The sequence below is a fragment of the Dyadobacter psychrotolerans genome (assembly GCF_004349265.1).
GTDB lineage: Bacteria > Bacteroidota > Bacteroidia > Cytophagales > Spirosomataceae > Dyadobacter > Dyadobacter psychrotolerans.
Genome location: NZ_SMFL01000007.1, coordinates 288,358 through 346,028, shown reverse-complemented (window position 1 = coordinate 346,028; position 57,671 = coordinate 288,358). Strand labels below are relative to the sequence as shown.

Here is a 57,671-nt window from a genome sequence, read left to right as displayed (position 1 = left end):
GGGAGTATTTCGAATTAACTTCAAAAAATCAAAGTTATTGGGTTGAAACAGTAGAAAGTATTACTGACATCAAAATCAACAATTACGAAAAACAAAAACGCTGGAAATGGGAAAATATTCAGGCGAGGTTGTATCAGGTTAACATGCGCGTCATGACCGTGAATAATGCGCAAAACCTGGGCGGACAGTTTATCGACAGCGTAAAAAATCTGCTTATCACATTTTATTGTGCGCGTGCCGTCATACAGGGCGACATCACTTTTGGTGTGATGATCTCCACGCAGTTCATCATCGGAATGCTAAACGGTCCGGTGGTTCAGTTTATACAATTTATGGCCTCCTTCCAGTTTGCCCAGATCAGTTTTTTGCGTCTCAACGAAATTCATCAGTTACATGATGAAGACGAGGGCACCGGGCAAAACAGCATTGAGCTGCCGGAAAGCAAAGATCTTGTACTTAAAAACGTCGCTTTTCAATATACGTCGGTTTCTCCCCCTGTGCTCCGCGGTATTAATCTGGTTATTCCTCAGGGCAAAGTGACGGCAATTGTAGGAGATAGCGGAAGCGGTAAATCCACTTTACTCAAACTAATACTTCGACTATATAAACCTTCTTACGGAGAAATTATGATCGGCGGTATGAACATCAATAATGTCAGCCTGCGCCAATGGCGGGAGAAATGCGGGGCCGTGATGCAGGATGGTAAAATCTTTAATGACACCATTTTAAACAACATTGTGCTGGATGACGAAAAAACGGATTATCATTTATTACGCAAAGCGGTAGAAACTGCAAACATTGCTTCTGAAATTGAACACCTGCCGCTGGGTTATCAGACTAAAATGGGTGAGCAGGGACGTGGATTAAGTGGTGGCCAGAAACAACGTGTACTGATTGCCCGTGCGTTGTACAAAAATCCGGATTATCTGTTTTTTGATGAAGCCACAAACGCACTGGATACGATTAACGAACAGAAAATTGTACAGGCGCTTGACGAAGTATTCAAGGAAAAAACTGTGATCGTAGTGGCACACAGACTGAGTACAATCCGGAAAGCCGACCAGATCGTTGTCATGCAAAACGGGATGGTTTCCGAAGTTGGCAATCACGATTCGCTGCTTCAAAGAAAGGGACATTACTACAATCTGGGGTAAACTAAAGAAAGGGAGAAAAACCGTCACGACTTTCGCGTAGGATTTTTATTTACTATTAGCCGGGAATATTGAATCCTAAGGCGCTAGATTTAAATCCATGATTGAGCCCAAATCAAAGATTTTATAATCTTTACCATCGGAGAAGTCGTATTCTCCCACCATGTTAATATGTGCCCAGCTGTGGGTAGAAGTTGCAAGGATTTTTTTCAACAGGATTTGCCTGTCTTGTTCGGACTCAGCTGCTACCAGCTTTTCAGATAATAACAACAGATTATAAGTGTTTATCGCATTTGCTATCAGTCTTTTACAGCCTTCTGCTGTTAATTGTTCTTTCCGGGTGGCCCAGATTAATTCCTGGTTGTTACCAATCGTGATAGCTTTTGAAAAGTTATTGCTGCTTTCAATTCTAGAAAGTGAGCCAGACACTGATTTCCGGATTAATTCATCATCCATATATTGATAGATGTATGATGTTTTATAAAGCCTTCCCAAATCTTTGAGGGCCTTGTAAAGCGGGTGTTGTTTTGAATATGAATTTAGACGCCTGAACAACGTTGATGCCTTCGAATAACCCAGCTTGATTGTACAAACAAGCCTTAAAATTTCGTCCCAATGATTTTCCAGGTGTGCCAAATTAATTTTAAGACCTGGAACAATCTTATAATTAAGCTCACGATAAGTCCGCGCTTCGTCAGTTGAATAAAGCTGTTGATGATGAAACCTTGCAAACCTGGGCCGAAATTCAATACCCAAAAGACCCGTTACAGCGAACACGGGTTCGCTAAAACCATGTGTATCTGTCGAATGCGCATTTGGAATGATCACTTCATTGTGAGTTAGGCCATCCAGGACATAATGTGATTCAGGTTCAGCTGCGCTAAATACAGTTGAATAGAATAACTGCCCGGCTTCGTCCAGAAAGGAATACATGGTAACACCCTTGCCATTTCCAAAGTATTTAAAGGAAGGAGAAGCAACCAGCGAAGCAACGGACACATCGAACTTTTGGCCGTCACTTGAAGTATGAATAAAGTCTGCATCTTTTCTAAAATGCCCGGTAAGTGGTAAGGCATTGCTAAATGCAAGTACTTTGTCATTTGCTTGTATTACAGTCTCTGGTGAAAAATATTGGATTGCCGTTGTCTCCAGTGAACTGGTCCTGATACCTTTGGACATGAAAGAAAATTTACGAATACCGATATTGCACCCGAACCCAAGAATTGCTGCAAAGAACAATTTCTCGTCCGGACGCTTAGGTATATGATCAATTCCTCCATGGATAAACGAGGAAATAAAGCCTGTTGCATTTTGGACAGTTGAAAGAACTTCCACCAATGGAATGACGTATTCTTGCGGATAAAATGATCCCAAGTCTGTTTCTTCTTCCAAACGTTTATCTTTCATCAGGTGCCAGTCACCGGTGGAATCTAAGTATACCTGTTTGTTACTGCCTTTTTCTACATGTTCATTTGTTAATTTAATTTGGGCATTGAGCTTTTCATTTAATTTAAGCAGGGTTTTCCGTGAATCAGCAAAGGCTGTCAAGCCGGCTTGTTCAATCAGCTTTTCCTTTTCTTTATTCCAAACCGCAGGTGGTATTACATATTCATCAAAACTGCGGTAATCATAGGAAGAATCAATTGGAAGTGCCCCAGACTTGATATTATCCCTGATTTCCTGGAAAAGGAATACTTTATATAAACCTGTACGCAATTTACCTTCCGGGGTCAACACTCGCTGCTGCTGCTCTAAACCTAAAAAATCTGTTGGTACTGAAGCGCGCGTTAGAATAGCACCATTCTTTTCCTGGTAGTACCGGACCGCAGCAAGAATATCCTTCCCTGATGAAGTGGCGCTCGGGATCAAGGCTTTGACAATATCGCTTACTTTACCATTTAATTTAGACGTATTTTTTTCAAGCATTTGATAAAAATCTTCCCGGTCGTTTATCTTTTGGTTGGCTTCCTTTAAGGCTTTGAGGCGCTGCTGGTCTTCCTGCAACAGCTTTTGAGATAACCGTTTATTTTTAAAAACCTGTTCAATCAACGTCACTTTGGCCAAAGGTTCCATTGTAGTATCAGCAATGATTTTTTCAATAGCTCCTAAAATATCAATATGGGTACCGCTACGCTGGGCAACACTGCTGACTAGCTGCGCGGTCTGCATCCTGTTTTGATAAAGCTCTTGTTTTACTGAGTTTTCACAACCATTAATAAAATTTGTAACAGCACTATTTAAGGTCAGGATAAGTGCATCCCCTAACATATAGTACTGATGAATAATAAAGGATATTAAAAGCAGATAACGGTTGGTGCTGCGTGTAGTTATTTGTGTTACCTGGTTATTGATGACATATTCAGCGTAGAATTGAATGGTCGCATCAGACAGTTTTAAGCGCCTGGCTACCGGTAGTAACTGCAAATACATGATCTTTAAGCTTTGAAAGTTTGCCACACGCTCACGGATCTGTTTTGTCTCCATGGATTGCGAAACCCGTTTAAAAAACGTAATCTCATAACGTTTCACCTTTAAATGCTTTCTACTGTCTTCCTGATAAGAACTGTGTTCGACTAGAAGCTGCTCTAAAAGTAAAACATCAGCCGCAGTTAAATATTTACTTAAAATGGATTCTAGATTCTGCTCGAAACTGGCAAGAACTTTATCCAAGATTGTTTTCAGGCTTTGGTATGTAGGGATTTCAATATGATGTGCCTGAAGAAAGCCGACCATACCTTCAAATATCAGGTATGGCCTGGTCTGTACATGGGCCAGTCTCTGGATTTCTTCGGTCAACGCTTCAACCGAAGATTTTTCAAAGGCGGCAAAACCAAAATATCCAAGAATGTCCTCCCGGTGCCTGAGCGAAGTCCGTCCTTCGTAACCGGTCATCTGTACTGCGTTGACATCAACTGAAATTCTTTCAGCTACATAATCCACGTCACTTTGATGGAAGCGGTTTGATCCAAAAAACCGGCTGACAATCCGGAAGTATCCGACTTGCAAAAGAAAGCCAACTTTATTGGAAGGTGTTTGCAAAGTTTTGACATATTCAGCTGCCCATTGGGGAGTGTCTAAGAAAATCGCTTTCTGGTCAGCACTTAAAACAGGAGGATGGTCAAACCGTTGCCTGGCTTCGGAAGTGAGGTATTCTTTTCTTGGCATGACACGATTTGTTTGTATAAAAAAACGTTACTCAAAATGTACAAAGCTGTGCTGCCTTTTGGAGCTTTAAGATGAACTTAAAACCAAGCATATTCTATCAATTTAGTAAAATAAACTTGTACATCAATCTAAGTACATTAAATTTGGCCTCATAGATGTATTAAAGTATACAAAAGTGAAAATTGGATATGCGAGGGTGTCAACCCAAGATCAGAATTTAGAAATGCAGCTCGATGCTTTAGAGAAAGCGGGCTGCCAGCAGATTTTTCAGGAGAAAGCTTCCGGAGTGAAATCCGATAGACCTGAGCTTGCTGCTATGCAGCAGGTACTTCGGAAGGGTGATGTCATTTATATTTATAAACTTGACAGGTTAGGACGTTCTCTAAAACATCTTTTGGAAATGACTTCGGATTTTGAAAAAAGAGGAGTTGGCCTAGTCTCAATTAATGACCATATCGATACTACTACTGCTCAAGGGAGACTCATATTTAACATTTTTGCTTCATTGGCTGAATTTGAACGAGACCTGATCAGGGAAAGGACAAAATCTGGATTAGACGCGGCACGAGCCAGAGGGCGAAAGGGTGGACGAACCAGAGGGTTAACCAAAGAAGCAGAAAAAACAGCCATGCTCGCCCAAACGTTGTACAATGAACGTAAGTTGGGAGTAAATGAAATTGCAGCCGATTTGAAAATTTCTAAAATGACGTTGTATAAATACCTAAGACACCGTGGAGTAAAAATCAGTAGTAAAAGCTGAAACTTGGATCTGTAGGTCAGTTGTTGCGATCCACTTAAAATTCAGCAATGATGTTTTGTACCATAGTTCTTCCCAGATGTTTGGGTGACTTAGACAATTTTGATTGATTAAGTTCACTTTTAGGTAAAAGTGACTACTTCGTTTCCATTTGCCATCAATATTTTTGTAGTTAGACTGACAAACAGTCCATGTTCCAGTATTCCAACAATACCATCAAGTTGTTGTGCCAAACAAGCTGGATTACCTATTATTCCGAAATCAACATCAAAAACAAAATTGCCATTGTCAGTGATAAAATTCTCAGCTAGAGACTTTCTTATTATGGGGTTGCCACCCAATTTGATTAATTGTTTTTTCACAAATTCATAAGCACTTGGTACAACTTCAACCGGCACGCCAAATTGGCCTAGTTGATTAACTTTCTTAGTTGAATCGGTAACAATAATCGTATTGTTACTTAACGAAGCAACTATTTTTTCTCTGAATAGAGAGCCACCACCACCTTTTATTAAATGAAGTTGTTCTGTAAATTCATTTGCTCCATCAATGCTGATATCGATGCCGCTAGTCATACCCAATTCTTGCATTGAAATACCGTATGAGTCCGCTAGCCTTTCTGTTTTCAGAGAACTTGCTACCCCGGTAAATTGTAAGCCATCCTTTATCCGCCTTCCGAGCTCCACTATTACAAAGTCCATAGTCGAACCTGAGCCAAGACCAACAATATTTCCGTCTTTTACCAGTTCTGCCGCTTTCAATGCAACTTCCCTTTTTTCTTGTTGCTTGCTATCTATCATTTCTCGGAATTAAGTATTTATATATCATTAAGGCTTCTCGGATTAAGAAATCCATTATGCTAATTGACAAAATCAATTAAGCACTAAGTTAAAAATCTAATCACTTTTGACCGTAATTCGTCATTATTTACATTCGTTTCCTGCGACTTATATTTATGATCATATGAAAGATCCGCTAATATTTCAACATGTGTTTCAAACATGTCTAACTTTTTGACCAGAATACTAAACCTAAAATCAATTTCCGAATAAGTATCATCAGTAAGCAAAGCCATGCATATCAACGACTTGTAAATAGAAAATCAACACCCGCCGCAAAACGATGACAACCCACACAGCCCGCTCTGGCAATATCCAGGCCACGGTCACGGCTATTGGCCAGAATCGGCACGAGTCCATTAGGGTTTTGATTGTAATTCGTAGCAGGATCAAAGTCTATCCGAAAATATTCAAAATCCGCACCTGCTGAATTATAACCAGCCTCGCGGCGCACCATGATATCGATAAAATCGAGTGGACCTCTTTGGTTGTCTATATTTTGAAAACTTCGTATCACAAAAATATCACCCACCTGAACCGCGCGGTTTAATGGTTTATTTGTATAAATATCTTTAATATTTCTATCTGACCCATCCGTACGGACCCCAAAGCCGTTTCCGGTAATAGCGGTATCCCCGGCAGTGACAATTCTTGTAACCGAATCCAATAAGGATTGTGTCAACATGAAAGATTGGATGACAGGAGGATTTTCGGTTTCGCTTAAGATTGGCTCAATGGGCTCATTACCTGTACCAGAACAAGCCGCTATCATCAGGATGATGAGTCCTAACAGAAGTAAATTGATTTTCATAACAAAAGTTTATTTAAAAAAAATTGCATAATTCCACTCATAGTAGTCAGAACCGCGTGTATTTGATTATCTGCCCTAAAAATGATCGTGTCAATTAAAACATAGACATTTGAACAACTTTCACTTACAAGCTGAATGATAATACAAAATTACAGCGGAGATATATGCCGATGTTAAATGTATTCAAACAGAAGGTTAATACATTCAAACAGATTAAGATGTAAGAAGCAAGCAAACAGGAGAGTAGCCCGGTTATGGAGCTGTATCAATGGATGATTAATCGAAGAGCTACGTGCTTTTTAGATCCGGCTGTTTTAAATAAAAAATCTCCGGGGAATAGCTCACCGGAGATCAAATAAGAATACTATTTATTTATCAAACTCAAAATAGCTGAAAATTAACTCATTGCTTATGTATGAACTTTTATTTTCTATGTCGTAACATTTGTTGTTAGCGCGTGCTCCTCTCTGACTGTGGTTGGATTCGTGCCCGTTCTTTTTTTAAAAAAGTTGTTAAAATAGGTAGGGTATTCATAGCCAAGACTGTACGAGATTTCGGCAACGTTCCAATCCGTATTTAATAGCAGTGCCCTGGCTTCTGCAATAATACGGTCATTCAGATGTTCTGTTGTCGTTTTACCGGTTGCATCCCTGACAGCCCGGTTTAGGTGGTTTACGTGAATCGATAAAAGATCCGCATATTGATTGGGTGTCCGTAGTGTCAATGGTCTTTGCGGATCGACCGGAAATTGTCTGTCGAGCAGTTCCATAAACAGGGAAGCAATCCGCGTTGCTGCATTCTGATGCTCAAAATACGTTGTCAGGGGCTGCATTTTGAGCGCCTCATGCATTAACACGTTCAAATGATTACGCAGCAGATCAAATTTGTGCACATAATCGGAATTAAACTCCTTGTACATGGTTTGAAAGATCTGTTTAATGTAAATGATCTGATCCGGATCGATGTAGTAGACCGGGTCAGATCCAAGCCTGAACAAGGGCGAGTGTTCCAGAGCAGCATCCGCGTTGGTTTCCTGGTAGAACTCTTCGGTAAACAGGACAAAATATCCTTTTTGCTCTTCTGATATTGGCTCCCAAAAGTATGGTATTCTGGGATTTGTAAAGAGTAAGGCCGGCTTATCGATCAGAATTCCTTTATCGGCATATTCCAACCGGCTGGTACCGAATTGCAGTGTTATTTTATAGAAATCTCTTCGACTATATGGCACTGGCCGTGCCCGGAAATCATCACATTCATAGATATTGAATTTGCTACCTACATTAGGTAGTTTGTCTCCAAAGACTTCCTGTTGCGATTTTGCTTTTATCATAATCTTATCTTAATAAAATCAAACAATACCTATATAAAACTAACGAATTCGATTTCGAAAGCCATATAGATTCCAAAAACATCTATTTTCTTCAACTCCTTTTTTTGCCGGTCATTGATGAAACGTTACATTTGACAAAACAGGATCCCTTTCAAAGCGGAAACTATTGGCTTTGGAAGTCAGATCCTCGTAGCCAAATGAAATGCCAAATAGCATCTTATACTCGGCCGAAATTCCTAAATGTTTCCTTACTACATCTGCAAACATTCCCAGAACTGTCTGCGGTACGCCTGCCAAGCCATGAGCAGTTAAGGATAGAAGAAAGGTTTGCGCATACATACCAACATCACCAGCTACCCTGACGTGATCCCCCACGGACGGCATAAAAAGCAATGCCGCATGGGGAGCATTATAAAATTTGTAATTATAAAGATTAGCTTGTTTTCTCCCTTCCTTATCCTCACGGGCAACACCTAACGCTTCGTAATATGTCTTTCCTTGAGCAAATTGTCTTTCCTTATAACGCCCCGTAAAATGGCCTGTATCAAAGCTGAAATCCGAAGAATAGGTTTCAGAATTATATGCTTCAATCAATTTTTCCGATAAAGTGTTTTTTACTTCTCCTGAAACAATATGCACGTTCCAGGGTTGGGTATTACAATTTGAGGGAGATTGCTGTGCGTCCTGTAAAACGTTATAAATAAGCGTTTCAGGTACTGGTTTAGATAAAAAGGCGCGACATGAATGTCTGGTTCTGACCAGCTGCTGAAAGCTTTTATCGCTTGTATCCACAATATGATTCATTTAAATCCTAATTAATGGCTGTTGAATTACGTCACTGGTAACTGGATCGCGGTTAGAGAAAATGGAATAGATGATTCCATTTGGTTAATGGCTCATCTATTCCAATTAAACAAGTAAATTCAGCCTAGGTTATAATTTCTGATTAAACACTCGCCAAGCTAAATGGCAGTTTCCGTATGCGCTTTCCCGTCAAATCAAATATCGCATTGGTCAATGCGGGTGCAAACGGTGGTAAAGCCGGCTCTCCTACACCACCTGCAACTTCGTCGTTTTCCATGATATGAATCTGAATCGGCGGTATGTCTGTAATGCGGGGCATTTGGTAGGTGCTGAAATTGGTATCAACCGCTTTTCCATCAATAAACCTTACCTCATGCATCGTCGCTGCGCCAAGCCCCATCACGATAGAGCCTTCTATCTGGGCACGGATCGTATCCGGGTTCACATACCAACCACAATCCATCACTACCCAGACCTGATCAATTTTAATACTTCCGTCTGCTTGCCTGGATACTTTTACCACCTCGCCTACGGTCGTTGAAAAGCATTCGGTAATGGCTGTTCCATATCCTTCACCTTTCTTTTTATCCTTCCAGCCAGAGACATTTTCCATTTTATCGATTAGTAAGTGCAGACGCTCATCGTTCAAATGAGCTCTTCTGAAATCGAGCGGATCTCTACCGGCATCTGCTGCAAGCTCATCCATAAAACTTTCAAATGCGAATCCGTTGGTTGAAGCATAGACTGAACGCCACCACATTGTCGGGATCGGTGTTGCAAAAGGAACATCACGGATAGAAAGGTTTTTTATCGTTTCGTAATACGGCTTTAGAAAACCTTCCGAAGTGCTTCCATTAACAGCATCTTTTTTACCTGTAAGCCAGTGCATGTTGTTTTGCCCGGCCATCCGGTATTTGAAAGCATCGATTTTCCCATCTTTGATCACACCTTCACAGCGATAAGATATACCGGGGCGGAAAGGCCCCTGAGTGGCATCATCCTCCCGTGTCCAGACAACCTGAACCGGGGCCTTGATCTGCCTGGAAATAACGGCAGCTTCGTGCGGGTAATCCATAAATGATTTACGGCCAAAACCACCACCCAGAAAGGTAAGGTTTACGATGATTTTTTCCTTGGCAATATTCATATCCTTACTGATATATTCCTGCACCATGTCAGGATTCTGGGTCGGCCCCCAAATTTCGAGCTTATCTTCCTGGTAATATGCTGTACAATTCATTGGCTCCATACAGCCATGGTACTGATAGGGCGTTTCATAGACAACATCAATTTTATTGGCAGATGCTGAAATGATTTCGGAAGCCTCCCCCTGCGATTTGAAGGATAGACCCTCTTGGGTCTGCAAGGCAAGGTTTTGACGTTTGTATATTTCTTCCGAGTTCAAATGTTCAAAGCCGGAGTCGTCCCATTCTATCTTTAATGCTTTCTTTCCCTGCATAGCTGCCCATGTAGAATCAGCTACAACAGCAATTCCTTCCCGGTAGGTATCAAAAACCACCATCTTGACCTTAATCACATGTTTGATACCTGGAATCTTCCATGTTTGACTGTCATCAAAACTTTTTACTTTACCCCGCAGCCTCGGATTACGTTCGACAGCCGCATAAAGCATTCCAGGAAGTACTTTATCCATCCCAAATACGGCCGTCCCGTTGGTTTTAAATGGCGTATCGAGCCGTAAAAGCGGCTTGCCAACAAGCTTATATTCCGAACGTTTCTTTAAAACATAGTCTTTCGGAGGCGTCAGTTTGGATGCAGCTTCAACCAGCTGCCCGTAATGGAGTCGCTTCGGCGATTCGATTCTGCCAGAGGGTTTATGAAATACGTATCCTCCCTGGGCATAACACTCTGATTTCGAAACTCCCCAGCTTCCAGCCGCTGCCTGTAAAAGCATCTCACGCGCAGATGCACCCAGGTTAAGTAAAATTTTGTAGAACTCACGAATCGTCGAACTTCCCCCGGTATTCTGGCTTCCGTATCTTTTAAGATTCCCTTTTGCAAAGACTACATGAATATCAGCCAGGTTTACCTCTAGTTCTTCGGCAATAATCTGTGGAATTGCCTGGTAAACTCCTTGACCCATTTCGGACCTATGGCTGAAAATGGTCACCTTACCCGATGTCTCAATATGTATCCAGGCGTTGAGTTCAATACCATAATTCTCAGCTTCAGCCACACTAATAATTTCTGCATTGTTAGCACTCCCAGGCAAATAGAAGCCTAGCGAGAACACCGCTCCGGACACGGCAGAAGCTTTTAGGAAATCTCTTCTTGATACCTGTTTATTGTTCATGGTCAGCTGTGATTTGATTAAGATTGGGTATCAGTGGGCCTTCGGTGGCGCATACGCCCCCTTTTCAAGCCAGGTCAACCATGCCTTATTAAATTCCTTGTGGCTCATCGGCGGAAGGGTTCTTCCATCGCCGGGGTTCCAACCGGCCAGCACCAGCCCGTCATGGGCATGTTCGATCAGCTTCTTTTTATCTTTATGGCCGTTTAGTTTAGGATCTACAAGTTGCTTGGCAAGCTCATGAGCCGATTTACCCTCAAAAACCATTTTCATATCTGCTGGTGGTAAATGCCAGTTTGGATTACCAGGCGGCGTATGAAGACCAGGCGTATTGGCTGGCTGATGACAATTTGAACATTTCATTGCATAAACACCTTTTCCATCTATGCCCCTTTTGGGTGCCATCGTATGCAAATGGCTGTCATCTCCCTGTAGGGGCACATCTCCTGCGGGGTGACAATTCATACAGCGCGGGCTCATCAAGACTGAGTACACTTTCAAAAATGCCTTTGCCGATTCAACACTATCACGGTTGATCTTATCAAAACGTACAGCACTTGTAGGATCATACTCTTTTTTCCTGAATGCAGATGCTATTACAGCCGTGATGAAAATTATAAATGTCAATGCTGTGGCTGCCCTTATATTAAAGGAGATCAGTTTCTTTGGTTGCTTTTTCATGGATCTAATTTTTCCGGGATCACCCTTGTTTGACAGTCTTTTTCTGTAACTCTGCCGCCAGAACAATGGCTTTACGAATACGCAGATAAGTACCACAACGGCAAATATTTCCTGCCATGGCATCGTCGATATCCTGATTGGTCGGATCTGCTTTTTCCCTAAGCAACACTGCTGCAGACATAATCTGCCCTGAGTGACAATAGCCGTACTGCGGCACGTCAAGCTGCTGCCAGGCAAGCTGTGCCGGATGATCATTATTCTTAGACAATCCTTCGATTGTAACAACCTGCTTTCCTTCTGCCCGGCTTACTTTGGTCACGCACGAACGAATCGCATCGCCATCCAAATGCACAACGCAGGCTCCGCACTGCGCTACCCCACAACCATACTTGGTCCCTTTTAAGCCCACCAAATCACGGATCGCCCATAGTAGTGGCATGTTCGGATCTGCTTCGAGTGTGTGGTCACTACCGTTAATTTTTAAAGTCATTTTGGTCATAAAACATCGATTTTATTGAGCGTAATTTACCTTCAAGTGAATCACAATGGCGTAAACACAAGGTAGATAACCCGTAGCCGTAAAGTTTAAGCTATTCAAACCAATCGTTAAGACAATCAAATAATTGAAAGTCCAGTTGCAAAATCACTTTCTATTATATTCTTTGAAGACTCAATTCTGAAGCCCGGCCAGTGGTGTCAAAATTGGATTAACTGTACCGCATCTTAGCACCCCCTACTCGTGAGCAAGCGAACTTGAAAGCTCCCGGTAAGCTTTAATCTGCTGCTGGCGCTCGGCTACTTTTTGCTCAGCTTGTCCTATGGCATCAGCTCCTGCAAGAAAGCGGCGCGGCGGTTGTGGCTGATCAGAAATAAAGACCAATGCGCTGGCAAGCTTGGCCGGATCACCAGGCTGCTGACCGTTAGCACCGGTCCAGAACTTCATTTGCTCGGTGCGGCGCTCGTTATAGTCTTCAATTGGATTTTCGGCATAGTTTGTAGACTCTTCGGTGAGAAGCTCCGTTCGAAAGAAACCCGGATTAACAATAATGGTATCGATCCCAAAGGGTTCGATCTCAGCTTGCAACGATTCCATCCAGCCTTCAACGCCAAATTTGGAAGCAGCATAGGCAGTACCAAACTCAAAGCCGGCAAAACCAGCTGTGGACGAAATGGTGATGATTTGCCCTGAGCGCTGCTTACGCATAAGCGGAAGGACCGCCCGTGTCACATTCATAGGACCGAAAAGGCTCGTTTCGAGCTGCTTATGAATTTGCTCGGATGTAAGCTCCTCAAAATAGCCCGCGTAAAAATTAGCGGCATTGTTGACAAGCACATCAATCCCGCCAAAACCTGGCTATTCCGGCTTTAACCGCTGATTCGGCATCTGCCGGGCTGGTCACATCCAATTTTACAAGCAGAAGCCCATCAGACTGCCCAAGCGTCTGTTTTAGTTTATCCAGGTTTCGGCCTGTGGCGATTACTTTGTGCCCCGCTGCCAGTGCGGCTCTGGTAATATCAACGCCCATACCGCGCCCTGCGCCGGTGATGAGCCAAACTTTTTTAGTACTCATATCTTTGTTTTTTTTACTATGTTTTTAAGTAGTAATCAAATCATTTCAGGCTACTGATCCTTAATGAGCAGTGAAGCCGCCATCAACCGGAAGCGCTGCGCCGATTACAAAACTTGCCGCAGGACTGCAAAGCCACAGAACCGCCTGGGCAATCTCGCTGGTGAGACCGAGCCTGCCAATGGGTTGGTCCCGCAAAACTTCCTGCATTGCCTCAGGTGATCTTTCTTTTAAATCTGCCAGCATCGGTGTATCGATCACGCCCGGACAAACCGCATTCACACGTATACCTCGGGCGGCAAATTCAAGTCCAGCACTTTTGGTCAGGCCAAGAACACCATGTTTGGTGCCATGATAAGCGTTACGGCCTGCCTGTCCTACAAGCCCGCCAAGCGACGAACAGTTTACAATTGCGCCGCTGCCTTGTATCTGCATTTGTTTGAGCTCGTGCTTCATACAAGTCCAAACACCCTTGAAATTGACCCCATTTACCTTGTCAAATTCCTGCTCGGTTTCATCAGTCAGCGCCCCGGATGGCCCTGCAATTCCCGCATTGTTAAAGGCCATGTCCAATTTTCCAAACGCAGCAACAACGTGCTGGATCATACTTTCCACTTGCGCTTCATTAGATACGTCGCAAACAATCGCGATGGCCTGGTGGCCTGCTTCGGTCAGCTCGGCAGTAACTGCACTTAATTCTTTTTCGTTGACATCTGCAAGCACAACAACTGCACCAGCTTTGGCAAACGCCTGGGCTGCTGCCAGTCCGATGCCAGCACTCGCGCCGGTAACCAGGGCAACTTGTCCCTGAAAATTGTATACAGGATTTAAATTCGTATTCATGTTATATGGTATTTTGCTGGATTTGCAGCGGTAGAAATCGGTGCAGTGCTGCATGGATACTGCGCGCTTTGCTTAATCCATCTATAAGACATTATTAGTTATTCTACTACTTTCATTTGCAAGGCATTCATCCGACCGCCATGCACCTTAATCTTTGCAAGCTCAGTATCAAGCTCAGCCAAATCGGAACTGGACAGTTTAATATTGACTGCTCCCAGATTCTCTGTCAAATGCTCAATACTGCGTGTTCCGGGAATCGGTACGATAAATGGCTTTTGAGCCAGCAGCCAAGCCAGTGAAATCTGCGCAGGTGTGGCATTCTTCTTAGCAGCAAATTGTTTGATCAAATCTACAATCGGCTGGTTTGCTGCGATATTTTCAGCAGAAAAACGCTCAAACCCTGACCTTAGGTCTTTTTTAGGGTCAAACTTGGTATTTGCATTTATTTTCCCGGTTAAATAACCCATGCCAACAGGTCCCCAGGGTACAAATCCGATCCCAAGTTCTTCACATGCAGCGAGTACGCCATTTTGCTCCACGCTTCTTTCCATGATTGAGTACTCGGTTTGCACAGCTGATACAGGCATCACGCCATGTGCCAGGCGAATTGTCTTGGCACTTGCCTCAGAAAGACCAAAGTGCAAGACTTTCCCCTGCTGGATTAACTCTTTAACTGTGCCAGCTACATCTTCAATCGGCACATTTGGATCTACCCGGTGCTGATAGTACAAGTCAATACGATCTGTTTTAAGTCGTTTAAGCGACTCTTCAACTACCTTTTTTATATGTTCCGGGCGGCTGTTCAAAGTACCTCCTGCCGGAATGTCAAAGCCAAATTTACTGGCTATAACGACTTTATCGCGAAAAGGAGCCAAGGCTTCCCCAACCAATTCTTCGCTGGTATACGGACCGTAAACTTCGGCCGTATCAAAAAAAAGAACCCCATTTTCATAAGCTGTACGGAGCGTTTTAATGCCTTGGTTCTTGTCGGCAGCAGGACCATAATTGGCACTGATACTCATGCAGCCTGAGCCAAGTTCGGATACCTGCAGTTTGCCAAGTTTCCTGGTTTTTAGCTTATCTTTTGCAAAGCTGTTATTTTCCTGAACCGAGGCAGTTGCCCATGAAAGCGGAATGACTGTTAAACCGGCCCCTGCAAGGGCAGTCTTGGTAATGAATCCGCGGCGGCTGATGCCAGCGTTTTCCTGCTCATTAACTTGATCTTTATTTTCCATTTTGTTATCTGGTTATTGATAGTGCACGTTTGGCGGGCACCTTTGATTACTTGTCTATCAATTAGATTTGTTTAATTATCAAAAGCCAATCACCCGGTGCGGCTGGTAGAGCTCTTCCAAATGCTTGATTTCAGATGCAGATAGTTTGACAGATAAGGCAGATACGGCATCTTCAATATGCCCTGGTTTGGTCGCTCCCACAATCGGGGCTGTAATTTCAGGCTTACTCATCATCCAGGCCAAAGCCAACTGCGCAGTTGGGATCTCTTTCTCTTTTGCCAGCTGCTGCAAACGCTCAATTACCTCAAAATCAGAAGGCGAGTTATAGTAACCACCACTGAAATTATCGGTCTTGGCACGTTTGGTTTCCTCTTTGTCTTTCGGGTTACTGCGGCCAAGCAAACCTGCTGCCAGGGGTGACTAGGGAATAATGGCAATTTTCTGATCAACGCAAAACGGGATCATTTCTCGTTCTTCCTCGCGATAGATCAGATTATAATGGGGCTGCATAGAGACAAACCGTGTCCAGCCATTTAGCTGAGCAATGTATTGCGCCTGCGCAAACTGCCAGCTGTACATAGATGATGCGCCGATATATCTGGCTTTCCCTGCCTTGACTACATCATGCAGTGCTTCCATCGTTTCCTCTATTGGTGTATTTTCATCCCAGCGGTGTGTCTGATACAGATCGACATAATCTGTCCCCAAACGTGTTAGGCTCGCATCAATTGCACTCAGAATATGTTTACGCGACAAGCCTTGTTTATTAGGTCCACCAATTCCGTCGGCAGGATTAAACACTTTTGTTGCCAGCACATAATCATCCCGTTTTGCAAAATCCCGTAGCGCTTTCCCAAGGACTTTCTCGCTGCCGCCCTCGTTATATACATTGGCTGTATCAAAAAAATTGATACCTGATTCCAGGGCAGTCTTAATAAATGGCCGGCTTTCTTCGTCTGTCAAGGCCCACGGAAACTGTTTTGTGGGTCCGCCGTAGCTCATTGTGCCCAGGCACAAAGGCGAAACCATCATACCTGTATTTCCAAATTTCACGTAGTCCATAATTTGTTTTATTTGATGAATAGTGTCAGCCAGATCGTCAAAACTGACATGCTGTTTTAAAAAAATTTATTTGCTGTTAAGGCATCAAGGCACTTTCTGCAAGAAAGACCCAACCTTCGGTCGAAGCGAGCCGAAATTTCATTGCCTGCTGATACTCAACCGAATTGTAAAACCGCTGGGCATCAGCAAAACTCTCAAACTCAGCTATTGCAATGACGGATTCAGGCTTTCCTTCCACAGCTTTTACAGCTGCATCATAAATCATAGGCCGGAGCTTATACTTAGCATTTAATGCACCCGCAGCCTGCACATACTTTGCATAGGTCGCCTGATCATGGATGGTATAGTTTGCAATGAGATATCCACGCGGTTGATTTGTAACCGATGTTTTATCCTGCGCTTGATCCTGATGATCCGAGCTTATTTGCTGATCTACTTCCATTGTTAAACAGGTTAAAATTTAATCTTTCAGTGATGGACATCACTCTTGTTATCTCTCAATTCCTCTAAAACAGCAGATCTAATTTGAGATGGGAAACCAACCTTTGGCTGCATCGATGACATTCCATAATTTGGTCGGAATGGCTAGTTCCGGGAGCTTTGAGATACTTAATGAATCTGCAATCTTTTCTCCCCTGGCCGCCAGTTCTACCCAGTTTGGGTTGATAACCAGAGCCTGCCCGATCGCTACAAATGCCAATCCCATATCTACGGCCCGGGCAGCCTGTTCCGGGTTTTTAATTTGTCCGGCAGCAATCACAGGAATTCTTCCCGATACGTAATCCAGGATCAATTGCGCAATTGTTTTTCCCTCGCTAGTGCCAATAGGTCTTGATTCAAGCACATTAGCCAGAGACGCATGCAGGTAATCGACTTTTAGCTCAATAAGGCGGTCAATTAATGGAAAAATGTCTTTAAGCTTATAGCTTTCAGGATGTGACTCCTCAGGAGATATCCGGTAACCTAGTAAAAACGGACGCGTAGCATGCTCCGCAATAACGGCTTGAACTTCTTTAACCACTTCAAGAGCAAATCGCATACGATTTTGTGAAGATCCTCCCCACTCGTCCGTACGCTGGTTGAACAAAGGGGAAAAAAAGTTTTGGATTAAAAACCCGTGTGCTCCGTGAAGTTCTACACCATCAAAACCGGCTTCAATAGCCCTTCTGGTCGTCTGGCCAAAGGCTTTAATAATATCAAGGATCTCTTCATGCGAGAGTGCACGGGGAATGTTTACTTCGCTAACAAAAGAAGATTCACCAGCCTCTATTGCACTGGCACTCACCAGATCACCATCAGGTATCAGTTGAGCTAGTGCCTTATTGCCGGCATGAAAAATTTGAAGTATGGCTGGCGCTCCGCCACTTTTTGCTACCGTCGCCAGCTTTTTAAGGCTTGGTAAAAATGTGTCATCGTAAGACGCAAATTCATCAGTAAAACCAATGCCGCTTGGGGTAACATGGCTGCAACCGGTAATGACTATACCGACACCATTTACACGGGCTTTGTAATGCCTTTCTTCATCTGCTGAGATAGTGTAATTATCGTTGCTGGCCCACGTGGTCATGGGAGCCATTGCCACCTTATTTTTTAAGGTTATACCCTTATTAAAAGTAAAGGGCTTAAATATGGGGTTTGTCTGCTTGTTCATCACTCTCCTGGGTAAATTTGCAATTTAAACCTACTATCTTAATGATTTACAGATATATAGATCAACTAATTATAATGCAAATTTACGATGTGAACCCTGTACAAGGTTAAAGGTATTCAAACCATTGATTAATACATTCAAACAACTGTGGGTTTCGTAGACATAGATTATAAAGTATTTAAGAGATAAAAGTATTTGCCATGGTCTTTTTTGTTTACATATTTTAACTATTAGCACGTCATTCTTTTCCTAATTATGAGCACTGAGGGTTATTTAAGAACGAATATAGTAACGCTTGATGTAGCATTTCGGACAAAGATAAACTTCTATTAAGCCAGATCAATCCATTGATATACCTTGAGAATTTGCTGTGTCACACTTAGCTCGGATAAAAGTTCTTTGCGAAAGTCGTGACGGTTTTTCTCCCTTTCTTTAGTTTACCCCAATCTGGTGCAAACACAAACGGACTTACAAAGCAGCATTACTTCGGCAGCCGGGGCTGCGGTAGCCGGGCTGTGACAGCAGGTACAAATTAATTTTCATCAGCGGGCAATTACAAAAAAACAACTCTGTTCAAAATGGATAGAAATACTACATCATCAACAGAAAAATTACAGCGTACTGAGGAAGTACAGGAAATCATTGAGCGTATGCCCACCAAATTTGGGGCAAGAATTACAACGCTTATTCTTTTTATTATATTACTAATACTATTTTTCGGATGGAAAGTACGATATCCGGATGTTGTTTCAGGACAGGTTACAATTAATGCAAGCGAGGCCCCTTTGAAACTGATTGCTGCCGGAACAGGGAAATTGCAGTTACAAAATATTAAGTCGCAGGATACTGTTGCTGAAAATCAGATTATCGCTGTACTGGAAAATCCGGCCGACCCGGATGATGTGAATAAAATTTCAACACTGGTTAACAGAATACATTTTCCAACTGACAGCGCGTCGAAAATTTATAACACTCTTCCACAGGAAATATCGCTGGGAGAGCTCAGCACAAATTACTTTGCCTTTCTGAATGCCCTCAAACAATTGGCAGACTATCAGGATAATCACGTTTACGACCAGCAGAGTTTTGCGTTTCAAAAATTGCTTTTGCAACAACAGAAAGTACTGACTGTATCCCATACCCGCGCCAAAATTGGTTTGGAAGGGCAAAAACTTTATCAGCGCTTTTATGATCGTGATTCTACTTTACTCTTAAACCGTGCCATCAGTAAAGCTGAATTTGATGTTACGAAAATCAAAGTTGTTACGTCGAAAGATCAGTATCAATCCACATTGCGGGATATTGCCAACGCGGAGGAACAGCTAAGCCAGACAGAAAGTAAAATACAAGAAATTGAAATTCTTAAAACTGAGAAGGAACGTCAGCTCCATCTGGATCTATTAACTGCTTACACCGATTTTATAGAGAGAATTAAGGCGTGGAAACAGAAGTATCTTTTCGTTTGTCCGTTTAACGGAAGAGTTCAGTTTTTAAAATTCTGGAACAACAACCAGTTTGTGCAAGCTGGAGACCCGGTATTCACCATTATCCCCAAACAAGAGAAACTTTATGGCCAGGTTATTCTGCCGGCAGTTGGAGCGGGGAAAGTAAAAATCGGCCAGGAGGTAATTGTAAAATTGGAAGACTATCCGTACCTCGAGTACGGGTCAGTGAAAGGAAAAGTAAGCTCTATTTCGCTAACTACAAATGCAATCAAAACAGCTCAGGGAGACGCTGAGACTTATCTGGTTACCATTGACTTTCCTGAGAAATTAAAAACGAATTATGGTACCAAATTAGATGTAAAATACGAGGTAAAGGGCTCAGCAGATATCATAACGAACGATCGAAGACTCATACAGCGGTTCTTCGGCAACCTTAAATATGCTTTAAAGAAATAAGCTTTCACCCCTTCACATGATCCGCATTATAATGCAAGCCGATATTTTCCCGTCGGGCCATGGCCATTTTGATAATCAGATAAGAAACCGAGATCATATTTCTCAGCTCACAAATAGCTACCGAAACCTTGGATTCACGGTAAAGTTCTTCATGCTCCTGGTGAAGCAGTTCAAGGCGGTCGTAAGCACGTTTCATGCGTCGGTCGGTTCGGACGATGCCTACGTAATTGGACATGATACTGTTTAACTCACGTGTCATTTCTGTCACAAGCACATTCTCCTCCGGATGTGTCGTACCGGAATCGTCCCACTCCGGAATATTGTCGGGAACAATTGCCTCATCAAAGCTGGACAATGTACTTTCATAAGCCCGGTGACCAAAAACAACTGCTTCAAGTAAGGAATTGGAAGCCAGACGATTGGAGCCATGCAAGCCTGTGCAGGAACACTCTCCCACTGCGTACAGAAAATTGATGTTTGTTTTACCCCATTCATTCACCCGCACACCTCCGCACATATAATGCTGCGCAGGAACAACGGGAATCATTTCTTTTCTTAAATCAATTCCTGCATCAAGACAATACTGCGTAATATTTGGAAAATGTTCCAGAAATTTCTCATAATCACAGTGACGCACATCCAGATAAACATGATCAACCCCATTCTTTTTCATTTCCGAGTCAATTGCCCTGGCCACAATATCACGTGGAGCAAGCGACAAACGATCATCGTAAAGCTCCATAAAAGTGCTTCCGTCTGCGCGTTTTAATATTCCTCCAAAACCACGGACGGCCTCTGAAATCAGGAACGATGGTTTTTTTCCCGGCTGGTAAAAGCTGGTAGGATGGAACTGTATAAATTCCATATTATCACAAATACCCTTCGCACGGTATGCCATGGCAATTCCGTCGCCGGTTGCGATGGTTGGGTTGGTTGTACTTTGATATATATTCCCGATTCCGCCGGTTGCCAGCATGGTCGTTTTAGCCAAGAACTTTTCCACTTCACCTGTACGACGATTTAGAACATAAGCTCCAAAACATTTTATATCTTCCTGATACCTGTAAACTGTTGCGCCTAAATGATGCTGGGTGATCAGCTCAACGGCATAATAATGTGTGAAAACCTGAATGCTTTTATGCCTTAAAACTTCTTCCAAAAGAGCACGTTCAATTTCTGCTCCGGTAATATCTTTAAAATGCAGAATCCTGTTGTCAGAGTGCCCGCCTTCTTTGGCAAGATCATATTCCCCTCCGGATTCTTTGTCAAAGCGAGTGCCGTAATCGATTAATTCCTGTATACGCTGCGGAGCTTCTTTTACAACAATTTCAACGATATTCCTTTTATTGACTTCATCACCGGCATCCATGGTGTCCTGGATGTGTTTTTCAAAAGAATCCGATTCTGCCCACACAACCGCTATGCCGCCTTGTGCATACTTGGTATTGGTTTCATCGGCTTGAACTTTGGTAATTACCGCAATGGAAATATCCTGTTCCACCGCTTCAAAATGCCTGGCCAGTTTGGCGGCGTAACTAAGTCCGGCAATACCGGATCCAATAATCAGGAAATCAAATTGAGGCATTTTTTGTAATTAGCGTTGTAAAATAGCATTCGGCATTCGGCATTCGGCAAACAATTGGTTTTGATAAATAATTGTTCCAATGTTTTCCGTTCATTTAATCCCGGGGCGTTGTTCCATCGTTTCCCGTCGTTGTTCCCGTCGTTGTTTCCCCATCGTTGTTTCCCGTCGTTGTTTCCCGTCGTTGTTTCCCGTCGTTGTTTCCCAGGGCGTTGCCCCAGGCTGAGGGATGTAAGCCTTTCAGGCTAATTGGTTTTCATTCTTCATTCTTAACTCTTAATTCAGCATTCCAAACCTCAAATCCCTTTGCTTAATTCTAACATTCTGGCAACGGATTCGTAGGCTTTCAGACGTATATCTTCGGGAACAAAAATTTCAGGCTGCTCATACAAAAGCGCGTTGTAAACCTTTTCTAATGTATTCATTTTCATGTACGGACATTCAGAGCAGGCACAGGTATTATTATCAGATCCGGGTGCAGGTATCAGCTTTTTATGTGGAACCGATTGTTTCATTTTGTGCAGAATCCCGGCCTCCGTCGCAACAACAAACTTATCATGCTCCGATTCCTTCACAAATTTCAGCAAACCGGTTGTAGAGCTCACAAAATCCGATTGCATCAAAATATCTTCCTTACATTCCGGATGGGCAATCAGCAATGCATCAGGATTTTCTTCCCGCAGCTGCTTTAATTTTTCCCGCGAAATATCGATGTGAACGATACAGGCACCATCCCACAAAACCATTTCCCGTCCTGTTTTATGCGCCACGTAACGACCCAGGTTAGCGTCCGGAGCAAAAATGATCTTTTGGTCTTTTGGCAAACTGTTTACAATCTGCAAAGCATTTGATGACGTGCAAACAATATCTGTCAACGCCTTTATTTCCGCAGAACAGTTGATATAACTGATTACGATATGATCCGGATACTGTGCTTTAAAGGCTGCAAACTTATCCGCAGGAGCTGAATCGGCAAGGGAACATCCTGCATTAAAATCAGGAATAACGACCTTTTTATTGGGACTTAAAACCTTGGCAGTTTCTCCCATAAAATGCACGCCGCAGAAAACGATCATATCTGCTTCGGTTGATGCAGCCTGCTGGGAAAGCCCCAGACTATCTCCTATATAATCTGCCAGATCCTGAATTTCAGCATCTACATAATAGTGCGCCAGGATAACAGCGTTTTTTTCTTTTTTTAACCGGTTAATTTCTGCAATCAGGTCAATATCATCTGCAATGGCTTCCGTCACATAACCGTAACGGCTAACCTGCTCTTCAATTTTTGTCATTATGGTGAATAATTGGCTTTTTGTTGATCATTAAAAATCCATGACGAATTACGATAATAACCATTGCAAAACCAAAGACAGTTCAAACAGGTGTCATCTATTTATCAATAATCAAAAAAGCTGAGCAAAATAGTCCAAACTATTTTACTCAGCTTTTATAATAAATTCTAACTTCTGAATTCCTTAACTTCTTATTTTCTGTTTAGAATATCCAACGGAAAAAAGCGTACAACGATCCTGATAAAACCATGGTAACGGGCAAAGTTAAAACCCAGGCGATTACGATATTACGTATCGTTCCGGCCTGCAAATTTTTCACGCCTTTACTTGCAACCATAGCCCCCGCAATACCCGAAGATAACACGTGTGTTGTACTTACCGGTAACCCAAGCATTGAGGAAACACCAATCGTACTCGCTGCTACAAGCTCGGCAGAAGCACCTTGCGCATAGGTAAGATGTTGTTTACCAATTTTTTCTCCAATCGTCACAACGATGCGTTTCCAGCCAACCATGGTACCAAGACCAAGTGAAAGTGAAATCATTAATATGACCCAGTCCGGAGCGTAGTCTGTATAACGTCTAATACCTTGTTCACTCGCAGACTGCATCTTAAGGTAGGCTTTATCTTCCGTGTTAAGTGTTGCGTCCCCGTTATCTAAAATCGTTTTGGTGTTTCGGCTGATCAAAAGCAGCGAACGACGCGCATTCATCCGTTCCTCAAGAGGAAGTTTATGGTCTGCAAGCGGTTTATTGATTTCTGACGTAAGAGATGAAATTTCTTTGTGAATTGAATGCAGTTTCAACCGATCAGAAGCAGAAAGCTTCATAGAGTCAATTCTGCTTACAGTTTGTTCTATACGAATCAGATCAGCCTTCATTTCAATAGGATCGATGCTGTTGTCGAGTGCAAAATGGGCCGGCACAATCCCAATTAAAATCAGCATTACCAAACCTACTCCCTTTTGACCGTCATTTGAACCATGAAAAAAACTAACCAGCGTACAGGTTGTGATCAAAATAGCTCTGATCCAGATAGGCGGTGCCTGATTCTTTTTCGGTTCACTAAAAACGATATCACGTAAAGGTTTTGAAAGCAAACGCCTAAGCAAAAACATAATAATAATTGCGAGCGCAAAACCAAATATGGGTGAGGTAAGAAGTGAAGTAAACAATTCTTCTGCCTTGGCCCAGTTTACACCGGCACCCTGTGTATTTTCCGGCATGAAGGTAAAGGCAAGGCCTACACCCAAAATGGACCCGATAAGCGTATGAGAACTTGAACTTGGCAAACCAAAATACCATGTTCCAAGGTTCCAGATAATGGCACTGAAAAGCAGGGCGAAAATCATTGCAACACTATGATACACATCCTGATCAATCAGCATTTCTACGGGAAGAAGATTCACAATTCCCATGGCTACGGCAATTCCTCCCAGAAAAACGCCCAGAAAGTTGCAAAAGCCCGACCACATTACTGCGATGTTCGGTTTTAAAGAATTGGTGTAGATAACGGTTGCAACAGCGTTGGCTGTATCGTGAAAACCATTTACAAACTCAAATGCACAAGCCGCTAAGATACTGAAAGCGAGGAGTAAGAAAATGTCGGTTTCGAGACCAAACATAAAGAGAGTATAAGTTATAAATAATAAATACCAGGTTTTAAAAGGTTATAAATCAATCGTGCCTGATACAACTTCAATCTGCGAAAACAGATTTTCCGGGCAAAACTACTGATTGTTTATGGTTGCAATGTTACCAAATTGTTAATTCAGTTTCACCGGAAGTTGTTAAATTGTTTGTACTCAAACAGCAATCTTCAAATCTCCTATCCCGGTTCCTGCAAACACAACAATCCCGGCCAAAATTAATTTACCTCCTCGTTCTCTACTTTTTTGTTGGCAAGCTGTCCGCAGGCTGCATCAATATCTTTGCCGCGGCTTCTCCTTACATGAACCGATACACCACGGTCTTCAAGAAAACCAGCGAATTTATCCAGTTTGTCAGCTCCTGTGTTTGTAAAATCAGCTTCTGCAATCGGATTGTACTCAATGATGTTTACCCGAGCCGGAACCCTTTTGGTAAATTCCCAAAGTTCTTTTGCATCCTGCAAAGTATCATTGAAATTATTGAAGACAATATATTCGAATGTGATCCGGTTACCGGTTTTTTGATAAAAATAATTAAGCGCTTCTGCCAGATTATCGAGCGAATTTGATTCGTTGATCGGCATGATCTGATTCCTTTTGGTATCATTTGCTGCGTGCAAAGAAAGTGCAAGCCTGAACCGCACCTCATCGTCACCCAGTTTTTTAATCATCTTTGCAATACCGGCTGTGGAAACCGTAATGCGCTTTGGCGACATATTTAATCCTTCCGGCGAAGTAATGTGCTCGATCGATTTCAGGACATTTGTATAATTCAACAGCGGCTCGCCCATTCCCATGTACACAATGTTGGTCAATGGCGCTTTAAAACTTGATTCTGCCTGCTTTGCTATCGCAACAACCTGATCATAAATTTCACCTGCTTCCAAGTTTCTTTTGCGGTCCATGTAGCCGGTTGCACAAAACTTGCAGGTAAGTGAACACCCCACCTGGCTGCTGACACAGGCAGTCATGCGGTCGGCAGCAGGAATAAGAACACCTTCTACCAGATTACCGTCAAAAAGCCTGAATGCGGATTTGATCGTACCGTCGTTGCTTTGCTGCTGCTTGGCAACATCCATGGAGTGTATCACAAAATGATTGTCAATAAGCTGCCTGGTTGCAAGCGAAAGGTTCGTCATTTCAGCAAATGAGTTTGCCGATTTCTTCCAGATCCATTCATATATCTGTTTTGCACGAAAAGCTTTCTCTCCATTCTCAGTCATCCAGCCTTTAAGCTGATCGACACTCATTTTCCGTATATCCTGTTTTTCCTGTAATCCGGTCATTATCTTTTAACACTATTTGCTGCAAAGGTACTGAAAATCAACTATTGATCATTAACCTGTGCGGGATATTGAAAGTTCATTTTGAGTTAAACGCTGGGTTAGCAGAGTTTTAAGCAAAGTGGGGGGAATGAGTATTCTAAAACAGAATTAGTAAAATGCTTTTTCTTACTCCTTCTCAACTTCTTCCACCTCCGCTTCTACATCAGAGGAATCAGGCTTTGTTTCTGCATCATCCAGATAATCCCGTTTCCACTCCTTGATCAGGTCTGTGCCTTTGGGCATGATCTGTAATGCTTTGGTGATGAGATTCGGCGCAACAGGCACGACAAGCGGATATAAAAAAGTATCGTCTGTCCGGTGGGAAGGAATTTTTATACCAATCAGATTAACCAGCCAGAAAAAAACAGAAATTCCGAAAACCCAGGTAAACACGCCCACGAGTGCACCTGCGAACCTGTCAAAAGTGCCCAGTATCGAAAACCTGAGGGATCTTCGGATCATGTAACCAAACTGGTTGAGCAAAAAGATTGTCGGGAAAAACACAGCTGAGAAACCTACATAAGGAAGAATTTTCTTAGCCGTGCTATCACTAAAATAGGGGGTCAGAATATCCATTCCCAACCCCAGAAATTTAAAACCTAAAATCATGGCTACCACCATGCCTGCAATTCCGATAATCTCAATCAGCAAACCTTTGCGGTAACCATGTAATGCTCCCCAAAGAAGGGGAAGAAGGATGATAACATCCAGTAGCTTCATGCCAATAAACTCTTAACCAATGTAGAAACAACACGTCCGTCGGCCTGCCCCGCCAATTCCTTGGTAGCAACGCCCATCACTTTACCCATATCGGAAGGCGCACTGGCTCCTACCCGGGCAATAATTTCCTGCAATTTGGTTTTGATTTCTTCTTCTGTTAATTGTTTTGGCAAAAACTGCTCAATGATTGCCAGTTCCGCCTCCTCAACTGCCAGCAAATCTTCTCTGCCCTGAGCTCTGTAAATATCCGCTGACTCGCGACGCTGCTTGGCCGCTTTGGTAAGCAATTTAAGTTCATCATCGGCCGAAAGCTCACCGCCTGTACCGCCAGCTTTGGTTTCGTCTAACAAAATCAGAGATTTAATAGCACGTAAAGCACGTAATTTATCTGTGTCTTTCGCACGCATCGCGTCTTTTATACCTGATTCAACCTGACTTTTAAGTGACATATATTTTATAATTAAATGAGATAATGAGTAAATTTTGAATGTGCGAATGTTAAATTTGCCTGTAAAGACCGTAAAGTTACACGAATCACAGAAATTGTCATTCTCTCATCCATTCATTCACCATTACCTTCATGACTCGTCTCAGCGTCAACATCAACAAAATTGCTACCTTACGAAATTCCCGCGGCGGAGATAATCCCAATGTGATTAAAGTAGGCCTGGACTGCGAACGTTTTGGCGCTCAGGGAATAACCGTACACCCGAGACCTGATGAAAGGCATATTCGCTACCAGGATGTTTACGATTTGAAAGAAGTTGTTACAACCGAATTCAATATTGAAGGAAATCCCTCAGAGCGTAAATTTATCGATCTTGTACTGGCCAACCGGCCCGATCAGGTTACGCTGGTGCCTGATGCACTGCTCGCGATTACCTCCAATGCGGGCTGGGATACTATAAAAAATCGCAGTGAACTGACCGATTTGATACAGGAATTTAAAAGTGCATCCATCCGTGTGTCTGTTTTCGTGGATGCAGACGAAGACATGGTGGAAGGTGCCAAAATCTGTGGTGCCGACCGGATTGAACTTTATACCGAACCTTACGCCGCCGGATATTTTGAAAACCGGCAAAAGGCAGTTTTACCATTTATAAAAGCAGCTGAAAAAGCAAGGGAAATTGGACTGGGCGTCAATGCCGGCCATGATCTGAGCCTGGATAACCTTCGTTTTCTAAAACAAAGCATTCCATGGATGGATGAAGTGTCCATCGGCCATGCCTTGATCGCAGACGCGTTGTATCTTGGCCTGGAAAATACGATTCAGATGTATCTGAGAGAACTCGAATTGTAATCCGTATTCAGAGACTTTCCAAGTCTTCCAGACTTGGAAAGTCTGGCCTGGGCCGGAGTAACATTACTTCCCTCCGAAAGTCTGGGCAATTTTCATTGCGGTTCCCATATCACCGTCAATCTTTAGCTTTCCGGTCATGTAAGCCATCATAGCATTCAAATCACCGTCGATTAGTTTAAGTGCGTTTTTAGTAGAAACTTCAAATGTGCAGTCGGCCTCAAGATCTTCATTGGACACCGTGTTAGGTACTACTTTACTATTGATAAAAACATTTCCTTCTTCTGTTTTAAATTTTACAGTAGCATCCAGTCCGCTATCGGTTCCCAATATATTCACGATACGGTCGGTAAGAATTTGCAGGCTCATATAATTTAACTTTTGATTTGTTTATATTGTCACTTTTTGTTGTATCAAAGCAACAAATGTATATTCCTTCAGAAGAATATTCAAATGCTCTTGGTGTTTCGCTGTAAAACTACAAATTTTGCGCCCTTATTTTAAGACCCACATTTCTCCAGCTAAATAATGAGTGAACCGATCAGTCGTCCTACCTTTTTAACGGTACTTTGTTTCCTAACTTTCATGAGCGCGGTATCCGGCCTTTGGAGCCAATCTGAAAGATTATGGAATCCGGGCATCACGGCCGATAAAACCAGAGAAACCTTTGAGATAGTCAGAGAAAATGTTGAAGCACAGGCAAACGGAGCCGATACCAAAGTCGTGCAGGAAATGTTTGCCTCCGTAATTGAAAATACAACAGTGGAAACAATTACCACAAGCGCCATCATTATGCTGGTTTTTGAATCGATTTCTCTGTTTGCTGCTTATTTAATGTACAACCTTGAGAAAAGAGGATTTTATTTATACCTGGCTGGCATTGCGGTGGCCTTCCTTGCACCCATTGTTTTAATCGGTGGATGGCTGGGTTTTATAACAGCGGCCTCAAGTATTTTTCTCAGCGTTTTCATGGCCATTTTTTACGCCATCAATTTTAAATACCTGCAATAAAAATTGCGTTTTTGCCTTTTTAAAACTCAAAAAATACGTAACTCAGCGTTTAGAAAATCTAAAATTCTGAATATGAAATCAGAATAGATTTCTAAGCCCTTGCATTCCACGCAGAAAAGATTTTATTTTGCGCACTAATTCGAAAAGAGAAAATGGCTTTAATTAACAAAATCAGAGAGAAGTCCGGAATCGCGGTTACGGTAATTGCTATCAGTTTAATCCTCTTCATGGTAGGAGGTGACCTTTTAGGACCTAATTCCATGCTGGGAGGCAGCAACAATCAGGTTGTTGGTGAAATAGCGGGTAAAGAGATCAATATCAAAGACTTCCAGAGTCGGGTTGATGGCTTTCGTCAAAATTATGAAGCACAATCAGGCCGCAGTCTGAATGAAAATGAACTCGTAGGTTTACGCGATCAGGCTTGGAACCAGTTTATAGTTGATATCGCCTACAAAAAACAGTTTGAAAAACTGGGCCTTACGGTTACTGATGACGAATTGGTTGACATGGTCCAGGGAAATCACATCAGCCCTTCTATTATGCAGGCTTTTTCAGATCCTAACACGGGTCGTTTTGATAAAACTGCTGTCATTAATTATTTAAAAAATCTTAAAACGCTTCCTGTTGAACAACAAAAATCATGGGAGAATTTTGAGAAGAGCCTCCGTGAGGAACGTATTCGCAGCAAATACGAAAACCTTTTGAAATTTTCGGCTTACACGCCGAAAGCACAGGCTGAAAAAGAATATATGGCGCAAAATACAAAGGCAACGCTTCGTTACCTTTATGTGCCTTACTTTTCCATTGTAGATACCACTATTAAAGTTACTGATTCGGAACTGGAAAGTTATTTGAGCGTTCACCGTTCTGAATATAAAGGAACTGATACACGTTCGATTGAATATGTTACTTTTCCCGTTCAGCCTGCCAAAGATGACAGCGCTGCGCTTTATACAGAAATTAAAGAACTTGCCCGCGGACTTGCCACTGCACAAAATGATTCTTCATTCGCGGCTATGAATTCGGATATCGCTTTGCCTGTGAATATGTCACTGGCAACTATGTCGGACCAGCTTAAAGAGGCAGTTAAGACATTTGTACCGGGCGGCGTTTATGGTCCGTATCGCGAAGGCAATACTTATTTTATCTACAAATATGGCGGAACAAAAGCAGATACAGTTTCATCTGCAAGAGCAAGCCACATTTTGATTCGCGCCGAAAACCAGTCTGATTCTTCAAAAGCTGCTGCACGTGTGAAAGCGGAAGGTATTCTGGCTCAGATTCGTGCCGGCGCCAATTTTGAAGCCCTTGCTGCTACATCAAGCGCAGATCCGGGATCAGCACAACGCGGCGGAGATATTGGATATTTCCAGAATAACGGTGCGATGGTAAAACCTTTTGAAGAGGCTGTTTTTTCTGCAAGTGCTCCGGGACTCATCAACAAATTGGTTGAAAGTCAATTCGGATTCCATATCATTAAAGTAACTGCTCCAAAATCAAATATACTTTACCGTATTGCAGCAATTGGTAAAACGATTGCACCAAGCCAGTCAACACGTGACGAAGCCTACCGTAAAGCAGATGAATTTGCTAACTCTGTTAAGTCAAAAGAACAATTTGACGAGGCTGTAAAGAAAAACAAAGCATTGGTTGTTGCAACTGCCAACCGTATTCCTGAGTCGGCAACGAATGTAAACGCAATTCAAAATGGTCGTGACATTGTTCGCTGGGCATTTAAAGATGATTCTAAAATAAATTCTGTTTCACAGGTTTTTGAAACAGACGAACAATATATCGTTGCAGTTTTGACAGGTAAGTCAGAGCAGGATGATGTGAAAGTGGAAGATTTCCGTGACGAGCTTACTACCAAAGTACGTAACCAGAAAAAATCAGAACAAATCACTGCCAAGCTGAAAGGCGCAACAGGAGATTTAGAAGCTATTGCTAAAAAATACGGTGCAGGTGCACTCGTAGAATCAGCTTCGGATATTTCACTTGCAACAGGATTTCTAACCAGCGCAGGTTTTGATCCTATCGCTTTGGGTGTTGCTTTCGGTCTTAAAGCAGGACAGAAATCCAAAGTATTTACAGGAGAAAACGGTGTGTTCATCATGGAACAGATCAGCAAAACAGATGCGCCAAAAATTGCTGACTTCACGCAGTACAAAACGCAGCTGACACAATCTCTGGAAAGCCGTATGTCTTATCTGGTAAACGAAGCAATTCGTGAAAATGCCAAAATAAAAGACCGTCGCGCTAAGTTCTTCTGATAAAACATTTAAAATAAAATTCCTAAAAAGAGGAGCAGAATTTATTTCTGCTCCTCTTTTTCTTTTACACTGCAATTTTTTTAAAAAAAAGTCATATTATTGCAGTATGAAATGTCAATAGTACACTTATTAATTATATTGCTCCGTATGGAGAGAAGTCAAATGTAGTTAAGGAGTTAGAAGTAGTCAATTACCGGTTTTAATGGAAAGCTATTCAGCATGACCATTGCAGCAGTTGGATTTTTTAATATTACAAAACGATTAACAATAACAACAAATGAGCGTACTACTCGGAGATCAGGAGTATTTTAAGGGTATTGGTAAAATTGCTTATGAGGGTCCTGAATCGGACAATCCTTTAGCTTACCGCTGGTATGATGAAAATCGTATCGTTGGTGGAAAAACGATGAAAGATCATCTTCGTTTCGCTATCGCTTACTGGCATACATTCTGTGGAAATGGCGGAGATCCTTTCGGAGGACAGACTTTGTTTTACCCATGGGATAAAAAGGGGGATGCTGTTGGGCGCGCAAAGGATAAAGCGGATGCAGCTTTTGAATTGATCACAAAACTGGGTGCACCATACTACTGCTTTCACGATGTGGACGTTGTGGATTATGATGATGATGTTCGTACCAATGAAAAACGTATCGTAACACTTACAGAATATCTTGCTCAAAAGCAGAAAGATTCGGGTGTAAAATTACTTTGGGGAACTGCCAATTTGTTCAGCCACCACCGTTACATGAATGGAGCTTCTACCAACCCGGATTTTGACGTTGTATCTCACGCAGGTGCTCAGATCAAAATGGCACTGGATGCAACAATCGCATTAGGCGGAGAAAATTATGTGTTCTGGGGAGGCCGCGAAGGCTACATGACTCTGCTTAACACCGACATGAAACGCGAGCAGGAACATTTTGCTCAGATGTTAAAAATGTCTGTTGCTTATGCCCGTGCAAATGGTTTCAAAGGTAAATTCTTTATTGAGCCAAAACCTTGTGAACCTACAAAACATCAGTATGACTACGATGCTGCCACTGTAATTGGTTTCCTTCGTCAGCACGATTTACTTGAAGATTTCGCATTGAACCTTGAAGTGAACCACGCAACCTTAGCTGGCCATACATTTGAGCACGAATTACAGGTTGCTGCAGACGCAGGTATTTTGGGATCGATTGATGCCAACCGTGGTGATTATCAAAACGGATGGGATACAGATCAGTTCCCGAATGACATCGCGGAATGGACCAAAGCGCTTTTAGTAATTTTGAAAGCAGATGGCCTGAAAGGTGGCGGTATCAACTTTGATGCGAAACGCCGTCGTAATTCAACAGATGTAGCTGACGTTTTCCACGCACATATCGGCGGGATGGATGTTGTAGCCCGTGCACTTGTTACCGCTGATAAAATCATTCAAAACGGAGAATACGATAAAATTCGTAAAGATCGCTACGCAAGTTTTGATTCAGGAAAAGGTTCTGAATTTGAAAAAGGCGGCTTGAAGCTGGAAGATCTGTTTGATCTGGCTGCTGGCAAAGGCGAACCTGCTACCACTTCCGGAAGACAGGAATATCTTGAAAATCTGATTAACAGGTTCATCTAATCCAGGTTACAAATCCGGATTAGATTAGATACAAAGATGCCGTCTCCAACTACTGGGACGGCATCTCTATTTTTCATGGTTTTAATAATTAATCCACACTCAATTCTTTGTCAATAACAGCAATAAGCACATTGATTTCTTTCTGCACCGTTTCAAGTTGCTGATCTGTCATCGGACTCTGGATTTCTAAAATGTTAGCCTGAAGCTGGTCTCTTTCTTTAATGAGTTTATCCTGTTTTTCTGTCAAACGTTTTTTTGCATTTCCGTCCGCAGAGCTTAATTTTTCACCGATCGTTTTCAGCCTGTCATTCAGCTTTCCTTCTTTTTCGCGTAGCGAAGCAAGATATTTATCCTGTTTTTCTGACAGTTTCTGACTTGCTTTTTCAAGATCCTTTTTTACATCGGCCATGTCGCTGGAATCCGTCTCCTGCGGTACCATTTCATTAGCCTCAGCTGCTTTTTCCAAAGCCTCTTCTTCCGCATTGGCTAGTTCCTTTCGATCCTTATCTGTTGACGAATTACAAGCTGTTAACATTAGCCCGGCGGCCAAAATTGCATTTGACAAAAATATAGTTGCTATCCTTTTCATAACCGTTTTTATGTTTGATTTAAACAAAACCGCGAAAATATGGTACCACTGGCATTCAGAAGCCTAATTACTGTAATTTGTGGAAAACTGTATACTAATTGCGGACAATCATATACTAAAGAAGAAGGCCGCCAGAAGGATGTTCAGGCGGCCTTCCAGTTTGGTTTCACTAATAACCTTTGTTCTGATTTAGTTTTGTATTGTTCCTGATTTCGACGGTTGGAATCGGAAACAATAATTCCTTTTCAGCCAGAACCGGCCCGTAGGAAAATTTATGACCGATGTAATCATCAAACTTTTTGGTGCTGACATTAAAGGCTTTACGAAGCCGGGCCATATCAAACCAGGTGATATTCTCAAAACATAATTCATACCAGCGTTCACGCCAGATTGCTTCACGCAATGCATCCTTAGACAACCCGGCAAGATTCGCCAATTGTGCTCTGGTTCTGACAGCATTCACTGCATCATACGCCTTGGCACCCGGTCCGTTTACTTCATTTGATGCTTCGGCATACATGAGCAAAACATCGGCATAACGAATCACCGGCCAGTTGAGGTCACTGTTAGACGTACTGGTTTGGGCGGTAACATCAAAGTGTTTCCATATAAAATAACCTCCCAAATCAATTTCCTTAGTCCGGTCGGATTCCAAAGTGTATTTTGTATAAAAAAACTGTTTTTCCTTTCCGCGTAAATCTGCCGTTTCAAAAGATCTCGCGAAATCGGCGGTGGCATAAATTCCGCCGGTTTCATCAGAATATTGAGAAATGTTCTTGTTATATGGAATGATGGCTACCTGCCACTGAGAAGGAATGATCTGCGTTTTATACTGAATCATAAATATATTCTCCTCAATGTTTTTCTTATTTGGATCATGAAAATCATTGTAAGAAGAAAACAGCTTAAACTGCTTTGAATCAATAACTTCTTCCGCTTTTTTGGCTGCGAGGGTATAGTATTCAGCGCCTTTTAGTAAAGGGTATCCAGCCATGGTAAGGTAAACTCGGGCCATCAAAGATTTCACTGCACCTAAACTTACCTTACCGGTTGCGTCAGTCCAGGCAAGGCCGGAAGCTTCCGCGGTTTGCAAATCAGCAACAATGAGTTTATAAATCTCATCAGGAGTAGCCTGTGCAGGTCTTAATTGTTCTGATTGCAGGTTCACCACATCGGTTATCAGCGGAATGCTTCCAAACATCCTTACAAGATTGAAATAATAAAATGCCCTTAGAAAATATGCTTCACCCATCAGCCTCTTTGCTTCCGCAGCATCCATGGTAATGGTTGGAATTTTGGCAATTGAAATATTGGCGTTGGCAATTCCCTTGTAGTAAGCCTGCCAATAGGCTTGTCCGTAACCATTATCCGAAGTGTTTTTTAAATCCTTCACAAAATAACTGTTTACAGCCTGACCTAAATCTGTTGCGGCAAGACCCGTGGCAAACTCCGTCATCATCCAGGTTCCACCGCCGAAGCCGCTTGTCATAGGATCTCTTAACGCAGCATAAATAGCATTCACCGAACTTCTGGCATGCTCGGGTTTTGTAAAATAATTTTCAACCGTAAAATTGCTGGGATCTGATTCATCCAAAAAATCTGAGCAGCCTGTAACAAACAATGCAGCAAACATCATTGCAAGCAAACCTGTTTTATTTGATATTGTTTTCATTGTAGCTTTATTAAAAGTCAACATTTAATTACAAACCGATATTCAACCCGAGCATAAATACCCGCGGTTTTGGGTAATCATATAGTCCAAAACCCTGATCAAACGGCGAACCTGAGTTGGAAACTTCGGGGTCGAATCCAAAATATTTGGTGGCGACAAAGAAGTTCTGTACGGACCCGTAAACCCGGAGACGGTCAAGTTTCAGTTTGTTGCTGACTTTTACAGGAAATGTGTAAGCCAGCAATAGATTGCGTCCGCGGATAAAAGAAGCATCCGAAACTTTATGCGTGTCGTTATTGGTAGTATACCCTGCCGCGATCGGCCTAACCTGGGCAATTGGTGTATTCTGGTTGGTTTCGGTCCAGGCATTGAGCACCGTTTTGTAACTGTTTGCAATACCTTGTCTGTCCTCAGCCGAGTGAATACTTCTATCCAAAACATCATTGCCATACATGTATTGCAAGTCAACGGTCAGCGAAAAGGCTTTGTACTGGAAAGTATTTAGAAAGGTACCAAAGCCATCGGGAATACCTTTCCCAATGATCGTTCTGTCGTTATCGTTAATTACACCGTCGTTATTTAAATCAAGATACTTAACATCGCCGGGTCTACTGTTGTATCTTTTTGCTTCTTCGACTTCACTTGTCCCCCAGATGCCAAGGTGAACCCTGCCAAACATAGAACCAACCGGCTCACCTACACGGATTACCGTAGCACCGGAGTAAATATCACTACCCCCGGACAAAGCCAGTACTTTATTTTTATTAACTGAAATGTTAAAAGTTGTACTCCATGTAAAATTGGCGGTTTTGATGTTGGTTGAGTTTACAGCAAATTCAATTCCTTTATTTTCCATACTTCCGATGTTGGTTGTAATGCTTGGATAGCCGCTGCTCAAAGGCAAAGGAGCATCCAGCAACATGTCAACTGCTTTTCTTCTGTACAGGTCCAGTTCAAAATTTACTCTGTTTGAAAACAGACCAAGTTCTAAACCAAAATCAAACTGATGTGTTTTTTCCCATTGCAGGTTTGCATTGGCCATACGACTCACTCCGATTCCGATGTTACGGGAGCCCCCGAAAATGACATCATAACTTGCCATACCAGCCAAAGCGCGGTAAGCCGCAATCTCCGAGTTACCGGTAACGCCATAACTTGTCCTTAGCTTTAAATTCGAAATCGCAGGAATACCTTGCATAAAACTTTCTTCAGTAACCCGCCAGGCCAGCGCGGCAGAAGGGAAAAATGCATACTGATTGGCTGCTCCGAATTTTGAAGACCCATCCACACGTCCGGTGAAGGTCACCAGATATTTGTTGAGCAAACCATAATTTACCCGGGCAAAGTATGAATTCAGACCATAAGCAGTACCGGATGAAGCTGGTGCCTGGGGGCTTGCACCTGCTCCAAGGTTATAGAACTGAAAATAATCATCTCCAAAATTCTGTGTACTGGCGACGTTTTCAAAACGGTCAATGTGTTGCCAGGAAAGACCTAAAAGTGCATTGAGGGAATGTATTTTAGCAAATTCCTTATTGTAGGTCAGGTAGTTTTCAAACTGCCATGAATTGAATCTGTTGTTTGTTACCGAAGCAGCTCCGTTCTGACTGGCAGAAATATATTGCAAGGCCTTTCCTCCGTAATAATCCAGCCTCTGGTTGATCACATTGGTTCCTATCGTGGTTTTAAACTCAAGCCCGTCAGCCAGCCTGATCTGGCTGTACATATTTCCCAGCATGGTTTGGGTTCTGAGAAAATATAACCTTTCCTTACCAACCCGCAACGGATTATCACCGCCTTCCATGCCGGGGTAATCCCGGTTGCTGGCCCAGGTGCCATCCGGATATTTTGCAGGAATAATTGGAAGCGCTTCCAATACCTGACGCATTGTTGTTATACCGCCACCTCCAAGCTGATCAACCTGTTTTTCATTCTGATCGGTATAACCCAGGCTACCACCTACTTTCAGCCAGCTTTTTATTTGTGTATCAAAAACAAAACGCCCCGAAAACCGCTTCTGCCAGGATTCTTTTACGATTCCGTTTTCGTTACGGTAGTTGATGAAAGCGCCGTAAGTTCCCTTTTCACTACCATTGGTAAACCCCAGCTGATGATTTTGGGTAAAGGCTTTCTGAAAAGTTTCTTTCTGCCAGTCCGTGTCGTATAAAGGATTTCCTTGGGCATCAAATAATTTCGGATTGGTTCTTTTGGTTTTTGGATCAACATATTTGGTTCCCAATGCCCACCCGGCCGGATCATACTTCGCTGCATTCTGATAGGCAAGATCTTCAACCGCCAGAAATTCTTTTGCATTTAATAAATCCAGTTTCTTAGGGGCAATACCGATGCTGAAATCGCTGTCATAGGTTACCCGGCCGCCGTTCGCTGTTCCTCGTTTGGTTGTAACCATGATTACACCATTGGCACCGCGTGCTCCGTAAATTGCAGTTGAAGAAGCATCTTTTAAGACCTCTATCGAAGCGATGTCATTGGGATTGATATAATCAATGGGTGTACTTCCGTTCTGCAGATCGACTGAATTGAGGATAACTCCGTCTATAACATAAAGTGGGTTGTTGGAAACACTTACCGAACTTGCCCCCCGAATACGGATATTGGCTCTTCCTCCAGGCCGGCCGGAATTAGATGAAACGTTAACGCCGGTGATACGCCCGGAAAGCCCCTGATTTAGTGAAGATGCAGGGCGTTCCTGCAAAACTTCGGCTTTAACTGTACCAACTGCTCCCGTTAAATCTGATTTTTTCACCGCACCATATCCAACCACAACAATTTCTTCAAGTGAACTCTCATCCGGTGTCATGCTTACATGGACATCTGTTCGGTTACCGGGATTTACTTCCTGCGATTTATAACCTACAAAACTAAAAACGAGAATCGGTTGTCCTTCATCCGGAACGTCCAACTGATAGGTGCCGTCAGCAACCGTAGAAGTACCCCGCTGTGTTCCTTTCACAACAACACTTACACCCGGCAGACCAGATCCCCCTTCATCAGTAACTTTTCCCCTTATTGTTTTATCTACGTCAATCGCTGCGGTTGGGTCTGTTACTACTTGCTGGTTGTCACCAGGCTCAGGCAAAAACGCCGATTCTTTTTTTTCATCTTTGACAGCTTCCTGGCTTTTACTTTTGTCCCCGGTAATCACGTAAGTGTTTTTCCTGGTTTTTTTAAACCTTAGCCCATTCTGTTTTAACAACAAATCAAGATTTTTTTCAATCGGATCATTCAGGTTTAGTGCACCTGGAATTACATTTATTGAGCCTACCAGCCGATCTTCAAATACGATTTCAACACTGTAATGCCGCTGAAGGTCCAGAAGCACATTTTTTAGTTTCATTTCCTGTCTTACAGAAACACTCTGCTTTGCCGGCATGGCAGCAAATGCGAGAGTCTGGGAGTGGGCGACGGGATACGATTGTGTTATACAAACGAGCCCAATTCCCACCCATTGCCTGGCGGATAAATTTAGGTGCATAGTTAAAGTTGTTAGGATTGATTTAATTATTGGTTAAAAGAATGGAATCTCCCGAAGCCTGAATTGTCAAATCCAGTACTTCTGAAATTGTCTTTAAAAGCTCCCCGGCATTTTTTGTTTTGAAGTTCCCGGTAATCGTCCGCTCAGCTATTTCCTTACTGCCTGTTTTCACGCGCAGGCCAAAATTATCCTCGATCATTGCCGATATTTCTTTTACCGGCGTGCTGTTAAAAATATAACGCTGCTCTGTCCACGCAGCGAATGTTTTTGTATCCTGATGCTTTTCCAGTTGAACTGCTCCTGTTTTGTCTAGTACAGCAAGATCTCCCGGCTCCATCATCAGCTCCCGCCGCTGTTCTTTTTGCGCATAATCAATTCGTACACTGCCACATTTGAGAGCAACTTTTGTCCCTCTCGCTCTTGAAAAAACCGAAAATACGGTTCCCAAAACTTCAACCTGGAATGCCTCCGACGTTTTTACCACGAACCGTTTATTATCAATTGTGTGGCTTATAGTAAACTCTCCTTCACCTTCCAGTAAAACCTCTCTCACATTATCAGCGAACCCAAACCGCGGAATTTTGAGAGAGGAATTTGCATTTAAAGCAACTTTACTTCCATCTTCCAGATACAGATTTGTGGTCTGTCCATAACCCGTCTGATAAGTTTTGTATCTCACTAAATCCCGGAACCACCAGCCGCAACCCAAAACCAGTAGTACTGTCGCAGCTATCAGCAGATATTTCCTAAAATTCCCCCTTTTATCCAAAGTATAAATATCCGATCCCTCAGTGACCTTACTACTTATGACGGTTCTGTCAATTTCATCAATCCGTTTCATCAGACCAACGACACCACTTTCCTGATCAGCAACAAACTGCGGACAGCGTGTTTCGTATTCAAGCAGCCATTGGTAAAAGATCTCGGTATTTTCATCCTTGCCTGTCCATTCCTCTACCAGTTGCCTTTCCAGAGGGTTACACCGGCCCGACAAGTATTCGAAAAGCGTATATTTAGTTATAGATGTTTTCATTTCAATGTCTTTCGATAGTCAATTTGAACCAGGAAGGCAACTCAGGCGGCTACAAAACAAGAAGTTAACAGTGTAAGCAACCAGGAAATCATCCATTCACCACGCAAGGCAGAACGCAGGTACTTAAGTGCTTTGGAGATATGCACTTCTACAGTTTTGGGAGAAATATGTAGTTCATCCGCAATTTCGTTGTATTTCTTGTTTTCAAACCGGCTCATGAGGAATACGCGCTGGCATTGGGTCGGAAGTTTTCCGATCACCTCATTCACTTTCAAAAAAAGATTGTTGTAATGAATTTCGGCATCAGGCTGCTGATGGTATGTTGAAATTGTTGTTTCTGCTGAAGTATCAAGTGAATCGGTTTTACCAAATTCCCTGCGCATGTAAGTGTAACACTCATTGCGCACCGACCGGAACAGATAACTTGTATAGGAAGACGTAATGTTTTCGTACGCTCTGGTACGATAAAATTGAAAAAAAACCTCACTGACAAGATCTTCGGCGATTTGTTTTGAATAAACGAACCTGACAGCATGGCTGCAAAGCGGGTTGTAAAATCTTCGAAAAAGTAGTTCCAACCCTTTGCCGGGATTTTCTTCGAATGTTGTTTTCAGAAACAGAGCCGCGCTCATTTCCCTGGACTGTGGCCGCTCAGAATCATCTGTTGAGATATGAAACAGATTTCCGGACTGAAGGTCTTCGCTTAACAAAGGATCTTGCATTACGTCTTTTCGTTTATAATAATGAAAAGACTTTTTTGCACTAATTACCCCTTAGTCTTGATAAGAAAAAATAAAAACTTTTTTTTATACAATAAAAAAAAGTTTGTAAAAAAAGCCATCACAAACTTCAAGTGACGGCTTCAATTACTTAACCGGTACAATCCGGATATAATTTTATTTATAATTTTTCAATTTCACCTTCAGACAATCCGGTCAAATCACGGATTAAACTTATTTCCATACCACGTTTCTTCATGGATGCTGCAACTTCTAACCTACCTTCTAGCTTACCTTCGATCTTACCTTCGATTTTGCCTTCGATTTTGCCTTCCAGTCTACCTTCGCGTATTCCTCTTTCTAAACCCTCTTTTAAAATGTAATCAAGTGAGTTATTATAATCCCACTTTTCTTTTAAGCTTGATTCGTAGGCCATCTTTTCCTGTCTGGTTAAATTGCTTACTTCTGCAATGTTAAACAATTTACTAAAAATCGGTTTTTTCAATATTGAAGGAATTTTATCCAATCTACTCATATTCTTTAACAAAAATAACCAATTATCCAGTTCCGATAATAAGTCTCCTTCCTGCTTGTTAAACTTTGGAATCTCAATAAAAATAAAACCAAGTTTATCATAAAATATTTCCAATGTATCCGTTTTCATCAAATGGACTTTATGCAAATATTGACTAACATGTGTATCATCAAAAATAAAATCCATCAACCCAATCATATACACCGGTTGAAGCTGGTAATCCCATCTTGCTCCGCCTTGCGGCGCCTGTTCTCTGATTAAAGAGGAAGTGTAATAAAGACATCGATCCTTGAAATGCTCCTGGCGGACTCGCTGCATTTCAATAATGAACTGCTCACCATTAGAGCCTGTACATAACAGATCGAATACCGCCTTTCTACTGTCAGGTGACTCTCCCGATTGCTCTGTTTTATTATAAACCAGATCTTTTATTTGCTTTTTTGCCTAATAACTGGTTCAGAAAATCAATTAATAAATCTTTATGCGGCTCCGTTCCGAATAATCGCTTAAATCCAAAGTCTGTGAATGGATCGATAAAACGACCCGGTGATAAAAAATTCATTTTTATAGTGTGTGTTTGTTTTGCAGGAAAAACCTACAAATTCTTCGCCTTCATTTCCTTCACGGCATGGTCAACTGCTCTTGCCGATAATGCCATATAGGTCAGTGACGGATTTTGAGTAGAGGTAGAGGTCATACACGCGCCGTCTGTTACAAAAACATTTTTGGCAACATGCAATTGGTTCCATTTATTGAGAACAGATGTTTTGGGATCCTTACCCATTCTTGCACCACCCATTTCATGAATGTCGTTACCCGGGTTTCTGCCGTTGTCATTTGTTCTAATATTTTTGAATCCGGCATTGGCAAACATCTCGCTCACCTGCGTCATATAATCCTTGATCATCTTTTCATCGTTATCATCATAAGCGACAGAAATTTTGAGCTGAGGCATACCAAAAGGATCTTTTAAACCTTTTTCAAGGGCTACATAGTTACTTTCCTTGGGAATCGTTTCGCCCATCATGTGCGAGCCAACACTCCAGTTGCCATATTTCGTTTCCAAAAGATTTGATTTCAGCGATTCACCCATTCCGCTTTTGTCGTTGTAGGACTGTCTGTTGGCACCGAAGCCTGCAGCATAACCTCTCAGAAAGTCTGTTTCCTGTTTGTAAACATTTCGGAAACGCGGAATGTAACCGCTGTTTGGTCTGCGGCCGTCAGTGGTCGAATCAAGAAATCCTTCATATTCTCCGGAAACGGTAGCGCGGTAATTGTGAAACGCAACATATTTTCCAAGCAAACCATTATCATTTCCCAGCCCTTCAGGAAAACGGGAAGAAGTTGAATTTAACAGAATCAGGTTTGTGTTTAAAGCTGCTGCATTTACAAAAATAATTTCTGCATAAAATTCCATCATTTCCTTGGTTGTTGCGTCAATAACGCGTACACCTGTTACCTTTTGCTTTTTGTCATCATAAATAACCGAATGCACCACCGAGTTTGGACGGAGTGTCATATTACCGGTTTTCATCGCCCAGGGAATGGTTGAAGCATTACTGCTAAAATATCCGCCAAACGGACAACCTCTCTCGCACATCACCCGGTGCTGGCATTTTGCCCTGCCCTGATCCAAATGAATCTGTTTAGGTTCCGTAATGTGGGCAGCACGGCCAATAATGATGTGTCGATCTTTATACTGTTTTGAAACCTGCTCTTTGAAATATTTTTCAACACAATTCAAATCATGCGGTGCCAAAAATTCTCCATCCGGCAGCGCATCAATTCCGTCTTTGTTTCCGGTGATGCCGGCAAATTTCTCAACGTGACTGTACCAGGGAGCAATATCATCGTATCCAATCGGCCATTCGACTGCAAATTTATCCCTCGCCGGACCTTCAAAATCATACTTGCTCCAACGCTGGGTTTGCCGTGCCCAAAGCAGCGATTTGCCACCCACCTGATAACCACGAATCCAGTCAAACGGACGGTCTTTATCCTGTACGTATGGGTGTTCGTTGTCTTTTACAAAAAAGTGCTGGGACGATTCCTTAAAGTTGTAACATCTGCTGACTATGGGATTGGCATCCGTAACCGCCTTAGGCAGCCGCTCACGATGCTCAAATTCCCAGGGCATCATGTTGGTGGTGGGATAGTCCTTGATATGCTGTACATCACGCCCACGTTCCAACACCAGGGTTTTCAACCCTTTCTCAGTCAGCTCTTTCGCCGACCAGCCGCCGCTTATTCCTGAGCCAATAACGATGGCGTCATAAGTGCGGGCTTTTTTACTATCAATATTAAAATTCGCCATTTTTTTAAGGAAGAAGTTAAAGTAGCCAGAAGTCAAGGATTTGGATTGTGCAAAACCTCTTTACTTCAAAATCACAATTTTCAATAAGGAGACAGAAATTATATAGTTAATCGATTTGAAACCAACCCATAACAACTTCTAACTTCTTTTAAACTCCTTAACTATTATTTTTTAACTGGTACACAACCATGATAACGCGCAGGGATCATTTCGTAATGCGTCAGGTTGGTCATCACGTATTCGGATGACATATAACCCTGGATCGTTAGGTTCTTTACTGTACCAAAAAATGCTTTCTGATCCGGATCGCTGCTTTTTTCCATTCCCTGAAGCAGCTGTAATTTTTGCTCTTTGGATGCATCAGCAAACGATTTTCCAAAGCTTTTTACACTTTGTGTTTCCAAAATATCCACTCCTTTTGCCAGATTCGCCTGTGCTTTCTGGTCGTAACAATCCTTCACCATTTTCTGCACAAAACCACCAACTCCCAATTCGCCAGCTCCCGGTGTGTCCGTTTTTGGAATAATCGTTTCTACTACTCCCGCCAAAACCTTTGACTGATCTGCCGAAAGCATTTTCCCGTCTGATAACGAGCTTTTGTTCCAACCGGATGCCCAGGAGGGCAAAACTGCCATTGCGCCAACAGCCGCAGCCATTCCTTTAAGCGCTACGCGTCTTTCCATTTATTTATAATTTAAATTACAATCAAACTCTCTACACTATTATTATGGTCACGTATTGTCAATTATGGTCATTATTTGTCAGGTATGGGAATACACCAAATAAATACTAATGGCAATCCTGACTATTGCATGACAACTTCTGACCACTTATGACTATCCTTGGCAACACTTCTATTCTTCAAGAAAGTCCAGATCCCTGCCATGTGTTTCAGGAATTGTCTGAATACAGTAAAGACCTATAATAAAGCAAATTACCCCTACCAGTGCACCGGAATTGATTACCGAGAACGAATCTTTAAAAATGGCAAACAAAGTAGTCATTCCTACAACCGTACCGCGAACCATGTTAGGAACTGTCGTAGCTGCTGTGGCACGTAAATTCGTCCCAAACTGCTCTGCACCGATGGTTACAAACATAGCCCAGTAGCCAATTCCAAAACCTAACAAACCGATAACTGTATAAAGATTTGCAGCAGTATTAATTCCTGCATAAAAATAAATAATGCTGAATACAAACGTAAAAAGCATCAAATAAAATACAGCCTTCTTTCTTGATTCGAGCCAGTGACTTAAAAAACCGCTTGACAGATCACCAACCGAAAGCCCGATGTAACACCACATAATTGAAAGCCCCGGCTTGATCGGTTCTGCAATGCCAAGAGCCTTGCCAAATTCATTACTAAAAGTTGCCAAAATACCAATTACAAACCAGGTTGGCAGGCCGATACCAATACATTTGAGATAACGGATCAACCGGTCTTTGTTTGTAAAAAGAGAAAAGAAATTTCCTTTCTGAATGTGCTTTTGTTCTTTAACATCTTTAAAAATGCCCGACTCAAAAACACCGATACGCAGCAGCAACAACGAAATACCCAGTCCGCCGCCGATAAAATAAGCGTAACGCCAGTCAAAAAACTCAACTGTGAAATAGGCTACAACCGCACCAAGCAAACCAATTCCGGCAACAAGTGAAGTACCAATCGCGCGAAGATGTTTCGGAAGTATTTCAGAAACCAACGTTATGCCCGCTCCGAGCTCTCCCGCTAAACCGACACCTGCTACAAAACGAAGCAGCTTGTAGGTAGTAGGATCCTGTACAAAACCGCAGGCAATATTAGCAAGGGAATAAGTAATGATAGAACCAAACAAAACGGATAAGCGACCTTTTTTGTCTCCCAAAACTCCCCAGAGAATACCTCCGAGAAGCAAACCGGTCATCTGCCAGTTCAGGATACTGGCTCCTACAAGCGAAATATCTGCTTCGGATAATCCCAGGGATGCAAGACTGGGCAAACGGACAATTCCGAATAACAGCAAATCATAAATATCTACGAAATAACCCAGAGCGGCGACAATTACCGGGGCACTAAAAAGGTGTGAAAAATTGGATCGTGGTGCTGTAAGCGTCGACATTTTTAATAATAATATTTATCAGGAATAGGAATGTATAAAGATAGCCGTATTTTCTCTACGGCTATCTGACTTTTGAGGTTAATAATTTAAAATCGCTGGCAAAAAAACTACAATTTCAGTTTCTGATTATCTTTTAACAATTGATCCTGTAATTGTTTGTAATCTACATCCTGCACAGAAACATTGCGGTCAATTGCCTGAACAGCAGCTGTTGCAGCGCTTTGTCCCAAAATCATAAACACAGGCTCCATACGGATTGAACCATAAGCAATGTGCGAACTTGACAAGCAAACAGGTACAAACAGGTTCTGACATTCCGCTTTTTTAGGAATTATGGAACTGTAAGAAATGCTGTAAGGCGTTTTCGGGTGCACACCGATATCTCCTTCATTTTGAACAAAACCATCTTCTTTTACATAACGCTGGGCGTTGTGTGCATCCAGCGAATAAGAACCCATTCCAACAGGTTCAGAAACCGCTTTTTTACCCAAAGTTTCATTTTCCGTCATTACGCTCTGCCCGATCATGCGGCGTGCTTCGCGAACATAAATCTGATGCGGCCAGCCTCCATTGTCTTTAAATTCGTCTTTCGCCAATCCCCATCTGTTCATTTCTTTACGGACATCCGCAGGTACTTTCGGATCGTTTGCCAGGAAGTACATCAGTCCTTTCTGATAAAGTTCGTGCTCTTTAATGATCTGCTTTCTTCTTTCGTAAGTTGCGTCCGGGTAGTCATAGTTTTGACCGATAAAATCGGTACTCATCGGACCATGGTTGTTTGTGTCGGTTTTTTTGTTTGGAATAGAATCAAATTTTTCAAATGTCTCTGTCCAGCCGGCTTTGTAAACCCGGGCAAGCAATTCATATTTAGCAGGGTCATAACCGGCAGGTTTTGCAAACGGAATCAGATTGTCAGGATTTTCCGATAAACACATCCGAAAGCAATAAGCCTGAATTTTGTTGTCACCGTCTCCGTTTTTACCAATCTTTTCAGATGAAACATAAGGTAACAAACCGCTCTTCGGATCACCCTCCACTTTATAAGGACTCACGTTCTTTTTGAAATAATGTCCATGCTGAAATACGCCAGCCTGAATACCATTCCATTGTTCGTTGTAAACGCTGTTTGCTTCACGGCCCACATGGTATTTCACACCCGCAGAAGCCATTAAATCACCTTCGTAGGTTACGTCAATAAACATTTTACCTTTAAAAGTCTTACCGCTCAGCGTTTTGATTGAGACAATTTTGCCGTCCTTTTTAACAACACCGCTTTTTCTGTCAAGCCATTCGTCACGATAAATTTTAAGGTTGTTTTCCTTTACAAAATCTTCAAAAACCTTTTCGGCAACACTCGGTTCAAAAATCCACATGGTTTTATTTGCGCCATCCATGGCCGGCGTTCCCTGTCCTTTGTTACCGTACTGTTCCTTCTTCTGCCATTTCCATGCTTCGGGTGTATCGTAATGCATGTAAACACGGTGGTAAAACTCTCTCGCAAGTCCTCCGATTACAGATTTATTACCGGTATCAGTAAAACCTAAACCTCCTGATGAAAGCCCGCCCAAATGTTTATCAGGAGAAACGACAATTACTGTTTTTCCCATTTTTTTTACCTGAACAGCAGCCGTAACAGCCGCAGATGTTCCGCCATAAACAATAACGTCTGCATCAAATATCTGTTCTTTATTTTCTCCCGCTCCATCCTTATTTTCTTTGGCAGTACATGAAGTCGCGTTTATCGCAAACATTGCCAGAAAGCAGTGCAAAAGAACTTTACTTACCGAATTTTTTAAAAGCATGTTAATTATTTTAAGTTAAAAAAAGGAATAGATCTGTATTTATATTCTTGAAAATCAATATTCTAAAAGACGTTTCAGGAAGGCCGGATAACTTTTACCTTCAAGCCCGCCGCCGCCGTTGGTAATGCTGTCACCAAAGCAAACAAGCCTTTTGTAGGATGCGTTGGTGCGGATCAGCGCCTCGTAAATCGCAACTGCCATTACACGGTAGCCGTCAGGAGTTGGATGCACACCGTCGGTCTTTTCACTGTTCAAAGCATTCTGGATCAAACTGCTACTCTCTTCACCTACATTTCCGACCTTATCAAACACCCGATGCATGTCCAGAAAGTGAAGTCTATAGTCTTCAGCAGCCTTTTTGATGCCGGCATTTACTTCATCCTTGCGCTTACGGTGACCGTCGGTTCCATAAAAAGTCTGAGGATGGCGGGTATAGACATAAGGTTCATGAACAGGCAATATAGACATAAGCATAATCTGGCTTTTAGCACCCAGAATCGTCTCGATAATCTTTCTGAGATTTTTTTCGTATTCAGGAAAAGGAATATACTTCCGGCTGTTCATGTCGTTTGTCCCAATCATCAAAATCGTCATATCGGGTTTGTAAGCCAAACAGCTTTTGTCAATTCTTTTTAACAGATCGACGGTATTTTCCCCTCCTACTCCTGAATTAATGATAAAAGGCTTTTCATCAACAGGATTCGACAGCGACAAATCAGCCGTTAAAGCCAGTGACGATGTTGCAAGGGTCGTTTGTAAAAACTGTCTTCTTTGCATGAGTTTTTATTTTAAAGAGACCAGAACTGTAAATCTGTAACCTCTGCATAAAAAGATATCTTAATTCAAAATTGCTACTTGAAATCGGGCACCAAAAGCACGGCATCTGCGAAAACAAGACCATCTGTTCCGCTGTTTGAAATTTCAACATAAGCATTTTTTCCAGGCTGGAAATTATAAGTTCCCAGATGAAACCATTCACCTGAGGTCTGTCCGACAACGACGATATCAGATTCCTTTACATTAATTTCCTTTTTTGTCTTACCGTCAAACAAACTCAACTTAATCTGAGATGACATATTCGGTAGTTTCGGGAAATAAATATAGGCGTTGTACTTACCTGCTTTTTCAACCTTCGGGGTGAATTTCACCGTTTGCAGGTCTTTGGCAGCAGCGTCAGACGCCAGGAAAGTAGGACCGTAGCCTCCTTTGTTTTGAATGCTCCAGTTGCCTGTAACGACCACACTCGTTTTATCTTCATTGTCTGCAAGCACATCTGCGTTCGAACCGTTCGACATTGGATTTACTTTCAGCTGAGCCTGCAGCTTTTTAACATCAACTTTCTGTACACTCGTTTTTTTATCAATGGCCATCACAGCTGCAACAGATGCAGATTGCGCCAAAACCATAAACACAGGTTCCATGCGGATTGAACCGTAAGCAATGTGTGTCGCCGACAAACAAACCGGCACCAGCAGATTGCTGCACTCTTTTTCCTTCGGAACAATGGATTGGTAAGAAATGGGATACGGTCCAAAACCACCCACTTCAACATTTCCTTCATTTTTCACCATTCCGTTTACTACAATCCGCTGAATGTTATGGGAATCCATTGTATAAGCAGCCATTCCGACACCATCTTCCACTTTTTCCTTACCTTCACAATTGGCCTGAGTCATGACGTAATTGCCAACCATCCGTCTGGCTTCGCGGATGTATAATTGTGGCGACCAGTTACCAGTATCGGTGTATTCATCTTTTGGATACCCCCATTTCAGCATCTCCTGACGAAGTTCCTGAGGAACCCGCGAATCGTGTCCGACGAAGTACAATAGCCCTTTCGTATAAACTTCGTGGTCCCGAATGATTTCTGCGCGTTTTTTATAGTCGCCATCGGGATATTCATAATTCATCCCGATCATGTCTGTCGAAAATCCGTTGCGGTTGTTTATATCCGTTTTATTGTTCGGCATCCTGCTCCAGATAAAGTAATCATTCAGGGTTTTCCTCTCAGGCTGTTTGTTCATGAGCCTGACCAAAAGTTCATATCTGGTAGAATCATAACCAGCGGGCCGGGTAATTGGAACCTGATTTTTCAGATCAGAAGTCAGACAGATCCTGTAATTGTAAGCCTGTGCTTTTTTGTCCCCCGTACCGTTTGGCAGTAAGTTCTCATTTGAAATCCCCCAAAGCAAACCACTTTCCGGTTTTCCCGGAATTTTGTAAGGATCAATTCCATTGGGAAACTGATGTCCCGTCATCAGCTGAACACCATTGATGGTTTCCTTATAATCTGCATTATCTTCCCGGCCTACCGCATACGATACCCCCGCACGGGCCATCAGGTCGCCTTCATAAGTGCAATCCATATAAACTTTTGCACGAATGGTTTGATTCGTAGAGGCTTCCGGCTTGATGCTATTTTCCAACACGATCGATTCGATACTTCCGTTATTTTTCTGAGCTGAAACGATCCTGTTCAGATAGAGCACTTTGATTCCGGCTTCATCAAGGTATTGCTGAAGGTATTTTTTAGCAACATGCGGCTCAAAGATCCACTGCTCGAATTTGCCGTAATGTTTACCGATGCGTCTGTAAAAATCACGTGAAAGGCCCGAAATCGCGTATTTGTTCCCGATATCCGTTTGCCCCAAACCACCAGAAGTCATCCCGCCAAGGTGTGTCCCGGGTTCGATGAGCACCACTGACTTACCCATTTTTTTGGCGGTGTAAGCAGCAATGACCCCAGCGGAAGTGGCGCCGTAGATACAAATGTCAACCTGAACCGGGGCTTCAGTTTTTGACTGAAACCCCGATAGAAGAAATGCGATTAAACAGAAGGTATGCGCCAGTGTTATTTTCATTTCAAATAGTTTTTATACTGACAAAATTCAATGTTGATTCCCCATATCAATAACCAGGATTTTGATCCGCTGCTGTTATTGCTTTGTTGTACAAAAGTTCGGAATTCGGAATCGGCCACAACATGTGTTTATCCGCAACGACGATATTCTTCACTTCCAGAATGCGTTGTTTTGCTATACCCAGCCGTTTAAGATCATTCCAGCGTTTGCCTTCATACATGGTTTCGTAACCTCTTTCCTGAACCACCTTATCGATGAACGATGTTAGTGTAGGAAAATCGGAAAGTTTAAAATCAACCGCAGAAACTGCTCTTGAATTAACTCCGTAAGCACGGCGGTGCACTTTGTTTAAACTTTCGAGTGCCTCAGCGGTTGGTGCTTTGGCGGCACGGGCATCTGCTTCTGCGTGGAACAAAAGCAGATCGGCGTAACGGTACCAGGGATAGTCATTACCTGCACCGGCGGTTGCGGCAGGATCTCTGTATTTTCTAAACAAACATGAATTTGGCCCTAAACCGATATCAACATTATACAAGATATGTGCTTTACGAAGATCTTTTCCATCCCATTTTTTTATCACAGAATTTGAAACTGAATCGGTGTATTGTGCATACACGCCACCCGGCCCGTAATAAGCATAAGGCCCGATTTTACGGTGCGCATAACTTACAAGCCCAAATCCCTGCTGACGTGAATACTTAAAGTAAAATATTTCCTCTGTCGTGTTCACGATTTCAGGACCGTATATTTTCTGAAAATCTTCCGAAGTTGTTACTTCAACCAGCGAATATTTATTTCCGTCAATAACTTCCTTTGATTTTGTTTTGGAAGAAGCCCAGTCCTCCTGATACATGTAAACATCGGCCAATAGCGTTTTCGCCGCCCACTTGGTAGGTCTTCCTATTTCCATCGGGGCATCCGGCAAACTCTTCTCTGCTTCCAGTGCATCGGCAAGAATTAACTTGTAAACGTCAGCCACACTTGATCTTGGAACATCGGGCACCGTCATGTTTTCTTCCGTACGAAGCGGAACTCCGGCCCAGTTACGAACCATTGCAAAGTAAATCAGTGCACGCAGGTATCTGGCTTCGGCCACAAAAACTGCTTTTTCAGCAGCCGTCGTGCTTGTTCCTTTTGGTACATTGCTGATCACCAGGTTTGCATTTCGGATCGACTGATAAAAGTTATCCCATATCACACCTACCCGGTTGATATTGGTGTTGTCGAGTCCCTGGTACAGACTCACAGCCGTTTGCGTTCCGCGTGAATTTCCATAATCTGCCAATCCTTCAAGCTGTGCAGGGTAATTGGTGGAAAGACCGTTATCAGCTCTCATCGGGCCATAAATGGCATTAACCGCAGCTTTTGCTTCGGCTGCGGTATTATAAAAGTTTTCAGACGCCAGCGACTTTGGATGCTCCACAAGCACATCCGAGCAGGACGCCAGGACTGTCGCTAAAAATAAGCAGGTCAGTATTTTATTCATGATCTATATTTCTTTAATGTGATAACCTGTGTTAAAATCCTACTCTCAGTCCAACCGTAGTTGTTTTTGCAGCCGGGTATACATAATGGTCAACTCCCTGAACAAAAGAGTTTCCACTGCCGTAAGAGTTTACTTCCGGATCATACCATGAATATTTGGTAAATGTGATCAGGTTTTGTCCGCTTACATAGATTTGAGCACGTGTCAGCCATTTGATATTCAGGCTCGAAACCGGCAGATTGTAACTCAGCGAAATGTTTTTGAAACGCAGATAAGAACCGTCTTCTACAAAACGATTTGACATCTGCGCCTGAGAAGACGTTCTGATGATCGGATATTTTGCGTTGGTATTTGTGGGTGTCCAGTGATTCAGGTACACTTCTCTTGGCATATTCAAAGCCTGGCCGTAGTCATAACCCTGTCCCTGTAAACTCAGGTTGAAAATATCATTTCCTTCCGACCCCTGAACAAATACGGTCAGATCAAAGTTTTTGAAGGTCATGGTGGAGTTAAGTCCGTAAGTGAACTTAGGATTCGGGTTACCAATTATCCTTTTATCACCTGCATCACGCGTTCCGCTGTTGTTGAAATCCTCATAAGCGATAAAACCTTTATCGTCATATCCTTTTTCAACATAACCATAAAAAGAACCCAACGGATAACCTTCGCGAAGAATGTTCACGTTGTCGTTTACAGCTGCACCAATGGTCGAACCCAAAATATCGTTTCCGCCATACAGTTTCACAACCTTGTTTTTGTTGATCGAAATATTTCCACCCAGGTTCCATTTGAAAGCGCCTTCCAGCACAGCCGCATTTATACCCAGTTCCAAACCTTTGTTCTGAATTTTACCCACATTCTGAATCGTGAACGTGTAACCCAGCGAAGACGGAAGCGACACGTTGTTTAAAAGATCGCGGGTGTTTTTGATGTAGTAATCCGCCGTCAAAGTGAATCTGTTGTTCAGCACACCGAAATCAACTCCAAAATCAGCCTGAGCAGTTGTTTCCCATTTCAAAGGTCCCGCCAGCCTTGTTCCCGGAGCATAATAGATGTTAAGTGCATCACCAAATACTACTTGATTTGAAGCAAGCTGGTTTAAGGTAAAATATGGATTGATGGACGTATTACCCGTTTCACCATAGCCGGCACGCAATTTCAGGTCAGAAATAAAGGAGATATTTTTTATAAAATTCTCTTCTGATATCCTCCATGCAAGAGCAGCGGACGGGAAATAACCCCATTTTTGTCCTTCGCTGTATCGGGAAGAACCATCGGCCCGGAAACTTACGGTTGCCAGAATTTTGCTGTTAAAAGTATAATTTATCCTTGCCAGATAAGAAAGCAAAGCCCAGTTGGAATAGGAAGAACTCGGTACATTCTGCGTTGCAGCTGCACCAATGTCATAAGTTTCCTGATTGTCACTAATAAACCCGGTTCCCGAAGCATTAAAACTTGTTGCGGTATAATCCTGATAAGTAAAACCAGCAACAGCTGAAATGCTGTGTTTGCCAAAATCTTTCAGATAACTTACTGTATTCTCACTAAGCAGGTTGCTTACCTGTGCCGTTCCGATACTTGCTGCACCTTTTGAATTTACAAATTTGGTAGTTGTGTAAGTATCTGTTTTGTCATCGGTGGTTTCAATACCCGCTAACGTTTTAAGTTGCAAACCCTTGATTGGTTCAAAGGTTACAGAAGCATTGGCCAGAATTTTGTTCGAACGAATCTTGTCTGAAAACTGCTCAAGATAGTTCAATGGATTGGTGATCACGTTAGACCCCCAGGCATACGCTTCTGCCAGCCTTGAATAACTTCCGTCAGGCAAAGTCGGTGCAATGGTTGGATAACCGGACAACATCGCCGACATCAGTGTTCCCCCACGATTACCTCGCTCTGAATTTTTACGGTCTGAGTCAATCCGGCTTAAAATTGAACTCAGATCAAATTTAAATTTCTTGCCAATATCTGAGCTCAGATTGACACGAAGTGCATTACGGACGTAATCACTTCCTTTTACGATACCTCCCTGATTAAAATTACTGGCGGCAACCGAAAACCGTGTTTTGTCGCTTCCGCCGCTAACCGTTAAAGAGTGATTCTGGATCGGTGCTTTCTGGAAAACAACATCCTGCCAGTCGGTTCCTTCACCAAAACCATTGATCTGATCCTGAGTAAAGTGCGCAGGTAAACCGTCATTAGCAGCCTGTTCGTTATAAAAGTTTGCATATTCCGTAGCGTTCATCAGATCGATCTTTTTACGGACTGACTGCACACCGTAATAACCATCGTAATCAACAGTAACTTTTCCGGATTTTCCGCGTTTTGTTGTGATCAGAACAACACCGTTTGCTCCCCTCGAACCATAAATTGCCGTTGCAGAAGCATCTTTCAAAACTTCAATCGATTCGATATCCGCATTGTTCAGAAGTGTCGGGTTACCAGAATAAGGAAATCCGTCGACCACATAAAGCGGCTCGTTACTTCCCTGGATAGAGTTGGTTCCGCGCACACGAACACTGATGGCACTTCCGGGCGCTCCTGTATTTTGAGATACGTACACGCCCGCAGCACGGCCGGCAAGCGATTGGATCAAATTAGTCGCGGGATAGGCATTTAATTCAGTAGATTTGATAGAAGCTACGGAACCGGTAAGGTCGCTTTTTTTAACCTGACCATAACCGATAACCACAATTTCCTGTAATGATTTATCTTCCAGCGCCATATTCACGGTGATGGCTGTCTGGCTTCCCAGCACGACCTCCTGTGATTTGTAACCTACGAAGCTGAAAACCAGTACAGCATCCGTAGACGCCTCAGGAATATCAAGCTGGAAAGCACCTTCCCCATTTGTAGTCGTTCCGGTTTGCGTTCCTTTAAGCACAACACTTACTCCCGGCAAACCCTGGCTCGATTCGTCCAGCACTTTTCCTGAAATACTTTTGACAGCAGCTCTCCTACCAGTATTCGTATCCCGGCCATAGCTGATCATCGTAAAGGACAAAATGCAAATCAGCTGTAAAAAAGCAGTCCGCATCATCCATCCCAATACCCTACGACCCTGTAGTGGTTTTTTCATAGAATTTAGAAGTTGTTTATGTTAAAATTTAAAGTTTTCATCAATAAAAGCATACAAAAAAATTGATGTTTTTTATGATTAAATGTGACGATAAAAACAGTGCATGAACCTTAACTAATTTTAATATAAAAAGAGCATCACCTGTTGACCGAAGACATTTGATCTGATCATTCGATTATCGGTGATGCACTTTTAATGTAAATCCTGCCAGATCCGGCGGGATATTTTATCAATTCTATTCGTAGATCAGCCAGGAAGTTGCTTTGCAATCCTGGTTTGCTGCAAACCTTATCCAACGCGACTGGAAGGAATCAGGGAAAACGTAATCCACCGTTTTGCCGGCAGGTACCACTATTTCCTTATAAGTCATCCACGGACCATGTCCAACCGGCTCGGCTTCAATTCTAAATGTTACGGGCTGTTTCAAATCGTGCGAAAGTTTTAGTTTTTTCTTATCATAAAACCCAATCAGGTACGGATCGGAAGCGACATCTTTTTTCACCTGACTGTCTTTCCACGGACCGCCCTGCCCTACCGGCTTACCGAGTTTCCACAGGTCGTCAATCGTTCCGGCCCAGACACTCGCCTTGCCATCCGCTGACTTGATAATGTGCTCACCTGCTTTGGCATCGCTGTTCAAACCTGTCATAACCAATAAACCTCTGTAAGAAGCAAAGTCATAAACACCCATCTGGTGAGAGGAAACCGGCCTGATCTTGGCAAAACCATCTGCATTTTCAGCAGGCAGTTCATAAAAAGTACCGTGCACGTTCATCAGATCACGCTCCGTAGCCACTTCCCTGGCAACCCTAAGCAGGTTTTCATTTGTCTTGCCTGTGAAAGCGGCGTTGCCCAAAGGCAGCCTCCATCTTCTTTTCAGGTCATCAACAATAAGTACTGAAGATTCATCAATCGTTACGACATTGGTTGGAATAGCGAATTTTTCACGGATGAAAGAAGCCGTTTTAGTATCGTTTTTCTTTTCCAATTGCATGGCGGCGTTTAACTCGTAGTAACCGCTTTCCGAGAATTTACCATTGGAAACTTTCCCTGCAAGCAAACCAAGTCCTCTGCGGTTATCACCTAAACCATACATCAAACCTGCGGAATAATCTGTGCTGCTCAGCGCGGCAATGCCATTAAACATCGGATCAGCAGCTTTCGTAAATCTTCCGGTATCCGTGTATGAAAAATGAATCGTAGCTATGGTCGACTGGCTGCTTGTTACGCGAACCCACTCCCCTTTTTCAGCTGCATCAAAAACAATGGAAACCGCTTTTCCAGGCTCTGCATTTACTGTTTTGATGGTTGTCCACTGGTTTGTACCGTTTTTATCCGTTTCAAATTTGAAAGAAACAGCTGTGGTTCCTTCATTCAAAACCCAGCCCATGCGGTGCTGCCAGCCTGCAAAAAGGAAAGGTTCAGAAGGCTTTGTTCCCGTGTTTTCTGAAATCCAGATAGCACCTTCTGCCGTGTTTGGCCCCAGCTGATCGGGTTTTGCCAAAGGCGTAAACCAAAGATTGGAATTAGATTGTCCCGGACCTTCGATATCACCTTTTGCTTTTCTTTTGTTCAAAAATTCTTTCTGGGCAGAATCGTCACAGCCAAAAACAATCTGGTCCTGCCAGCGTGCAAAGTCTCCGATCACTTTCAAATACGCCGATCTCGGACGAATTCCGGCTGTATTTTTTGAGGTGAAAGTTCCGGGAAAGTGCCAGAACATTCCGTGCATCGTCATCAGATATTCCGGTTTGGCTGCAGTCCCGACATCACGTATACGCGGCCATTCGGTGTTCCAGCCATGTGCTCCGTCGTAAGTATGGCTCGCTTTTGGCAAACGGTAAAATGTCCAGTTGCTGTTATCGCGCACCCCCAAAAGTACCGAACGGTGATCCCAGCCAGTTGCCCAGATCGGATCCGTTGCCGGATTTTTATTTCCATAAATACCACCCGGCCCGGTTACCTCCACAAATTGGTTGCGACGAACAACCTTCCAGTTTTTACCATCCCATTCCGACAATGAACCTGACTCGATATCAAATTGCGTAAGTGCCTTAGGACCGGACTCTCCATTGTTGGAAAATACCATCACACCCAGTCCGGAATAAAGACCTTTTCCGTGTGCACCTGGCAATAGCAAACCTGCCGGGTTAGGTGAGGAATCTGTCTTCTTTTTATTGGCTACGTTTCCGTCTTCATAAAGCATCGTAGGTTTTAATGTTTTTACATCCACATCGTAAAAACCTTCTTCCATTGTTCCATAGTAAATTTTACCGGCCGGATCTGTAAGATGCCTTGCATTTCCGGTATGGCGTCCGGGCATGGTTTCCCATGGAAGGACGCGTACTTTTCCTTTTGCATCAATGGCGTATGGTCCGATAAAGAGCTGGTTACTCTCCGGGTGGATCATGCGGTTGGCAGGCGTTCCGCCTATACTTTCCTCCCGTACGATCTGCTTGTGATCCGGCGTGATCTCATACAATTTATCGGATGAACCGAACGGCAGGTGGGGCCCGTAAGTAACTACCCAAAGACGGCCGGCCCAAGGTACAACCGCACCCGTTCCGCATTCGCCCTCATTGTTGTACATTGCCAACCCCGGATAAACCCCGCTGATAAATGGCTGTTTTGCTGTTTGTGCCTGTAATGGATTAAGACTTGTAACAGCCATTGCAGCTGCCAGAATTGCGGATATTACTTTCCGTTCTTTTTTCATATTCTAAAATTCACTTTATTAAAAACTCTGACTATTCGTATTTAAACCAGGCGGTTGCCTTGCTGTCCTTATCGGAGGTTACACGTACCCAATGTGCGTTAAAACCTTTTGGAAAAACATGGACAACCTCTTTTCCTGCGGGCACTTTGATCTGCTGATATTTATTCCAGCCGTTGTGTCCAAAATCAATTTCTATTGTAAACACTGCATCCTTATCCGAACTGAATGTCACCTTCTTTTGGTCATAGCCAGTCATCAGGTAAGGCAGCGAAGCTTCACCGGCTTTCACCTGAGTATTTTTCCAAACGCCGCCTTCACCAATCGGTTTGCCCAGTTTCCACAGATCATCAATTGCCCCAAACCAAAGTCCCGACTGTCCATTCTGACCAGCAAAATAGTGTCCGTCTGCTTTG

At 42.7% G+C, this 57,671-nt stretch carries 43 protein-coding genes and 2 pseudogenes (2 of these 45 only partly in view); 7 read left to right on the top strand and 38 right to left on the bottom strand.

Annotated features, from left to right (window positions below; all coding sequences use genetic code 11):
• On the top strand, positions 1–1,154 hold the 3' portion of the coding sequence (locus tag E0F88_RS20395) for a peptidase domain-containing ABC transporter (protein ID WP_131960116.1). The gene continues 1,054 nt to the left of window position 1, outside the view; only the last 1,154 of its 2,208 coding nucleotides appear in the window; its start codon lies beyond the left edge, outside the window; it ends in the stop codon at positions 1,152–1,154.
• A 75-nt stretch (positions 1,155–1,229) separates the two neighbouring features.
• Here the strand turns inward: E0F88_RS20395 and E0F88_RS20390 are convergent, their stop codons facing one another.
• Positions 1,230–4,316 carry a Tn3 family transposase gene (locus E0F88_RS20390; RefSeq protein ID WP_131960115.1) on the bottom strand — a complete coding sequence of 1,029 codons (3,087 nt, stop codon included), beginning with the start codon at positions 4,314–4,316 and terminating at the stop codon, positions 1,230–1,232.
• Positions 4,317–4,491: 175 nt separating this feature from the next.
• On the opposite strand from E0F88_RS20390, the gene E0F88_RS20385 reads away from it, so the two are divergent.
• A complete protein-coding gene (locus E0F88_RS20385) occupies positions 4,492–5,076 on the top strand; it encodes a recombinase family protein (RefSeq protein WP_131960114.1) in 585 nt (194 codons plus the stop codon).
• A gap of 119 nt (positions 5,077–5,195) precedes the next feature.
• Here E0F88_RS20385 and rpiA read toward each other — a convergent pair whose 3' ends face one another.
• From rpiA to E0F88_RS20320, 14 genes and pseudogenes are all read right to left on the bottom strand, one after another.
• Positions 5,196–5,873 (bottom strand): ribose-5-phosphate isomerase RpiA, encoded by a 678-nt coding sequence (gene rpiA, locus E0F88_RS20380; protein WP_131960113.1) that lies wholly within the window; start codon positions 5,871–5,873, stop codon positions 5,196–5,198.
• Between the two features lie 280 nt (positions 5,874–6,153).
• A complete protein-coding gene (locus E0F88_RS20375) occupies positions 6,154–6,723 on the bottom strand; it encodes a hypothetical protein (protein ID WP_131960112.1) in 570 nt (189 codons plus the stop codon).
• 430 nt (positions 6,724–7,153) lie between these two features.
• Complete coding sequence (locus E0F88_RS20370) at positions 7,154–8,053, bottom strand: helix-turn-helix domain-containing protein (RefSeq protein WP_131960111.1); 900 nt, start codon at positions 8,051–8,053, stop codon at positions 7,154–7,156.
• Positions 8,054–8,164: 111 nt separating this feature from the next.
• A complete protein-coding gene (locus tag E0F88_RS20365) occupies positions 8,165–8,857 on the bottom strand; it encodes a nitroreductase (protein ID WP_181956104.1) in 693 nt (230 codons plus the stop codon).
• A gap of 142 nt (positions 8,858–8,999) precedes the next feature.
• Complete coding sequence (locus E0F88_RS20360) at positions 9,000–11,171, bottom strand: molybdopterin cofactor-binding domain-containing protein (protein WP_131960110.1); 2,172 nt, start codon at positions 11,169–11,171, stop codon at positions 9,000–9,002.
• Positions 11,172–11,201: 30 nt separating this feature from the next.
• Positions 11,202–11,849 carry a hypothetical protein gene (locus E0F88_RS20355; protein WP_131960109.1) on the bottom strand — a complete coding sequence of 216 codons (648 nt, stop codon included), beginning with the start codon at positions 11,847–11,849 and terminating at the stop codon, positions 11,202–11,204.
• A gap of 19 nt (positions 11,850–11,868) precedes the next feature.
• The gene (locus tag E0F88_RS20350) at positions 11,869–12,348 is read right to left on the bottom strand and encodes a (2Fe-2S)-binding protein (protein ID WP_131960108.1); all 480 of its coding nucleotides are present in this window, start codon (positions 12,346–12,348) and stop codon (positions 11,869–11,871) included.
• A 234-nt stretch (positions 12,349–12,582) separates the two neighbouring features.
• On the bottom strand, positions 12,583–13,182 hold the full coding sequence (locus tag E0F88_RS20345) for an SDR family NAD(P)-dependent oxidoreductase (protein ID WP_220466359.1): 600 nt from the start codon (positions 13,180–13,182) through the stop codon (positions 12,583–12,585).
• 1 nt (position 13,183) lies between these two features.
• Positions 13,184–13,420 (bottom strand): SDR family NAD(P)-dependent oxidoreductase, encoded by a 237-nt coding sequence (locus E0F88_RS34550; RefSeq protein WP_220466358.1) that lies wholly within the window; start codon positions 13,418–13,420, stop codon positions 13,184–13,186.
• A gap of 60 nt (positions 13,421–13,480) precedes the next feature.
• Positions 13,481–14,260 (bottom strand): glucose 1-dehydrogenase, encoded by a 780-nt coding sequence (locus E0F88_RS20340; RefSeq protein ID WP_131960107.1) that lies wholly within the window; start codon positions 14,258–14,260, stop codon positions 13,481–13,483.
• 98 nt (positions 14,261–14,358) lie between these two features.
• Positions 14,359–15,495, bottom strand: a complete 1,137-nt coding sequence (locus E0F88_RS20335) for an aldo/keto reductase (RefSeq protein WP_131960106.1) — start codon at positions 15,493–15,495, stop codon at positions 14,359–14,361.
• A 78-nt stretch (positions 15,496–15,573) separates the two neighbouring features.
• A pseudogene (locus tag E0F88_RS20330) lies at positions 15,574–16,497 on the bottom strand (aldo/keto reductase).
• A gap of 136 nt (positions 16,498–16,633) precedes the next feature.
• A complete protein-coding gene (locus E0F88_RS20325) occupies positions 16,634–16,999 on the bottom strand; it encodes a DUF1330 domain-containing protein (RefSeq protein WP_131960105.1) in 366 nt (121 codons plus the stop codon).
• 78 nt (positions 17,000–17,077) lie between these two features.
• A complete protein-coding gene (locus E0F88_RS20320; protein ID WP_181956103.1) occupies positions 17,078–18,208 on the bottom strand; it encodes an NADH-dependent flavin oxidoreductase in 1,131 nt (376 codons plus the stop codon).
• Between the two features lie 578 nt (positions 18,209–18,786).
• Here E0F88_RS20320 and E0F88_RS20315 point away from each other — a divergent pair.
• Positions 18,787–20,109 carry an HlyD family secretion protein gene (locus E0F88_RS20315; protein WP_131960103.1) on the top strand — a complete coding sequence of 441 codons (1,323 nt, stop codon included), beginning with the start codon at positions 18,787–18,789 and terminating at the stop codon, positions 20,107–20,109.
• A 4-nt stretch (positions 20,110–20,113) separates the two neighbouring features.
• Here E0F88_RS20315 and nadB read toward each other — a convergent pair whose 3' ends face one another.
• The 6 genes from nadB to E0F88_RS20285 form a co-directional block, all read right to left on the bottom strand.
• Positions 20,114–21,694 carry an L-aspartate oxidase gene (gene nadB / locus E0F88_RS20310; RefSeq protein WP_131960102.1) on the bottom strand — a complete coding sequence of 527 codons (1,581 nt, stop codon included), beginning with the start codon at positions 21,692–21,694 and terminating at the stop codon, positions 20,114–20,116.
• 293 nt (positions 21,695–21,987) lie between these two features.
• Positions 21,988–22,983: a quinolinate synthase NadA gene (gene nadA / locus E0F88_RS20305; RefSeq protein ID WP_131960101.1), complete on the bottom strand. Its 996-nt coding sequence runs from the start codon at positions 22,981–22,983 to the stop codon at positions 21,988–21,990.
• A 202-nt stretch (positions 22,984–23,185) separates the two neighbouring features.
• Complete coding sequence (locus tag E0F88_RS20300; RefSeq protein WP_131960100.1) at positions 23,186–24,607, bottom strand: inorganic phosphate transporter; 1,422 nt, start codon at positions 24,605–24,607, stop codon at positions 23,186–23,188.
• 242 nt (positions 24,608–24,849) lie between these two features.
• Positions 24,850–25,917, bottom strand: a complete 1,068-nt coding sequence (gene rlmN, locus E0F88_RS20295) for a dual-specificity RNA methyltransferase RlmN (protein WP_131960099.1) — start codon at positions 25,915–25,917, stop codon at positions 24,850–24,852.
• 165 nt (positions 25,918–26,082) lie between these two features.
• Entirely contained in the window at positions 26,083–26,676 is a 594-nt protein-coding gene (locus tag E0F88_RS20290) for a CvpA family protein (RefSeq protein WP_131960098.1), read from the bottom strand.
• Positions 26,673–27,125 (bottom strand): GatB/YqeY domain-containing protein, encoded by a 453-nt coding sequence (locus E0F88_RS20285; protein WP_131960097.1) that lies wholly within the window; start codon positions 27,123–27,125, stop codon positions 26,673–26,675. Before E0F88_RS20285 ends, E0F88_RS20290 begins: the two co-directional genes overlap by 4 nt.
• A 131-nt stretch (positions 27,126–27,256) precedes the next feature.
• On the opposite strand from E0F88_RS20285, the gene E0F88_RS20280 reads away from it, so the two are divergent.
• A complete protein-coding gene (locus tag E0F88_RS20280; RefSeq protein ID WP_131960096.1) occupies positions 27,257–27,976 on the top strand; it encodes a pyridoxine 5'-phosphate synthase in 720 nt (239 codons plus the stop codon).
• Between the two features lie 63 nt (positions 27,977–28,039).
• On the opposite strand, the gene E0F88_RS20275 is transcribed toward E0F88_RS20280, so the two are convergent.
• Positions 28,040–28,342 (bottom strand): SCP2 sterol-binding domain-containing protein, encoded by a 303-nt coding sequence (locus E0F88_RS20275; RefSeq protein WP_131960095.1) that lies wholly within the window; start codon positions 28,340–28,342, stop codon positions 28,040–28,042.
• A gap of 159 nt (positions 28,343–28,501) precedes the next feature.
• On the opposite strand from E0F88_RS20275, the gene E0F88_RS20270 reads away from it, so the two are divergent.
• The 3 genes from E0F88_RS20270 to xylA all read left to right on the top strand — a co-directional run bounded on the left by E0F88_RS20270 (position 28,502) and on the right by xylA (position 32,860).
• A complete protein-coding gene (locus E0F88_RS20270; protein WP_229213845.1) occupies positions 28,502–28,984 on the top strand; it encodes a hypothetical protein in 483 nt (160 codons plus the stop codon).
• Positions 28,985–29,136: 152 nt separating this feature from the next.
• Entirely contained in the window at positions 29,137–31,254 is a 2,118-nt protein-coding gene (locus E0F88_RS20265) for a peptidylprolyl isomerase (RefSeq protein ID WP_131960093.1), read from the top strand.
• Between the two features lie 277 nt (positions 31,255–31,531).
• Positions 31,532–32,860, top strand: coding sequence for a xylose isomerase (gene xylA / locus E0F88_RS20260; RefSeq protein ID WP_131960092.1), 1,329 nt, complete (start codon positions 31,532–31,534; stop codon positions 32,858–32,860).
• Between the two features lie 88 nt (positions 32,861–32,948).
• On the opposite strand, the gene E0F88_RS20255 is transcribed toward xylA, so the two are convergent.
• The 16 genes and pseudogenes from E0F88_RS20255 to E0F88_RS20180 form a co-directional block, all read right to left on the bottom strand.
• Entirely contained in the window at positions 32,949–33,449 is a 501-nt protein-coding gene (locus E0F88_RS20255; RefSeq protein WP_131960091.1) for a DUF1216 domain-containing protein, read from the bottom strand.
• Positions 33,450–33,618: 169 nt separating this feature from the next.
• The gene (locus E0F88_RS20250; RefSeq protein ID WP_131960090.1) at positions 33,619–35,121 is read right to left on the bottom strand and encodes a RagB/SusD family nutrient uptake outer membrane protein; all 1,503 of its coding nucleotides are present in this window, start codon (positions 35,119–35,121) and stop codon (positions 33,619–33,621) included.
• A gap of 28 nt (positions 35,122–35,149) precedes the next feature.
• The gene (locus E0F88_RS20245) at positions 35,150–38,617 is read right to left on the bottom strand and encodes a SusC/RagA family TonB-linked outer membrane protein (RefSeq protein WP_131960089.1); all 3,468 of its coding nucleotides are present in this window, start codon (positions 38,615–38,617) and stop codon (positions 35,150–35,152) included.
• A gap of 22 nt (positions 38,618–38,639) precedes the next feature.
• On the bottom strand, positions 38,640–39,650 hold the full coding sequence (locus E0F88_RS20240) for a FecR family protein (RefSeq protein ID WP_131960088.1): 1,011 nt from the start codon (positions 39,648–39,650) through the stop codon (positions 38,640–38,642).
• A gap of 41 nt (positions 39,651–39,691) precedes the next feature.
• Positions 39,692–40,372, bottom strand: a complete 681-nt coding sequence (locus tag E0F88_RS20235) for an RNA polymerase sigma-70 factor (protein ID WP_131960087.1) — start codon at positions 40,370–40,372, stop codon at positions 39,692–39,694.
• A 178-nt stretch (positions 40,373–40,550) separates the two neighbouring features.
• Positions 40,551–41,466: pseudogene (locus E0F88_RS20230) on the bottom strand (Rpn family recombination-promoting nuclease/putative transposase).
• A gap of 33 nt (positions 41,467–41,499) precedes the next feature.
• On the bottom strand, positions 41,500–43,218 hold the full coding sequence (locus tag E0F88_RS20225) for a GMC oxidoreductase (protein WP_131960086.1): 1,719 nt from the start codon (positions 43,216–43,218) through the stop codon (positions 41,500–41,502).
• 164 nt (positions 43,219–43,382) lie between these two features.
• On the bottom strand, positions 43,383–43,901 hold the full coding sequence (locus tag E0F88_RS20220) for a gluconate 2-dehydrogenase subunit 3 family protein (protein WP_229213844.1): 519 nt from the start codon (positions 43,899–43,901) through the stop codon (positions 43,383–43,385).
• Between the two features lie 171 nt (positions 43,902–44,072).
• The gene (locus E0F88_RS20215) at positions 44,073–45,314 is read right to left on the bottom strand and encodes an MFS transporter (RefSeq protein ID WP_131960085.1); all 1,242 of its coding nucleotides are present in this window, start codon (positions 45,312–45,314) and stop codon (positions 44,073–44,075) included.
• 107 nt (positions 45,315–45,421) lie between these two features.
• The gene (locus tag E0F88_RS20210) at positions 45,422–47,116 is read right to left on the bottom strand and encodes an FAD-dependent oxidoreductase (RefSeq protein ID WP_229213843.1); all 1,695 of its coding nucleotides are present in this window, start codon (positions 47,114–47,116) and stop codon (positions 45,422–45,424) included.
• A 54-nt stretch (positions 47,117–47,170) separates the two neighbouring features.
• A complete protein-coding gene (locus E0F88_RS20205) occupies positions 47,171–47,893 on the bottom strand; it encodes an SGNH/GDSL hydrolase family protein (protein ID WP_131960084.1) in 723 nt (240 codons plus the stop codon).
• 74 nt (positions 47,894–47,967) lie between these two features.
• Positions 47,968–49,977 (bottom strand): FAD-dependent oxidoreductase, encoded by a 2,010-nt coding sequence (locus E0F88_RS20200; RefSeq protein ID WP_131960083.1) that lies wholly within the window; start codon positions 49,975–49,977, stop codon positions 47,968–47,970.
• 46 nt (positions 49,978–50,023) lie between these two features.
• Positions 50,024–51,463, bottom strand: a complete 1,440-nt coding sequence (locus E0F88_RS20195; protein ID WP_131960082.1) for a RagB/SusD family nutrient uptake outer membrane protein — start codon at positions 51,461–51,463, stop codon at positions 50,024–50,026.
• A 31-nt stretch (positions 51,464–51,494) separates the two neighbouring features.
• Complete coding sequence (locus E0F88_RS20190) at positions 51,495–54,542, bottom strand: SusC/RagA family TonB-linked outer membrane protein (protein WP_229213842.1); 3,048 nt, start codon at positions 54,540–54,542, stop codon at positions 51,495–51,497.
• A gap of 235 nt (positions 54,543–54,777) precedes the next feature.
• Positions 54,778–57,258: a hypothetical protein gene (locus tag E0F88_RS20185; RefSeq protein WP_131960081.1), complete on the bottom strand. Its 2,481-nt coding sequence runs from the start codon at positions 57,256–57,258 to the stop codon at positions 54,778–54,780.
• A 31-nt stretch (positions 57,259–57,289) separates the two neighbouring features.
• Positions 57,290–57,671 carry the 3' end of a hypothetical protein gene (locus E0F88_RS20180; protein ID WP_131960080.1) on the bottom strand. Its footprint extends 2,021 nt past the window's final position, so the window shows 382 of its 2,403 coding nt (coding positions 2,022–2,403); the start codon falls outside the window, past its right edge; it ends in the stop codon at positions 57,290–57,292.

What these genes read in the sequence shown, in the direction of transcription:
- E0F88_RS20360 (WP_131960110.1), bottom strand. Translation starts at nt 11,171, where the DNA reads ATGAACAATAAACAGGTATCAAGAAGAGATTTCCTAAAAGCTTCTGCC.
- E0F88_RS20340 (WP_131960107.1), bottom strand. Translation starts at nt 14,260, where the DNA reads ATGAATACGAATTTAAATCCTGTATACAATTTTCAGGGACAAGTTGCC.
- E0F88_RS20270 (WP_229213845.1), top strand. Translation starts at nt 28,502, where the DNA reads ATGAGTGAACCGATCAGTCGTCCTACCTTTTTAACGGTACTTTGTTTC.
- E0F88_RS20285 (WP_131960097.1), bottom strand. Translation starts at nt 27,125, where the DNA reads ATGTCACTTAAAAGTCAGGTTGAATCAGGTATAAAAGACGCGATGCGT.
- E0F88_RS20370 (WP_131960111.1), bottom strand. Translation starts at nt 8,053, where the DNA reads ATGATAAAAGCAAAATCGCAACAGGAAGTCTTTGGAGACAAACTACCT.
- rlmN (WP_131960099.1), bottom strand. Translation starts at nt 25,917, where the DNA reads ATGACCGGATTACAGGAAAAACAGGATATACGGAAAATGAGTGTCGAT.
- E0F88_RS20325 (WP_131960105.1), bottom strand. Translation starts at nt 16,999, where the DNA reads ATGGAAGTAGATCAGCAAATAAGCTCGGATCATCAGGATCAAGCGCAG.
- E0F88_RS34550 (WP_220466358.1), bottom strand. Translation starts at nt 13,420, where the DNA reads ATGAGTACTAAAAAAGTTTGGCTCATCACCGGCGCAGGGCGCGGTATG.
- E0F88_RS20320 (WP_181956103.1), bottom strand. Translation starts at nt 18,208, where the DNA reads ATGAACAAGCAGACAAACCCCATATTTAAGCCCTTTACTTTTAATAAG.
- E0F88_RS20205 (WP_131960084.1), bottom strand. Translation starts at nt 47,893, where the DNA reads ATGCAAAGAAGACAGTTTTTACAAACGACCCTTGCAACATCGTCACTG.
- E0F88_RS20210 (WP_229213843.1), bottom strand. Translation starts at nt 47,116, where the DNA reads ATGCTTTTAAAAAATTCGGTAAGTAAAGTTCTTTTGCACTGCTTTCTG.
- E0F88_RS20275 (WP_131960095.1), bottom strand. Translation starts at nt 28,342, where the DNA reads ATGAGCCTGCAAATTCTTACCGACCGTATCGTGAATATATTGGGAACC.
- xylA (WP_131960092.1), top strand. Translation starts at nt 31,532, where the DNA reads ATGAGCGTACTACTCGGAGATCAGGAGTATTTTAAGGGTATTGGTAAA.
- E0F88_RS20185 (WP_131960081.1), bottom strand. Translation starts at nt 57,258, where the DNA reads ATGAAAAAAGAACGGAAAGTAATATCCGCAATTCTGGCAGCTGCAATG.
- E0F88_RS20215 (WP_131960085.1), bottom strand. Translation starts at nt 45,314, where the DNA reads ATGTCGACGCTTACAGCACCACGATCCAATTTTTCACACCTTTTTAGT.
- E0F88_RS20190 (WP_229213842.1), bottom strand. Translation starts at nt 54,542, where the DNA reads ATGAAAAAACCACTACAGGGTCGTAGGGTATTGGGATGGATGATGCGG.
- E0F88_RS20255 (WP_131960091.1), bottom strand. Translation starts at nt 33,449, where the DNA reads ATGAAAAGGATAGCAACTATATTTTTGTCAAATGCAATTTTGGCCGCC.
- E0F88_RS20375 (WP_131960112.1), bottom strand. Translation starts at nt 6,723, where the DNA reads ATGAAAATCAATTTACTTCTGTTAGGACTCATCATCCTGATGATAGCG.
- E0F88_RS20245 (WP_131960089.1), bottom strand. Translation starts at nt 38,617, where the DNA reads ATGCACCTAAATTTATCCGCCAGGCAATGGGTGGGAATTGGGCTCGTT.
- E0F88_RS20315 (WP_131960103.1), top strand. Translation starts at nt 18,787, where the DNA reads ATGGATAGAAATACTACATCATCAACAGAAAAATTACAGCGTACTGAG.
- E0F88_RS20200 (WP_131960083.1), bottom strand. Translation starts at nt 49,977, where the DNA reads ATGAAAATAACACTGGCGCATACCTTCTGTTTAATCGCATTTCTTCTA.
- rpiA (WP_131960113.1), bottom strand. Translation starts at nt 5,873, where the DNA reads ATGATAGATAGCAAGCAACAAGAAAAAAGGGAAGTTGCATTGAAAGCG.
- E0F88_RS20250 (WP_131960090.1), bottom strand. Translation starts at nt 35,121, where the DNA reads ATGAAAACAATATCAAATAAAACAGGTTTGCTTGCAATGATGTTTGCT.
- E0F88_RS20390 (WP_131960115.1), bottom strand. Translation starts at nt 4,316, where the DNA reads ATGCCAAGAAAAGAATACCTCACTTCCGAAGCCAGGCAACGGTTTGAC.
- E0F88_RS20240 (WP_131960088.1), bottom strand. Translation starts at nt 39,650, where the DNA reads ATGAAAACATCTATAACTAAATATACGCTTTTCGAATACTTGTCGGGC.
- E0F88_RS20350 (WP_131960108.1), bottom strand. Translation starts at nt 12,348, where the DNA reads ATGACCAAAATGACTTTAAAAATTAACGGTAGTGACCACACACTCGAA.
- E0F88_RS20195 (WP_131960082.1), bottom strand. Translation starts at nt 51,463, where the DNA reads ATGAATAAAATACTGACCTGCTTATTTTTAGCGACAGTCCTGGCGTCC.
- E0F88_RS20365 (WP_181956104.1), bottom strand. Translation starts at nt 8,857, where the DNA reads ATGAATCATATTGTGGATACAAGCGATAAAAGCTTTCAGCAGCTGGTC.
- E0F88_RS20225 (WP_131960086.1), bottom strand. Translation starts at nt 43,218, where the DNA reads ATGGCGAATTTTAATATTGATAGTAAAAAAGCCCGCACTTATGACGCC.
- nadB (WP_131960102.1), bottom strand. Translation starts at nt 21,694, where the DNA reads ATGCCTCAATTTGATTTCCTGATTATTGGATCCGGTATTGCCGGACTT.
- E0F88_RS20335 (WP_131960106.1), bottom strand. Translation starts at nt 15,495, where the DNA reads ATGGAAAATAAAGATCAAGTTAATGAGCAGGAAAACGCTGGCATCAGC.
- E0F88_RS20300 (WP_131960100.1), bottom strand. Translation starts at nt 24,607, where the DNA reads ATGTTTGGTCTCGAAACCGACATTTTCTTACTCCTCGCTTTCAGTATC.
- E0F88_RS20235 (WP_131960087.1), bottom strand. Translation starts at nt 40,372, where the DNA reads ATGCAAGATCCTTTGTTAAGCGAAGACCTTCAGTCCGGAAATCTGTTT.
- E0F88_RS20355 (WP_131960109.1), bottom strand. Translation starts at nt 11,849, where the DNA reads ATGAAAAAGCAACCAAAGAAACTGATCTCCTTTAATATAAGGGCAGCC.
- E0F88_RS20220 (WP_229213844.1), bottom strand. Translation starts at nt 43,901, where the DNA reads ATGGAAAGACGCGTAGCGCTTAAAGGAATGGCTGCGGCTGTTGGCGCA.
- E0F88_RS20290 (WP_131960098.1), bottom strand. Translation starts at nt 26,676, where the DNA reads ATGAAGCTACTGGATGTTATCATCCTTCTTCCCCTTCTTTGGGGAGCA.
- E0F88_RS20280 (WP_131960096.1), top strand. Translation starts at nt 27,257, where the DNA reads ATGACTCGTCTCAGCGTCAACATCAACAAAATTGCTACCTTACGAAAT.
- nadA (WP_131960101.1), bottom strand. Translation starts at nt 22,983, where the DNA reads ATGACAAAAATTGAAGAGCAGGTTAGCCGTTACGGTTATGTGACGGAA.
- E0F88_RS20265 (WP_131960093.1), top strand. Translation starts at nt 29,137, where the DNA reads ATGGCTTTAATTAACAAAATCAGAGAGAAGTCCGGAATCGCGGTTACG.